Raw genomic sequence first — 55,154 nt, forward strand, 5'->3', positions numbered from 1 at the left:
ATCCCCATCCAAAAATCTACGGGGCATTGCGAAAAAAGCGGTCGCTGACAGAGACTTGAGCGGTATCTTTCGATGGGCCTGTGTGGCTGCCGCCACCGCCATGGTCCATGCAAGCTTGTGCAAACACCGCATAGCGCGAGTGAAACGGGTCTGATACAACCTTCCCGAGATGAGAAAGGACGTTGCCCGTGAAGGATAATTTTGAAGACCGTAAGACGCGCGCCTCGGCATGGTTCCGCAGCCTGCGCGACGAGATTGTTGCCGCTTTCGAGGCGCTCGAGGATACGCAAACCGGCGATCTGCCAGCTGGCCGCTTTGAGGTCACGCAGACAAAGCGCCATTCCGACGATGGGCAAGATGCCGGCGGCGGCTTGATGAGCGTCATGCGCGGTGGGCGCGTTTTCGAGAAAGTCGGGGTCAATGTTTCGACGGTTTACGGACAGCTTGGGCCGCGTGCGGTTGCGGCGATGGCCGCGCGCAAGGATTTGTCGGGGCTAAAGGATGATCCGACCTTCTGGGCCGCGGGGATTTCGCTTGTGGCCCATATGCGCAACCCGCATGCACCGGCGGTGCATATGAACACGCGCATGTTCTGGACACCGGTCGCAAGCTGGTTTGGTGGCGGTACCGATCTGAACCCCGCCATCGAATATGCCGAGGATACGGCGCATTTCCATGATGTGCTGCGCGACCACTGCGCGCCTCATGCCCCGGATTACTACGACCGCTTCAAGGCTTGGGCGGATGAGTATTTCTATGTCCCGCACCGCAATCGCGCGCGCGGCGTTGGTGGCATTTTCTATGACGATCTGCACACCGGCGATTGGGAGGCGGATTTCGCCTTTACCCAAGATGTCGGTCGCGCCTTTCTGCCTGCCTTCGTGCCATTGGTCGAAAAGCGTCGGCATAGCCCTTGGACCGAGGATGACCGCGAGGCGCAATTGATCCATCGCGGGCTCTATGCCGAGTACAATCTTGTCTATGATCGCGGCACGAAATTCGGGCTTGAAACCGGGCATGATGCCAATGCGGTTTTGATGAGCTTGCCGCCCATCGCGAAATGGACCTGAGCCCGACTACGGCTTGAAAGCTGTCAAGCGACGCGATCAATACGCAAGGTTTGCTCGCAAATCCGGCGCGCTTTCGCCGCTTTGCAGCGCCAGACCCGGCGGAAACTGGCTACCTATAGGAAACTCTCGGCTTCGTGTCCGTGTGTTGCGTTGAATGCGCGGTCTGCATGCTTAGGCTTTTGAGCATGCAGACCAAGCGCAGGCTGCAATTCCCAGAACAGACATAAGCGCAAGGAGTTCCCGTTATGAAACATTCCCTCATCTTCGCCGCAGGGCTGGCCGCCGTGACGGCTGGGCCCGCTCTCGCTGGTGGAACAACGATACCGGGCCCCGCGCCTGTCATGCTTGAACCTGCCCCAATCCTCGCCATCGGCAGAAACTGGACAGGTCCATCGGTCGGCCTGCAACTGGGTTATGGTGATGTCTCGACCACCGGTCCGGTGCTTGAGGGCAATGACCTTATGATGGGTTTGCGGGCCTATTATGATTACGATTTCGGTGACTTCATCCTTGGTGGTGGCCTGCAATATGACACGACTGACCTTGATCTTGGCGGGGTGGCGACGCTGGACGCGGTGACGCGTGTCGGTGTGCGCGGCGGCTTTGATCTGACCGATGATTGGATTTATGGCACGGCCGGTTGGGCGCGCGCCGAAACCAGCGGCGGCGGCGTCGGGGACAGCGATGGTTGGTTCGCGGGTCTGGGCTATGAGATGATGGTCAACGATATGATCAGCGTCGGCGCGGAACTGCTTTATCATGAATTCGACAGCTTCGATCTGGTCGGGCTCGCGGCTGATGCAACAACGGCTGCCGTATCGGTGAACTTCCGCTTTTGAGCGTCAGGTAAACACGGGCGCAAAATCTGCGCCAAGCCCCTCGGCGGTGACATCGCCGCCGAGGGCCGCAACGGCCCCCAGCCTGCCCAATTCATCGGCGCATTTCGCCGCCGCCCCATTGCCGCCGGTCAGCACCGTGGTGTCATCATCCAGCCGCCCGATATAGGGATGCCCGCTTGCCGTGAAGCTGACGGCGCAAGCGGCGGTTTTGGTCTGCGTGATCACCAGATCGGGCATCAACGCTTGTAAATGCCCCCGAAGAATATCGGCGGCGGCTTGGCTGCCTGCGGTCTTGAACCATGCGTTCAAAGCTGTGGCCTCGGTCGCGATGGGGCTGGTCGCCTCGCCCCCGATCTTGATGTAGCGCTGCCCATCGGGGTAGCGGATCGGCGGCAGAACATAGAGATCGGTGTGCCGATCATCCGGCACGAAGATCAGGCTTGGCATCCGGGCCAGATGCGCGGCCTGCCGGTCATCCACCGCCGCAAGCAAGATTGTGCGCTGATAGACCTGCATCGCAAGCCTTGCGTCGCCTAGACCGGGCATGGCCGACCAGCCGCCCATGGAAAGCACGACATGACCCGCCTGTAGGGATGTGCCATCCGATAGCTGCAATAGCCCTGATTCTCGGGATGTCACAGGCGCATGGATGACCCGTGCGCCTGCCGCGATCGCGACGGCCTCATGAGCGCGGCGCATCGCGCGCGGATCGATGACGCCGCCCAAAGGATCAAACGCCCCAACGCTCCCTTTGGGAAGGTGGAAATAGGGGTAGCGCGCTGCAACTGTGGTGCCATCCATCTGTTGATGGTCCAGCCCCAAAAGTGCCGCGCATTGCAGAAAATCTTGCGCCATCTCGGCCATTGGCCCCGCCGATGGCCCCGCCACCATCGCACCGCAGGGGTCAAAAAAGCTGATCCCGCTTTGTTGCTCCAACGCGCCGTAGCGCGCGATGGACCGCAGCGCGAGCCGCGCCCAGACAGGATCATGCGCGATGGCGCGCGTGATCCGCCCTGCGTCATGAAAACTCCCGAAAGGGCCGTCATGGCGGGGTGCGTCGTCCGGCTCATCCGGCCCGATCAAGACGACATCGCAGCCTGCCTGCGCCAAATAATATGCACAGGCCGTGCCCATCAGCCCGCGTCCGATAACGGCGAAATCAGCGCGTTCCATCCCGGCCCTTTCGCGTGATGATCAGCGCAGTGTCATGCGTAATTTTGGAAAGATGAAGGAGGATTTGAATAAGTTTCTCCCTGCCTTCATCTTTCCCCAAATACGCAAGCAACCGCGCCGCTGGGCAAGGTGATGGGTCAGCCGCGGATGGTTTCCAACAGCAGATGCACGTTGTCGGGATCAGCCTCGGGGGTGATGCCATGGCCGAGGTTGAAGATATGCGGCCCGCCCTTCAAGGCATCGACGATGCGGCGGGTTTCATCCACCAAACCTTGGCCGCCCGTGATCATATGCTTGGGGTCAAGATTGCCCTGTACGCAGCTGTCGGGCTGCAGATGTTGGGCCGCCCATGCCGGGTCGACCGTTGTGTCGATGGCCAGACAATCAGCACCGACCGCCTTGGCAAAGCCTACGTATTTCTCGCCCGCCTCGCGCGGAAAGGCGATGATCGGCAGGCCGGGATGGCGGCGCTTGAGTTCGGTGGTGATCCGGCGCGCGGGCACGAGCGCGAAATCATGAAAGGCCTGACCTTTCAGCGATCCGGCCCAGCTGTCGAAGATCTTGATCACCTCGGCACCGGCCAAAACCTGTTGATCGAGATATTCGATCGTGGCCTCGGTCAACAAATCGATCAGCGCGCCAAAGGTTTCAGGATCGCTTTCGCGCAGCGCATGGGCAGGCGCTTGATCGGGTGTGCCACGCCCCGCGATCATGTAGGTGGCCACCGTCCAAGGTGCGCCCGCAAAGCCGATCAGCGTGGTTTCTTTCGGCAATTCGCGCGCAAGGATGCGCACCGTTTCATAGACCGGGGCCAGATGATCATGAATATCGTCGCGACCCTTGAGCTTTTTCAGCCCTTCGGGGCCTGTGATCGTCGACAGCCGCGGCCCTTCGCCGGTGGAAAACCACAGATCGGCCCCCAGCGCGTCGGGGATCAGCAAGATATCGGCAAATAGGATCGAGGCATCGAATCCATAGCGGCGGATCGGTTGCAGCGTGACCTCGGCCGCAAGATCCGAGTTATAGCACAGCGACAAGAAATCCCCCGCCTCGGCCCGTGTCGCGCGATACTCTGGCAAGTAGCGCCCGGCTTGCCGCATCAGCCAAACTGGCGGCACATCCATCGCCTCACCGGCAAGCGAGCGCAGCAGTTTCTTTTGGCCAGCAGCAGGCGCATCAAACATGGGGATTGTCCTTTGGTCGTTTCGAGGACAGGAATTGACCTCCTGACCGAGTCTGTCAACCCAAAGGCGATTGTCAAGTCAAGTTGACAGATATAGAAAGAGCGCATGACGACCAATCGACCGACACCCGCCCAACCGCTTCGCATCGGAACCCGTGGTTCACCACTGGCGCTGGCACAGGCACATGAAACCCGTCGCCGCCTGAGCGCGGCCTTCGATCTGCCCGAAGCGGCCTTTGAGATCGTTGTCATCAAGACCATGGGCGATGACCGCGCCTTGATCGATGCCGACAAGCCGCTCAAGGATCTGGGCGGTAAGGGCTTGTTCACCCGTGAAATCGAAGATGATCTTTTGTCAGGGAAAATTGACATCGCTGTCCATTCGATGAAGGACATGCCGGTGTTGCAGCCAGCGGGCTTGGTCTTGGATTGCTACCTGCCGCGCGAAGATGTGCGCGATGCTTTCGTTTCACTCGGTCATGACAGCTTGGCCGCTTTGCCGCAGGGGGCCTGTGTCGGCTCATCCAGCCTGCGCCGCCGCGCGCAGCTCAAAGCGCGCCGCCCGGATTTGTCGGTGGTCGAGTTTCGCGGCAATGTGCAGACGCGGATGAAGAAGCTGGGCGATGGTGTTGTCGATGCCACTTTCCTTGCGATGGCGGGGCTGCGCCGTTTGGGCATGGAAGAGGTGGTGCGCACCGCAATCGCGACCGAAGAGATGCTACCCGCTGTCGCCCAAGGGGCCATCGGGATCGAACGGCGTGCCGATGATCACCGCGTGGCCGCGATGCTTGATGCGATTCATGATATTCCCACAGGTCAGCGTTTGGCCGCCGAGCGTGCCTTTTTGGCGGGGCTTGATGGTTCATGCCAGACCCCCATCGCAGGCTTGGCTGAGATCGCGGAGGGGCGCTTGCGGTTGCGCGGCGAGATTTTGCGCCCAGACGGGTCCGAAGTGTTGACCGACGACAGGCAAGCCGCAATCGCCGATGCTGCCGCCTTGGGTGCCGAGATGGCGCGCGACTTGCGCCAGCGCGCAGGCCCCGGCTTTTTCGACTGGCACAGCGCCTAGGGTCTGCACCGGCGCTGTCCCAAATTTCGGCTAAATTTTCACAATGACCGCGCTTTCGGCGCGCTTGTCCGGTTGCACCTTGGGCAGCGGCGTGATTTTGTCTTTCGTGCGTCTATATACGCTTTTGTAACGTGATCTGCGCGAAAGTATTTCGATGTTGGTTGAGGAAACGGGAATACCCGATTTGCGGGTGATCACGCCGCCGCGGTTTGGTGATGCGCGCGGGTTTTTTGCGGAGACCTATAGCCGCGACAAGCTGGCGGCGCATGGCATTACGCTTGATTTCGTTCAGGATAATCACTCGCTGTCGGCGCAGGCGGGCACGGTGCGGGGCTTGCATTTTCAGGCGCCGCCGCGTGCGCAGGCCAAGCTGGTGCGCTGTGGGCGGGGGGTGTTGTTCGATGTGGCGGTCGATATCCGGCGTGGCTCGCCCAGCTATGGGCGTTGGTTCGGGATCGAGCTGAGCTTTGAGAATGGCAAGCAATTGCTGATCCCCGCGGGCTTTGCGCATGGGTTTGTCACCCGCGCGCCCGATACCGAGATCATCTATAAGTGTTCGGATATCTACGCACCCCAGACTGAGGGGGCGCTTGCTTGGGACGACCCAGATATCGGCATCGATTGGGCGATGGGCGATGTTTCCCCGATCTTGTCAGCCAAGGATGCAGTGGCGGGTGCTTTTGCGGATTTCGACAGCCCCTTTGTCTATGACGGGGGCGCATCATGAAGCTTTTGGTAACAGGGGGCGCGGGGTTCATCGGCTCGGCCGTGGTGCGGCTGGCGGTGGCGCGCGGGCATCATGTCGTCAATGTCGACAAGCTGACCTATGCCGCCTGCCTCGATAATCTGGCCCCTGTGGTGGACAGCCCGCTTTATGCCTTTGAACAGGCTGATATTTGCGACCGCGCCGCGATGGACCGCATTCTTGCACAACATCGCCCCGATGCGATCATGCATCTGGCCGCCGAAAGCCATGTGGACCGGTCCATCGACGGGCCGGGCGCGTTTATCGCGACCAATATCACTGGCACCTACACGCTGCTCGAGGCCGCGCGCGCCTATTGGGTTCGCGAAGGTCGGCCCGAGGGGTTCCGCTTTCACCACATCTCCACCGATGAGGTCTATGGCACGCTGGGGGCCGAGGGGCTCTTTACCGAAGACACGGCCTATGCGCCCAATAGCCCCTATTCGGCGTCCAAGGCGGCCTCGGACCATCTCGTGCGCGCGTGGCATGAGACCTATGGATTGCCGGTTGTCGTCACCAATTGCTCGAACAACTACGGACCCTATCATTTCCCCGAAAAGCTGATCCCTGTGGTGATCCTGAACGCTTTGGCGGGCAAGCCGATCCCCGTCTATGGCAGGGGAGAGAACGTCCGCGATTGGCTTTATGTCGAAGATCACGCCGATGCGTTGCTTCTTGTTTGCGAGAAGGGGGTCGTGGGCCGCAGCTACAACATCGGCGGCAATAATGAGCGGCGCAATATCGATCTGGTGCGCATGATCTGCGCGCTGCTCGACAAACGCCGCCCTGAGGCCGCACCCCATGACCGGCTGATCACCTTCGTCACCGACCGACCCGGCCATGACCTTCGCTATGCCATCGACGCCAGCCGCATCCGCGAAGAGCTGGGCTGGCAACCCTCGGTCACAGTGGAAGAGGGGCTGGCGCGCACCGTCGATTGGTATCTCGCCAACGAAGACTGGTGGCGCGCGTTGCAAGAGCGGGATGGTGTCGGGCAACGGTTGGGCAAGGTGGGTTAGATTATGGCACGCCTGATCGACTGCACGCTATTTTTCAACGAGTTTCGCCTGCTTTCATTGCGGTTCAACATCTTGCGCGACGCCGTCGATCGCTTTGTCATCGTTGAGGCCGACCGAACCTTTTCTGGCCAACGCAAACCATTGCGCTTGCGCAAGTGGATTACAGAGAATGCGTCTGATCTCGCCGATCGGATTTCCGTGATCGAAGTCACTGATTCTCCCCACAATAAGAACCCGTGGATTGCAGAGGTACATCAACGCAACGCCGTGATGCGTGGCTTGTCCGATGTGCAGGATAACGACATCCTGATGTTCTTCGATGTCGATGAGATACCCTGTGTCGATGCGATCCTCGCGCGGTTGCCATCCGATGATCTGGCGGCAGTAGAGCAGGATTTCTACTATTATTATCTGAACTTACATCGCGGAAAGTGGGCACGGGGCACTGCCACCTATGCGCGTAACATGACGGTCTCGCCCCAAGAGGCGCGAACGCTCTTCCATCGCCCTGTCATCGAGAGCGGAGGTTGGCATTTCAGCTATCTCATGTCCGCCGAGGATATGGCATCCAAGATACGCGCCTTTTCGCATCAAGAATTTAATGCGCCGCGCTTCACCGACATCGAGACGCTTCGGGCAAGAATAGCCGCGCATCAGGATCTTTTCGGGCGCAAGAACCAACCCGCGCTGGCCGTGCGCCCCCTTGATGACAGTTTCCCGGAATTCCTGTTGAAAAATCGCTCGGATTACGCCGATCTGATCCTTGCGCCACCGGGGCTTGCGGCATGACCAAGACCCTCGTCTTCGGCACCACTGGCCAAGTGGCTACGGAACTGCGCGGTCTGGCACCCGTCACTGCATTGGGTCGCACGCAGGCGGATTTGTCTGATCCTGCGGCTTGTGCCGCGGCAATCCATGCCCATCGCCCCCGCGCGGTGATCAATGCGGCCGCCTACACGGCCGTCGACCGCGCCGAGAGCGAAGAGGCGCTTGCCACCACAATCAACGCTGATGCCCCGGCTGCAATGGCGCGGGCTTGTGCCGATTTGGGCATCCCCTTTGTTCATATCTCGACCGATTACGTCTTTGCGGGCGGGGGCGACCGCCCTTGGCACCCCGATGCGCCCACCGCGCCCTTGGGGGCCTATGGGCGCAGTAAATGCCTGGGCGAAGAGGGGGTCCGCGCGGCGGGGGGCGTGCATGCGATCTTGCGCACTTCTTGGGTCGTTTCCGCGCATGGGCAGAATTTCGTCAAGACGATGCTGCGCCTTGGGGCCGCGCGCGATCACCTCAGCGTCGTGGCCGATCAGATCGGCGCACCCACGCCCGCGCGCGCTATCGCCGCCGCCTGCCTCAGCATCGCGGACCAGCTTGCCGCCGACCCCGCCAAAAGCGGCACCTATCATTTCGCGGGCAACCCCGCGACATCCTGGGCCGATTTCGCCCGCGCCATCATGGATGCGGCGGGCCTGTCTTGCGTCATTACCGACATCCCCACCAGCGCTTACCCAACCCCAGCCAAACGCCCGCTCAATTCGCGCCTTGATTGCCGCGCGACCGAGGCCGCCTTTGGCATCCCCCGTCCCGATTGGCGCTTGGGGCTAGTCGATATCTTGAAAGATCTGGAGGTTAGCCAATGACTGCGCGCAAAGGCATCATTCTGGCCGGTGGATCAGGCACCCGGCTTTACCCCATCACCATGGGCCTGTCGAAGCAGCTTTTGCCGATCTACGACAAGCCGATGATCTATTACCCGCTGAGCGTCTTGATGCTGGCCGGTATCCGCGAGATCGCGGTGATCACCACGCCGCAAGACCAAGACCAGTTCCGCCGCACACTTGGCGATGGCGGCCAATGGGGCCTGTCCTTGCATTATATCGAACAGCCCAGCCCCGATGGGTTGGCGCAGGCCTATCTTCTTGCACAAGATTTCCTCGCCGGGGCGCCCTCGGCCATGGTTTTGGGCGACAACATCTTTTTCGGCCACGGCCTGCCTGATCTCTTGGCCGAGGCGGATGCGCAGCCTGTGGGCGGCACGGTCTTTGGCTACCGCGTGGCCGACCCCGAACGCTACGGCGTGGTCGATTTCGCCCCCGATGGCAGCGTGCGCGCGATCATCGAGAAGCCGGAAAAACCGCCCTCGCATTTCGCGGTGACGGGGCTTTACTTCCTCGACGGCACGGCACCCGAACGCGCCGCCGCGGTCACACCCTCGCCGCGCGGCGAGTTGGAGATCACCTCGCTTTTGGAAAGCTACCTTGCCGATGGCGCGCTGCAAGTCAGCCGCATGGGCCGGGGCTTTGCATGGCTCGATACCGGCACCCACGCGAGCCTGCTTGATGCCGGCAACTTCGTGCGCACGCTGGAACAACGCCAAGGCATGCAAACCGGCAGCCCCGAGGAGATCGCCTATCAAAACGGCTGGATCACCGCCCAAGACCTCGCCACCCGCGCCAAGCTTTTCGCCAAAACCGATTATGGGAAATATCTCGAAGGATTGATCTGATGTTGCCGACCCGTCTGGTGCGCTGACCGAAGCTGCACGTGTTTATTCGCCTTTACGCCCTTTACCTGCGCTATGCCGCACGCCATGCCGACCGGCTGGCAGGCTTTTCGTTGCCGCGCCATCACGGGCGGCGACTTGGCCATGTGGAGCGGATTTGGCGCGCCGACGGTGTGACGCGCATCGTTGGCTGGACGAGCGCATCGGCGCTGCGGGTCAGTTGGCCCGGGGGCGCTGTGCATTGCGTGCCGCATATCCAGCGATCCGATGTCATGCATCGCTTTGGCCTTCCCCTTGAGTGCGGGTTCGAGATTGACCTGCCCGAGGCGGCGCGCGATCTGACCTTGCATGTCACGCTGGCCGATGGGCCAGAGATATCTTTGCCGCTTGCCCATCCCTCTGATCCGCCAAGCCCGGCGGCGCGTCGTAGGCTTTGGCGCGCCTTTGCTGTCGATTTGTGCCGTGCTTTGCCCGTGATGCTGCGCGTGGCCGTCATGCGCGATGGTGTGGCGCGCACGCGGGCCAAGCATCTGCTCGGGCTCGAGGCGCATGCCGAGGGGCTGCCGATTGATGCGCGGTTCTTGGGCCATGGGCCTGTCGCGCGCGCGCGTCATCCCGTCACGATCATCGTGCCGGTGCATAATGCCTTTGACATGCTGGTTGCCTGCCTGCGGCGCGTGGCGGCCCATACGGATGTCGCGTGGCACATGATCTTGATCGATGATGCATCGACCGATCCACGGGTGCGCCCGTTTCTGCGCGCTTTCGCGGATGAGCATGCCACCTGTGTCACCTTGCTTGAGTTGGAGCAAAACCTTGGCTTTGTGGGTGCGGTCAATCGCGGTTTTGCCGTGGCCGAGGGGCATATGGGCCATGTCGTCTTGCTCAATTCCGACGCGATGGTGCCCGCCGATTGGGCATCGCGCTTGATCGCGCCTTTTGATCGCGACCCGCGCATCGCCTCGGTCACGCCGATGTCGAACAATGCCGAGATTTTCTCTGTGCCCTTTATCTGCGAAGCGGTGCCTTTGCCCCATGGTATGGTTGACCGGGTCGATGCGATTGCCCAAAGCCTGAGCTTGCCCGATCCGTTGCCAACGGCACCCACGAGCGTGGGGTTTTGCATGGCAATTAATGCGCGGTGGTTTAGCCGGGTGCCGCGCTTTGACACCGCCTTTGGCCGTGGCTACGGCGAAGAGGTGGATTGGTGCCAAAAGATACGGCTTGCCGGTGGCCGTCATGTTGGGCTGCCTACCTTATTTGTCGAGCATCGCGGCGGCCAAAGCTTCGGTGCCGAGACCAAAAGGAAGGCTGTGCTGCGCGCCAATGCCATGATCGCGCGCCGCTATCCCGCCTATGATTTGGAGGTGCAGGGCTATATCGCCAATGACCCTTTGCGCACCGCGCGCCTTGCCTTGGCCGTGGTGGTGGCGGGCGAACTGGCCATCGGCCCCTTGCCGCTCTTTGTTGCCCATTCGATGGGCGGTGGGGCCGATCATGCCCTTGCTGCTGAGATCGCGTCATTTACCGCGCAAGGCCAATATGCGCTGGTGCTGCGCGTTGGTGGGCCAATCCGCTGGCAGTTAGAGCTGCATGGCCCGCTTGGCGTGGTGATGGGCGCGACCGAAGATTTCGGGCATATCCGCCGCTTGCTGGCCCCGGTGCCCGTGCTGCGGGTGGTTTATTCCTGCGGTGTGGGTGATCGCAATCCCATCGAATTGCCCGATGCGATGTTGGGCCTGATGCGTCAAGATCGCCCTGACCGGCTTGAGGCGCGGCTGCATGATTACTTCGTGATGAGCCCCTCTTACTGCCTGCTCAACGCCGATGGTCGCTATCGTGGCCCGGTCTTGCGCGACAATCCCGACCCCGCCCATCGCCAGCGCCGCCCAGAGGGGGGGATCGTGTCATTGGCAAGCTGGCAAGCGGCTTGGGAGGGGTTCTTGGCGCGCTGTGATGAGATTACCGTTTTCTCGGAAACAAGCCGGCAGCATTTGCTTGCGGCCTATCCCGGACTTGCCCGCAACATCGTCTATCGGCCGCATGCGACGGTCGCCCGGATTGATCGGATCAAGCACGGCGCCCATGGCGGCGCGACGCTTGCGGTGTTGGGCAACCTCAGCCGCCAAAAAGGGGCTGGTGTCTTGTGCGATCTGGCCGAGCGTGTCGCGCGTGACGGTGGGCCAAAGCTTGCCTTGATCGGCAATATCGACCCGGCCTTTTCATTGCCGCCCTCTGTCCGGCTGCATGGGAGTTATGTGCCCGCCGACATCCCGCATCTGGCCGAGCGCTACGGGGTGGGGGCGTGGCTTGTCCCCTCGATCTGGCCCGAGACATTTTCCTTTGCCACACATGAGATGTTGGCAACGGGCCTGCCTGTCTATGGCTTTGACATCGGCGCGCAGGGCGAGGCGCTGAGGCGCGCGCCTAATGGCATTCCCATTCCTTTCGACCCCGATGGCGATCATGCGGCGGCGATTACCACGATGCTCGCGGCACGCGGGCCTTGGCGTATGGCGCAAGACACCAGTTTGCCAAGATTTGATAAGGCGGCAGAATGACAGCGACACCAACCCCCGAGATGGCCGATGATCGGCCCTTGTTCATCATCGGCTCGGTCCGCTCTGGCACGACGCTGACGCGCGATCTCTTGCGGCGTGTGCCTGATTTCATTTGCCCCGAAGAAACCCATTTCTTTCGCTGGTCCGAGCCATTTCGCACGCCACATAGCTGGCAGCCATATCGCAATAGCGCGCTGCTCAAGACCCATCGTGCGATGGACGGGGTGGATGAAGAAACCTTTGCCTCCATCCTCGCACAAAGCAGGACCAAGGTTGAATTGCAGCGCCGCTATATTGCGGCCTTCGCCCGTGCAAAGGGCATCACCGGGCCGTATCGCTGGTTCGACAAGACGCCGCAGAATATCTATGGCGCGGCCCTGATCGCGCAGCAGATGCCAAAGGCGCGCTTTTTGTTCATGGTGCGCAACCCGCTGAATGTCGTGGCCAGCATGAAGCTTGGCCGTCAGGTCAAGGTCGCCGATCTTTTTGGCGCATGCAATTATTGGCTCGAGGCGGCGGCGATTTATGAAACCCTGCGCGTGGCATATCCTGAGCGGGTGATGTGTCTGCGATACGAGGATCTTGTTGCCGATGTTCCCACGGCGATGACAGGCATCTTGCACCACATGGGTTTGCCGACACAGCCCGCGCTATTTCATAAGCGCGATGCGCATGGCGAAAAGAACCTCTGGCTGAACGCATTGAGCGCGGAGGAAGCCGCCCAATTGCGCGATCAATGCGATGCTGTTGCTGCGACATTCGGCTATGATCTGGGGGCTGATCTTGCCGCGGCCGGACTGGCCGCATAACGGGCAGGGTAAACACCCCTTGACCTTCCAGCTACGGGAAGCCCTATCTACCGGTTAACCGGAGGGCTGCACATGCCGCGCGATACAACACAGATCACCCTGCGCTATGGCGTGGACAACTTGCATTGTGGCGGCTGTGTCGGTCGGGCCGAGGCCGCGATGGCGGCGGTGCCGGGGGTCATCTCGGCACAGGTCAATCTTGCGACCAAGCGGGCGGCGATCACCGCTGATGCGGGTTTTGATGCCCAAGCCTTCGCGGCGCGGCTGGCCGCGGCGGGTTATCCCTTGCATGCGCTGGATGAGCAACTTGTGCGCGTCAGCGTCGATAACATGACCTGTGGCGGCTGTGCCGCGCGGGCCGAGACCGCCTTGCGCGCGCTTCCCGATGTGCTGGAGGCAGATGTGAACCTTGCGCTCAAGCGCGCCGATCTGCGCATTGCCGCCGGTGCCGATTGGTCCGTCATCGCGGATGGGATGCAAAAGGCAGGCTACCCGGTGACGCGGATTGATGCGCCAAGTCCGGCCACCCAACCACCTGACGAGGCAGCGCCGATGCGGCGTGCCTTTCTCACTGCGCTGATCTTGTCGCTGCCTGTCGTGGTGCTGGAAATGGGCGGTCACCTGATCCCCGCTTTCCATCATTGGCAGATGCAAGCCTTTGATCCGCTCGCCTTGGGCATTGTGAAATTCCTGCTCACCACCGCCGTGCTGGCCGGGCCGGGGCGGGTGTTCTTCCGCTTGGGTATTCCCGCGCTTTTGCGCGGTGCGCCCGAGATGAACAGCCTTGTGGTGCTGGGCACGACGGCGGCTTGGGGTTGGTCGAGCGTGGTGACATTCGCGCCTGCGCTGGTGCCGGAAACCGGGCAATATGTCTATTTCGAAGCCGCCGCCGTGATCGTGACGCTGATCTTGCTTGGTCGCTGGCTTGAGGCAGGCGCGCGTGGCCGCGCCGGTGCCGCGATCCGCAAGCTGATGGCGCTGCGCCCCGAGACGGCAACCCGCATCGCAAATGGTGCCGAGGGGGAGGTTGCGCTTGCCGATTTGCGGCGCGGCGATCTGATCCGCCTAAAACCCGGCGGGCGCGTGGCCGTTGATGGCGTCGTCACCGATGGCGAAAGCTGGATCGATGAGGCGATGCTGACAGGTGAGCCCGTGCCGGTGTCCAAACGCCAAGGCGACGCGGTGACGGCTGGCACGGTGAACGGCACCGGCACGCTTGTCTATCGTGCGACGGCTGTTGGGGCCGATACGGTGCTGGCCCGCATCGTTGCCATGGTCGAGGATGCGCAGGCCACGCGCCTGCCTGTGCAATCGCTGATCAACCGCGTGACGGCGATCTTTGTGCCTGTGGTTTTGGTGATTGCCGCTCTGTCGGCGGGCGCATGGCTGATCTGGGGCCCTGATCCGGCCAAGGCTGTGGTTATCGCGGTTTCGGTTTTGATCATCGCCTGCCCCTGCGCGATGGGTTTGGCGACGCCGGTGTCGATCTTGGCCGGAACGGGGCGTGCCGCCGAACTGGGCGTTCTGTTTCGCAAGGGCGACGCGTTGCAGGGGTTAGGTCGTGTCGATCTGGTGGCTTTCGACAAGACAGGCACCCTGACCGAGGGCAAGCCGCGTGTCGTCGCAGTTCACCCCGTTGCGCCCTGCGATGCGCATACCCTCCTTGGCCTCGCCGCTGGCGCCGAGGCCGCGTCGGAGCATCCCCTTGCCCGCGCCATTCTGGCCGAGGCAGAGCTGCGCGGGATCACGCCTGCGACGGTAACGGGGTTCAAGGCGCAAACCGGGGCGGGTGTGGTCGTGCAGATCGCGGGTGAAACGCTGCGCCTTGGCAGTCGCGCCTTTTTGGCGGGGGAGGGGGTGGAGGTTCCCGCCACCGATTCCAGCGCCGCGACCGAGGTGCATCTGGCGCGCGGCACTGTCTATCTGGGCCATCTGGCCTTGGCGGACCCGATCAAACCCGATGCGGCCCGCGCGGTTGCCGCCCTTAAGGCGCGCGGCGTTGCGGTGGCCATGATGTCGGGCGATGCCGAGGGGCCGGTTGATGCGGTGGCCCGCGAACTGGGCATCGACACTGCATTGGCGCGCCTATCGCCCGCCGATAAGCGCGCGCAGGTCATCGCGTGGCGCAAAGCTGGGCGGCGCGTGGCCTTTGTGGGCGACGGGATCAACGACGCCGCTGTGTTGGCCGAGGCCGATGTCGGTATCGCGCTTGGCACTGGCACCGATGTGGCGATCGAGGCGGGCGATGTCGTGCTGGTCTCGGGCGCGCCCATGGGCGTTCTGACCGCGATGGAGGTGAGCCGCCGCACGCTGAATAACATCGTGCAGAACCTTGTTTGGGCCTTTGGTTACAATATCGCCCTGATCCCGGTTGCGGCTGGGGTGTTGGCGCTTTTTGGTGGCCCATTCTTGAACCCGATGCTGGCGGCAGGCGCGATGGCCGCAAGCTCGGTTCTGGTGGTGTTGAACGCACTCCGCCTGCGCAAGATGAGGGCGCAATGAATATCGGTGAAGTGTCCGAGGCGGCGGGCCTTCCTGCAAAGACGATCCGCTATTACGAGGATATCGGGCTGATCACGCCGCTGCGCGATGCCAATGGCTATCGCCGCTTCACGGATGCGCATCTGCACAAGCTGGCCTTTCTGGCGCGCGCCCGTGGCCTTGGGTTTTCCATCGAGCAATGCCGCACCCTCTTGGCGCTTTACGAGGATCGCGCGCGCGCCAGCGCCGATGTCAAAGCCGTGGCCGAAACCCATCTGGCCGAGATCGATGCCAAGATGGCGGAACTTGCCGAGATGCGGCGCGTCTTGGCCGATCTGGTCCATGCCTGTGCGGGCGATCATCGGCCCGATTGCCCGATCTTGCTTGGCCTGTCGCAAGCGGCAAAGGGCGATTGAACCGCACATCATGCGGGCGTAGGCTTGGGCCAGTTCCCTTGTGGATCCATCCATGACCCCTTTGCGCGGCATCACTTTCAAGATCCTGTCGGTTTGCGTTTTCGTGGCCATGTCGGCGATCATCAAGGCGACCTCTGACGATGTTCCGCCCGGCCAAGCGGTGTTTTTCCGCTCGCTCTTTGCCATTCCGGTGATCGGTGTCTGGCTTGCTTTGCGGGGTGAGTTGCACACGGGCCTCAAGACCCGCGATCCGCTGGCCCATTTCTGGCGTGGGCTGGTCGGCACGACGTCGATGGGCCTTGGGTTTGCGGGTCTTGGCCTTTTGCCTTTGCCCGAGGTCACGGCCATCGGCTATGCCGCGCCGATCCTTGTGGTGATCTTTGCAGCGATGTTTTTGGGCGAACAGGTGCGCCTGTTCCGCCTGTCGATGGTCGCGCTGGGTCTGGCGGGTGTTTTGGTGGTGCTCAGCCCACGGCTACAGGTCGACCCCGCGACCCTTTCCTCGCGCGAGACATTGGGCGCGGTGATCGTATTGCTTTCCGCCGTTTTTGCCGCGCTGGCGCAGATTTTCGTGCGCAAGCTGGTAAATACGGAAACCACATCGGCGATCGTGTTCTATTTCTCGGTCACGGCTTCGCTTTTGGCACTGTTGACGCTGCCTTGGGGCTGGGCGGTGCCGCCCTTGCATATCTTTGGCCTTTTGGTCCTTGCGGGGCTTTTGGGCGGTGTCGGCCAGATCCTGCTGACCACCAGCTATCGCAACACCGATGCCTCGTTGATCGCGCCTTTCGAGTACACCTCGATGATCTTGTCGATCATGGTGGGCTATACGATTTTCGGCGAGGTGCCGGGGGCCGCGACCCTTGCAGGTGGGGCCATGATCGTCATCGCGGGGATCTTGATCATTCTGCGCGAGCGGCAGCTTGGCCTCAAACGCACGCAGCAGCGCAAGGCCGGGCCGACCAACCCGCATTGACGCGAACGCGACACGCCTAGCTGCGGTTCTGACGCCGATAGGCCGCCTCGACCGCGTTACCTTGGCGCACCAACATGCCCTGCAACCGTTGCAAAACCCGCCCGCGCGCCAGTTTGAGTGTTTGCAGCAAGAGCCGTGCTGTCAGCGTATCGGCCGCTAGCTCAAGCGTCATGCTGACGCGCGTTACCACCGGCGAGAGTGCGACAAAGCTGAACTCTTGATGGCATTTCATGCCGCCGATCCGGCTTTCGATCACGCAAAGCTCTTTGTCGGAAAACTGTGTGACCTTGGCGCTGATCGCGCGGGATTTGCCGCGCACAATTACTTCGCCGCGCCATTCCACATCTTGAACAGTGCGCGTCCAATTGCCGACACGGTTGAGTGTCGCCCCGCGGCTACGGATATCTGCCTCGAAACCTGAGAAGTCGGTGAAGCGGTCCCAGACCATGTCATGTGGCGCATCCACATCTTCGGAAGCTTTAAATTTCATGCCTCACCCACCAAGAGAATCCGCACCGCGCCCAAGCTTAGTGACCCGTTCCCGTCATCGCCGCGCCGGGCGCAATGAAATCGGGCATGACCAACTGCGCATAAGGCGCCCAGTAGTCAGGAAATATCTGGAACGCGATGTCATGATGGCAAATATCGAGGATCTGAAACTGGAGATCTTCATCCAGCGCGAAGAAATCGAACTTGGGACTGCTTTTTTGCAACCACGGCATCTGGGCCTTGGTCTGGCAGGCGGTGTTGACGAAGTTGGTCAATGTCGTGAGTTCTTCAAGCTTGAAGATCCGCTCGAAATAGCTTGGGTCGTTGCCGATGAACTTTTGTTGCTTGAGAAAATGGCGTGCCAAGGGCTGTGAGCAGCGCAAGTAACCCACGTAATTCTCAAGAAATGTCGCCAAATCCGGATCAGGCGGCAGCCCCTCTTGCAACAGTGCTTTGCCTGCGGCTTCGACCGAAAGCTCGCGGTAATGCAGCACGCGGTTGGAATAGCCCGACAAGAACCGCTTGACCGGATCGCGCACCACGGCAAAGCGGCGATAATCGCTCAGGGCTGCGTGATCGGTCCGGTTGAACCGATAGTTGGAGACCAATGTATTGGCATCCATCGGCTTGCCTTGCACCATAAACTGTCGGAAGGCGGTTTTGTTTTCGACATGAAACAAGAACGCACGCAGCGATGTGCCACCTGATTTTGGTGAAAAGAAAAACGCCATCCGCTGCGCGGGCATGATGTAGGGCATGATCTGACCTCTGCTCGATTGGTCTTTTTGATTATCTTTCGTTTACACTAGCAGAGGTGGTATCGATCCGACAACTAATTCCCGTCATCTTTTTCAGTGCCGTGGCTGGTTTGCTTAACCCAACCGGTCGGCCAACCAGTGTTCCAACAAGAAATGCGCGATGGCGCCTTTGCGGGCGGGGCGGATCTCGGGGTGGGTGCCTGCGAAAACCGTCAAGAGCTCGGATCGCGTGACCCAGCGTGCGGCTTCCAGTTCATGGGTATCCACGGTGATCTCGGTCGTGATCGCCTCGCCCCGGCAGCCGATCATCAGCGATGCGGGGAAAGGCCACGGCTGACCGGCGACATAATCGACCGCGCCGACCCTGACGGCGGTTTCCTCATAGACCTCGCGGCGCACTGCCGCCTCGATGGTTTCGCCGGGCTCAACGAACCCAGCCAGAAGCGAGAACATCCCCTCGGGCCAGCCTGGCGAACGGCCAAGCAGCACCTTTTCGCCCTGCGTGATCAGCATGATCACCACCGGATCGGTGCGTGGAAAGTGATGCGCGCCGCATGCGGGACAAAGCCGTTGCCAGCCTGCCTCGCTCATGGTCGAGGCGACACCGCAGCGGGCGCAAAAGCCGTGGCTGTCATGCCAATTGATCAAGGCGCGCGCGGTTGCGGCCATCTCGGCGTCGCGTGCATCAAGCTGGTTCATCACCGTGCGCAGTTCGCGAAAGGCGCTGTCGTCGGGGGCGGCGGGGTGAAGCTGGATCGTTGGATCAAGAAAAGCGCCGATCTGCGCCTCATCGACGGGTTCGGTCGGCTTCCACGCGCTGATATCTTGCGCAAAGATCGGCGCACCGGCGATACGGCCAAGAAAAATCGGCGGTTGTGCCGAGGCTGACAAGACGGGGTGGCCCGCCGTGAGCCGCACCAGATGGCAAGGCCCTGTTTGCGGATCGCCCTGCACCAGCGGTTTGCCGCGCCACAGCGCGATGACCCCGGCCCCGTTGGCATGCGCCAGCGCGAGACTTGCCGCATCGCGCCGTTCCGCCGCCGACCGGTCAAGGTCAGAGCCGCCAAATGTCACCTTGTCCGCCAAGAGCATGTTGCCACCTTTCTGCGTGCCACCTGAACAATGGTATGACCCGGCTGCCACAACTTGTGCAATCCATTCCCAAATCGATCAATGTCTTAGGGGCGAGGTGTTAACAGCGCGGCACCAAGGCGGCACAGTCACGCGGGGCATTTGGACAAAAAGATGACCGTCACAACCACAGTGGCGTCCTATCCGGCGGATCAGACCGGGGCGGATGTGTGTTTGCGCCTGCGTCTGTTGGCGACGACAGACCTGCATGCGCATTTGTTCTCGTATAATTACTATGCCAATCGCCCTGATAACGGTGTCGGGCTTGCGCGGCTGGCCGCGCCGATTTTGCAGGCGCGCAGCGAAAGCGTGAACAGCTTGCTGTTTGACAATGGCGACACGTTCCAAGGCGCGCCATTGGGCGATGCGGCGCTGTCTGATCTGATGCCTGCGGTGCGCGCGCATCCGATGATTGCGGCGATGAATGGGCTGGGCTTTGACGCGGCGTGCTTGGGCAATCACGATTTCGATTTTGGTGTTGCGGCGCTTGAACGGGTGATGTCCGGCGCGCGCTATCCCATCGTTTGCGCGAATGTCACAAAGGCCATCTGTGGCCGCCCCTTCGTGGCACACCACGCCATCATCGAACGCGGTATGATCGATAGCCAAGGTGCCTTGCGGATGATCCGGATCGGGATCACCGGGGCGGTGCCGCCGCAGACCATGCAATGGGTGCGCCCGCAACTGGCCGGTCGGCTCGAGATTACCCCGATCTTGCCCGCCGTGGCGCGTGAGGTGGCACAGATGCGCGCGGCGGGCGCCGATCTGGTGGTCGTGCTTGCCCATACTGGCCTTGGCAGCGAACAGGCCGCGCCGGGCGATGAGAACGTGGCCCTTGCGCTGGCGCGGCTTGCGGGGGTTGATGCCGTGGTCGCGGGCCATACGCATCATGCCTTTGCCTCGGCCACGCCACCCCTTGGCACGGCACCGATTGTGCAGCCCGGATTTTTTGGATCGCATCTCGGGCAGATCGATCTTGAACTGCGGCCATGTGCGGATCACGCCCTGCCAACCGGCATCCCGATGCGTTGGCGGGTTGTCGCAAGCGATGCGCGTTTGCGCATGGCCGAAGATGTTGATGCCGAACAGCGCCACACCCTGCGCCGAAAGCTTTACCGCTTGCCCAGTTTCCGCGCCGAGATGGCAAGGGGGCACCGCCTGACGCGGGCCTATTCGGCAAGGCCCCTCGGGCGGAGCGCCGTGCCGCTTGAGACTTATTTCAGCCTGTTGCGGCCTTGCGCGACCACGCAGTTGATTGCCGATGCGCAGCGCGCGGCTGTGGCCCCGATCATCGCGGCCGATCCCAGTTTGGCCGCCCTGCCGCTTTTGTCTTGCACCACCCCCTACAAGGCCGGCGGTCGCGGCGGCCCCGAGGCCTATTCCGATGTGCCGCAAGGCGCGCTGTTGCTGCGCCATGCGGCTGATCTTTATCCATTTTCCAATGGGCTTGCACTGTTGCGTGCAACCGGCGCGCAGATCCGCAATTGGCTTGAGCGTGCGGCGGGGGCTTTTCGCCAGATCAACCCAAACGCCGCGCCCGATGCGCCACCGCAAGCGATGTTGGATATGGCATTTGCCAGCTATAACTTCGACCGCTTGGATGGCTTGCGCTACAAGATCGACCTGCGCCAGCCCGCGCGGACCAATGCCGAAGGCGATGAGATCCGCGCAGGGCAGGGTCGCATCCGCGATCTGCGCCGTGATAACGGTGCGCCGGTTGCCGATGATGATATCTTCTTGGTGGTCACCAACAGCTATCGCGCCGCCGGTGGCGGGCATTTCCCGGACCCGGCGATGTGCGAGACGGTCTATATCTCGCCCCATCCCGTGCGCGATGTGATCGCGGGCCATATCGCCACGATGCGCGGTGCTGTCGCGCCTGTGGTCAGCGATAGCTTTCGCTTCATGCCCTTGGGCGGTGTGCCTGTGATCTATGAAACAGGGCCGGGCGCGGCCGCGCACAAGGAAAGATTGGCGCAGTTGGGGCTGATCTTTGCAGGGTTCAGCGACACAGGCTTTGCCCGCTATCTGCTGCGGCTTTAGGCAGCCGGAAGGGCTTTGCCAAAAAAACTAGCAATTGATTTTCGGATCGCGCATGTTTTGTGCATTCGCGCCGTATCACTGTGCCGAGTCAATTGACCTTGCGACGGTACGGGGCTGTTGTGATGCAATTCGCGAAGAACGCGCTGCCAAGCCAAAGGAGAATTCGCTTGTTCAACCGTGCCATTCCCACATTCGCCGCCGCCTTGATGGTTGCTCTGCCCGCCGCGGCGCAAGAGACCGATATGAATTTCGCCCTTGATTGGCGTTTTGAGGGGCCGTCTGCGCCCTATTTCCTTGCCATCGACAATGGCCATTTCGCCGCCGCCGGGCTGGATGTTTCGGTTGTCGCGGGTGAAGGGTCGCTTGATGCGATCCCCAAGGTTGCCTCGGGTGCCTTCCCGATGGGCTTTGCCGATATCAACAGCCTTGTGCGTTTCCTCGATCAAAACCCCGGCGCGCCGGTGATCGCGGCGATGATGGTCTATGACAACCCGCCCTTTGCTATCGTGGGTCGCGTCAGCCAAGGCATTACCGGCATCGCCGATCTCGAAGGGTCCACACTTGGCGCACCGCCGCCCGATGGTGCATGGGCGCAGTTCCCGATCCTTGCCGCGGTGAACAATATCGATGTCTCGACCATGACGATCGAACCGGTGGGCTTTCCCACCCGCGAACCGATGCTGGCCGAAGGTAATGTCGATGCTGTGACCGGCTTTAACTTCTCGTCCTATCTGTCGCTGACGCGTTTGGGCATCCCTGAGGATGACATCACCACGATCCTCTACTCGGATCATGGCGTGGCGCTTTATGGCAACGCGGTCATCGTCAACACCGACTTCGCCGCCGCCAACCCCGAGATCGTGACAGCCACGCTTGGCGCAATCGCGATGGGTGTGAAAGATGCGATTGCCGATCCCGCCGCCGGTGCGGCCGCTGTCATCGCGCGCAATCCCGCCGGAGATGTGGCGTTGGAAACCCGCCGTCTGGAACTGGCGCTTGATGCCAATATCGTCACCCCTTGGGTGCGCGCGAACGGCATGGGCGATATCGATCCGGCCCGCATGGCCACCGCGATTGAACAGCTTCGCCTGACCTATGAGTTCCAGAACGAACCCGATGCGGCGCTGTATTTCACCAATGCCTATCTGCCCGCGGCAGAGGTGCGGATGGTCGCACAGTAAGGTCGTGATCGTATTGACATGAAACCGCCCGGGGCCGCCCATCGTGGCCCCGGGCACTTCATTGAGAAAGACCAAGATGACAGCTTCCGCCCATATGATCGAGCTGCGTGATGTGACGCATGCTTATCGCACCAAGGCAGGCCCGCTTCCCGTGCTGGACCGCCTGTCGATCCAGATCCCCGAGAACAGCTTTTGCGCGGTCGTCGGCCCCTCGGGCTGTGGCAAGTCCACGCTAACGCGGCTGGTGTCTGGCCTGATGCGGCCCAATCAGGGCGAGGTCTGGCTACATGGCCAGCGCGTCACCAGCCCCCGCCCCACCGTTGGCATGGCGTTTCAGAACCCCGTACTGCTGGAATGGCGCACGATCTTGCAAAACGTGCTGTTGCCGATGGAAATCGTCAAATCGCCGATGTCCAAGGCCGAGGCGACCGAACGCGCGCATCACCTGCTTGATCTGGTCGGGCTGACGGGCTTTGCGGAAAAGCGCCCCTCCGAACTTTCGGGCGGTATGCGCCAACGCGCAAGCCTGTGCCGGTCGATCATCCACAAGCCCGATGTGCTGATCTTGGATGAGCCTTTCGGCGCGCTTGATGCCTTCACCCGCGAGGATCTGTGGTGCACCATGCATGATCTGCGCGCAGAAGAACCCTTTACCTGCCTTCTCATCACCCATGATTTGCGCGAAAGCGTGTTTCTGGCCGACCAAGTCGTCGTGATGTCGGGCCGCCCCGCCCATGCGCAATATGTGATGGAGGTGGATTTGCCCGGCAAACGCAGCCTTGACGATCTTTATTCACCCAAGGCGGTCGAGATGCTGGCCACGCTGCGCCACCAAATCCAAGTGGCCCAAGGCCGCACTGTCGACGACACGGCGGAGGCCAAAGCATGAACGATACGCTGCGCAAAATTCTGGCCCCGCTGCTGTTCATCATCGGCATCTTGGCCTTTTGGGAATGGATCGTGTGGTACAAGCAACTGCCTGATTTCCGCATGGCCAGCCCCTCGGACCTGATCCCACGCTACATCCGCTTTTGGGATCTGTTCTTGATCAAGTCATGGGAAACGCTGTGGCGCACCGTGGCGGGCTTGGGCCTTGCCGTGATCTTTGGCACGCTGATCGGCATGGTCATGGGCTTTTCACGCTTTGCGCGTGAGGGGCTTTACCCGATCTTGGTGGGCTTTAACGCCATCCCCAAGGCGACGGTGGTGCCCATCGTGGCGCTGATGTTCGTGGGCCAGCATGATTTCAACACCGTGCTGATCGCCTTCATGATCTCGTTCTTCCCGATCGCGGTCTCGGTCTCGATCGGTCTTTCGACCTTGGAGCCGGAATATCGCGATATCCTGCGCTCGCTTGGCGCATCGAACTTCACCATCTTTTGGAAGATCGCACTGCCCAAGACGCTGCCCGAGTTCTTTGGCGCGCTGAAGGTTGCTGTGACCTTGGCCTTTATCGGCACCAACCTGATGGAGATCGTGTCGCCCCATGGCCGTGGTTTGGGCGATCTGTTCGATTCGGGCCGGATCAGCGCCGACTATCCGCTGATGTTTGCCGTGCTTTTCGCATTGGCGGCCCTTGGGATCGTGCTGTTTTATGTCGTGGTGTTTCTCGAGCGCATCTTTGCCGGATGGGCCGAGCGCAATCCGGGCTGAGCCCTTGGCCTTGCATGGCCGGGCGCTTTTGCCTATGTGACACGCGAGAGGTTGGCGCGGGCAGGCGCCTCGCCAACCTGGTCAGGTCCGGAAGGAAGCAGCCACAACGAGCCCCGCTTGGGTCGATGTCCAGCCTCTCACCCTAGCCTACTGCGCCAAAGGCGCGATGCGAATGTCCCCAGGGTCATCTCAAACAAGCGATCCCGAGAGGGCCACGGCCCTTGCGCCGCAACCGCCGCGCGGGTCAGACGATTGAGACAAGCAGGTAGCTCAGGAACATACCAAGCAGCACAGCGCCCATGAAATAAAGCGTCGCCGCCTCGAGCAAGACGCGCCGCAGTTTTGGCAGACTGTGCCGTTGCCATTGCCACAGCAAGATGCCGACCACCGCAGCAAGGATATGGAAACTGGCGAAAATCGCCACGGTGCCCGGCCCAATCGTGGCGATCAGCCCCGATAGCCCCCCGCGCCAGACCGCACCGCCCATCCAAAAGGCCAAGGCCGCAAGCGCCATTGCCCAGAAAAACAGCGTCATCAGGCGCAAAAGAAACGGGGATGCTTTGTGTTCGCTCATCATAATCCTCGGCTCGGGTGATGTGGTGCTAGCACAATGATGCGCCGCTTCACCATGGACCTTGTCGCCCAGCTTCACTAGGTTTCATTCCAGCAACTTGCCCGAGGGAAAATGACCGACACATCCGACACCGGCTATCAGGTTCTGGCGCGCAAGTATCGCCCAGCGACATTCGCCGATCTGATCGGGCAGGATGCGATGGTGCGCACGCTGAAGAACGCCTTTGAGGCCGACCGGATCGCGCAGGCCTTCATGCTGACGGGTATTCGCGGCACCGGCAAGACGACGACCGCGCGGATCATTGCCAAGGGTCTGAACTGTATCGGGGCCGATGGCACGGGTGGGCCTACGACTGATCCTTGCGGCATTTGCCAAAACTGCGTGGCGATCACGCAAGGCCGCCATGTCGACGTGATGGAGATGGACGCGGCCAGCAATACCGGCGTCCAAAACATCCGCGATGCGATCATCGAAACGGTCAGCTACCGCGCGGCGCAAGCGCGCTACAAGATTTTCATCATCGACGAGGTTCACATGCTCTCGACCAGCGCATTCAACGCGCTGCTCAAGACATTGGAAGAACCCCCGCCACATGTGAAGTTTCTGTTCGCCACGACCGAGATCCGCAAGGTGCCGGTCACGGTCTTGTCGCGCTGCCAGCGCTTCGATCTGCGCCGGATCGAGCCTGAGGTGATGATCGCCCATCTGCAACAGGTCGCCGCCAAAGAGGGCGCGCAGATCGCCGATGACGCGCTCGCGCTGATCACACGCGCCGCCGAAGGGTCAGTGCGCGACGCGATGAGCCTTTTGGATCAGGCCATCGCCCATGGCGCGGGTGAGACGACAGCAACCCAAGTGCGCGCGATGCTGGGGCTGGCTGACCGGGGCCGGGTGTTGGATTTGTTCGAGGCGATCATGCGCGGCGATGCGGCTGGCGCGTTGAGTGAGTTGGGCGGGCAATATGCCGATGGGGCCGACCCCGTTGCCGTGTTGCGCGATCTGGCCGAGATCACCCATTGGCTATCGGTGGTGAAGATCACCTCTGAGGCCGCCGAAGACCCCACTATTGCCCCCGAAGAACGTATCCGTGGCCGCGCCTTGGCCGACCGTTTGCCGATGCGGGTTTTGACGCGGATGTGGCAAATGCTGCTGAAGGCGCTGGAAGAGGTCGCCGTTTCCCCCAATGCGATGATGGCCGCCGAAATGGCGGTCATCCGCCTGACCCATGTGGCCGATCTGCCGACGCCCGGTGATCTGGTGAAAAAGCTGCAATCCAGCCCACCGCCATCAGGTGGCGGCGGCGGCGGTATGCGCGGGCCCGCAGCGATGGCACCGTCGGCCGCGCCGCGCGCGCAGGTTTCGGCCCCGCGTGGTGGTGGTGGCGGCGGTGCGGTGCAAGCGGCCTTGCAACACGCGCCCGGCCCCGATTTGTCGCTTTACCCCAGCTTTGCCAGCGTCGTGGCGCTGATCGAAGAGACCCGCGATATCAAGCTGCTGATCGAGGTCAAGAATTGCCTGCGCCTGATCAGCTACGCGCCGGGGCGGATGGAGTTTCAACTGACCGATGATGCGCCAGCCGATCTGGTGCAGCGCCTCAAGCGCGCTTTGCAACTGGCCACGGGGGCCAATTGGATCATCTCGCTTGCCAATGAAGGCGGCGCGCCAACTTTGGCCGAGCAAGACCAAGCCGCCAGCCGCGCCATCGTGGCCGAGCTCGAGCGTCACCCGCTTTTGCAAGCGGTCAAATCGGCCTTTCCGAAAGCGCGTATCGCCGCCATTCGTACCCGCGCCGAGCTATTGGCCGCCGCACAGGCCGAGGCGCTGCCGGAACTGCCCGATCCTGATGATCTTCCCGAAGATTGGGATCCCTTTGAGGATGAATAGCGCGCTTGTGGCGGTGATGCCGCCTGCGTAACTGTGATTCGAAACTGAAAGACGGAGATGTGATCGATGCTGAAAGGTTTGGGCGGGCTTGGTGGGCTTGGCGATATGGCCAAGCTGATGAAACAGGCCCAAGAGATGCAGACCAAGATGGCCGAGATGCAAGATGCGCTGGCCTCCATGACGGTGGAGGGCCAATCCGGCGCGGGTCTGGTCAAGGCAACGGCCACCGCCAAGGGCGAGTTGGTCGGTCTTGATATCGATCCCTCGATCTTCAACAAGGACGACAAGGAAGTGGTCGAGGATCTGATCTTGGCCGCGATCAAGGATGCCCAATCCAAGGCACAGGAAAAAAGCCAAGCGGAACTCGGCAAGCTGACCGAGGGGATGGGCCTTCCGCCCGGCATGAAATTGCCGTTCTGATCCGTGAGCGACGCGCCCAAGGATATCGAAGCGCTGATCGAGATCATGGCGCGCCTGCCGGGGCTTGGCCCCCGTTCGGCACGGCGTGCTGTGTTGCATTTGATCAAAAAGCGCGGTGCCTTGATGCGCCCCTTGGCCCAGACGATGAGCCATGTGGCCGAAACGGCGCGCGAATGTCTCAATTGCGGGAATATCGGCACGGGCGATCTTTGCCCCATCTGTACCGATGACAAGCGCGCCAATGGCCAGATCTGCGTGGTCGAGGATGTGGCTGATCTTTGGGCGATGGAACGCGGCAAGGTCTTTGCCGGGCGTTACCATGTGCTGGGCGGCACGCTTTCGGCGCTCGATGATGTCGGCCCCGAGGATTTGCGCATCCCGCGCCTGATCGACCGGGTAACGGGCGAAGGGGTGGGCGAGGTGATCTTGGCGCTCAACGCCACGGTCGATGGGCAAACCACCGCCCATTACATCGCCGATGCGCTGGCGGGCCGGGGGGTTGCCGTCACCTCGCTTGCGCAAGGTGTGCCCATCGGGGGTGAGCTTGATTATCTCGATGATGGCACGATTTCGGCCGCACTTCGGGCGCGCAAGGCAGTGTAGGCCGGGGCTGTTGGCCATGACGCGGCGTCGATGAACCCTGCCGCGTCGATTTTGACCTGTTTTCGATACCCCGAACGCACTAACACTGCCGCTTGAAGGTTTTCCGACGCCCCGGCGTCGCCAAGAGGAGAAACGCGATGAAGGTACTTGTGCCCGTTAAGCGCGTGATCGACTACAACGTGAAGGTCCGCGTCAAGGCGGATGGTTCGGGGGTCGATCTCGCCAATGTAAAAATGTCGATGAACCCCTTTGACGAAATCGCGGTCGAAGAGGCGATCCGCCTGAAAGAAGCCGGCAAGGCCGAAGAGGTCATCGTCGTCTCTATCGGTGTGAAGCAGGCGCAAGAGACGCTGCGCACCGCACTCGCCATGGGGGCGGACCGCGCCATTCTGGTCACCGCGACCGAAGATGTGCAGCAAGATATCGAGCCGCTGGCCGTGGCCAAGATCTTGGCCGCCGTCGCCAAGGAAGAGGGCGTTGGCCTTGTGCTGGCGGGCAAGCAGGCCATCGATAACGACATGAACGCCACGGGCCAAATGCTTGCCGCATTCTTGGGCTGGGCGCAGGCAACATTTGCCAGCGAATTGGCCGTTGAAGGCGATCATGCCATTGTCACCCGCGAGGTTGATGGCGGCCTTCAGACGATCAAGGTCAAGATGCCCGCGATCGTGACCGTCGATCTGCGCCTGAACGAGCCGCGCTACGCCAGCCTTCCCAACATCATGAAGGCAAAGAAAAAGCCCCTCGATGAAAAGACCGCCGCCGATTACGGGGTTGATGTCACGCCGCGCCTGACGGTGATCAAGACCGTCGAGCCGGGCAGCCGCAAGGCGGGCGTCAAGGTTGGGTCGGTCGATGAGCTGATTGCGAAACTCAAAGACGAAGCGGGGGTGATCTGATGGCTGTTCTTCTTCTTGCGGATGTGACGAACGGGCAATTGGCGGCCGATCAGGTCTCCAAGGCGCTGAGTGCGGTGTCGGGCTTGGGCGATGTGCATGTGCTGGTCGCCGGTCAAGGCGGTGACGCGGCAGCGGCCCAAGCGGCCAGTTTTGCCGGTGTGTCCAAGGTGATCTTTGCGGGCGATCACGGCTTTTGCCACATGCTGGCCGAGCCTGTTGCCGATCTGTTGGTCTCGCTTTCCGGGGGCTATAGCCATATCGCGGCGCCCGCGACCTCGGATGCAAAGAATGTGCTGCCGCGCGTGGCGGCCCTTCTTGATGTGATGGTCATCTCGGAAGTGACTGCCGTGATCGATGCAGAGACATTCGAGCGCCCGATCTATGCGGGCAATGCCATCCAGACGGTGAAATCGGGTGACAAGGTCAAGGTCATGACCATCCGCACCGCTGGTTTCGAGGCGGCAGCGACGGGCAATAACGCACCGGTCGAGGCCTTGGCCACGGCGGCGGCAAGCGGGCTGTCGGAATGGGTCGAGGATAAGACCGCCAATTCCGACCGCCCCGAACTGACCAGCGCGGGGATCGTCGTCTCGGGCGGTCGCGGCGTCGGCAGCCAAGAGCAATTCGCGTTGATCGAGGGGCTGGCCGACAAGCTGGGTGCCGCGGTCGGCGCATCGCGCGCAGCGGTCGATTCGGGCTATGCGCCCAATGACTGGCAGGTGGGTCAGACCGGCAAGGTCGTGGCACCCGATCTTTACGTCGCTGTCGGTATTTCCGGTGCGATCCAGCATTTGGCCGGGATGAAAGACAGCAAGGTTATCGTCGCGATCAATAAGGACGAAGAGGCACCGATCTTTCAGGTGGCCGATTACGGTCTGGTCGCCGATCTGTTCGATGCCATCCCCGAGTTGACCGCCAAGCTTTGAGCGCTTGCGCTTTTTGACCAAACATACGCCCCGCGGCTTGGCCGTCGGGGCGTTTTCGTTTCAGGCCAAAAGTGGCAGCAGCACCTTGGCCGCGCGATCATGCAAATCAGGGCCGGGCAGGGCGCGCGCTGCGGCCGCTTCCCTTGCGGTATAGATCATACCCCGTGTTGTTTCCGCCATCTGACCCTTGGCGGGGCAGATGATGCTGAGCGAGGCCGCCATTGCCGCAACCTCGGCCAGCATGTCGGGGGTGATGAACAGCGGATCAGGCCCCAGATGGCCGCTTTGTCCCTCATCCTCGGGGTGGTGGCGGGCCAGCCAAAGCAAATGCACCGGCACGGGGGTATCGGCCAGAAAGCTGCGCATCCGCGCCAACCATGCGACGCGCAATTCAGCCGCGACGATGGCGAACCGCTCGGCTGAAATCCCCTGAAGATGGCTCAGCAAATGGCGCGTGAAATGAAACTCGGTAAAATCGACGTCGCGGTAGATGGTGCGCAGCATCGCGGTCGCCTTGACGAAGCGATCATTGCGGCGCGGATGCACCGCATATAGCCGGTTCGAGAGGTTATGCGCCCCGGTGATCTGCAACACCACGGCGGCGGCGTTTCGTGTCGCGCGGGTGATGGCCGGATCATGCATCAAGACATCCAGCCCGGCATTCATCACGCCCATATTGACCACATCGCGCGGCAGGCTTTTGGCCAATTGCTGCGCATAGGGCGCGTGCACGAAGCGGCCAAAGGTTTCCGACCCGCCCAAGCACAAGATAAATGGGCTGGCCATTTGTAATGGCGGCCCGCGAAACCGCAGGACCGAACCGGGATAGCACACAGGTTCATAGGTTAGGGGCAATAGGCCCCTTTGTTCGAAACTCATCGCTCCTTCACTCCCACCAGATTGAAGTCTCACCCATTGGCAAGTTTGGCGCGTAGGTCTTTCGAAAACGCTAAGCTTATAATTTATATTGGATTTTTGGAATTTCTGCGATGGGTTCGCCGAAATGGCATATGGCCACGCGGGCTTGTGCCGATCCGGCATGCGGGCCTATGGTGCGCCCATCAGCCAAGCGCGAGAGGCGAAAATGGATATTTCTTCGATCGGTGTGGTCGGTGCAGGACAGATGGGCAACGGGATCGCCCATGTCTGCGCCTTGGCGGGCTATGATGTGATGATGACCGATATCAGCGCCGATGCGCTGGACAAGGCCGTGGCACTCATCGACCGCAACATCGCGCGCCAAGTTGGGCGCGGCAAGGTCAGCGAGGCCGAGATGGCCGCCGCCATGGCGCGTATCCGCACCACCACCAAGCTGGCCGAACTGGGCCAAACCGATCTAATCATCGAAGCCGCGACCGAGCGCGAGACAGTGAAACAGGCGATCTTTGAAGATCTGCTTCCGCATCTAAAGCCTACGACGATTTTGACCTCGAATACCTCGTCGATTTCGATCACCCGGCTTGCCTCGCGCACTGACCGGCCCGAGAAATTCATGGGGTTTCATTTCATGAACCCCGTGCCGGTGATGCAGCTCGTGGAATTGATCCGCGGGATTGCGACCGATGAAGAAACCTTTGCCGCGTGCAAATCCGTGGTCGACCGGCTGGGCAAGACAGCGGCCACGGCCGAGGATTTCCCGGCCTTTATCGTTAACCGTATCTTGATGCCGATGATCAACGAGGCGGTTTATACGCTTTATGAAGGGGTGGGTAACGTCACCTCCATCGATATGGCGATGAAGCTGGGCACCAACCACCCGATGGGGCCGCTGGAGTTGGCTGATTTCATTGGGCTTGATACCTGCCTTGCGATTATGAACGTGCTGCATGACGGGCTGGCGGATACGAAATACCGCCCCTGTCCGTTGCTCACAAAATATGTCGAGGCGGGCTGGCTGGGGCGTAAGACGCAACGGGGCTTTTACGACTATCGCGGCGAGGTGCCGGTTCCCACGCGCTAATCGGGGTCAGGTTTCGCCCTGATCAGGTTCATCCCTGAGTGCCAAGGTGCGCGCGCGCAGCCACGCCATGAATTCGCGCGGCTTGCCGATTTGGCCTTCCCATTGGTCGGGTGTGATCGGCTTGCCGATAATGGGGGCTTGCGGCTTGTCAAAGCTGTGGACCACCTCGTGCAGCAGCAACCCCTGACGCAGCACGGGCGAGATGCGGTTGGCGATGTGGTAAAGCCGAGAATTCGCGCCGGTGAAATAAAGTGGCACGATGGTCGCGCCTGATGTGCGGATCATCTTGGCGGTAAAGACGTTCCACTCGCCCTCGATCGCGGGGCCCCACATGCTTTGCGAGGCAGCGACTGCGCCCGAGGGGAACAATGCGATCAGCCCCTTTTGCGCCAAGTGCTCCATCGCCAAGGCGCGCATTTGCAGCATCTTTTCCTGTGCGTCCGTGTCATGGGGGAACGGCACCGGGATCATGTAGCCTGCGGCCGACTCGTCCAGACCAGTCAAGAGCGCTCGGGTCAAAATGCGATAGTCGGGGCGGCGGCGGCCGATCAAATCGGCCAAGATCATGCCATCGACCAAACCATGGGGATGGTTGGCCACAAGAACGACCGGCCCATCGGTCGGGATGCGCGCAAGCTGGTGGGCAGGTGTGTTCAGGTCGATGCCCATCGCCTTCATGGTCGCGGGCCAGAAAGCCTGTCCCTTGACCTCGCCCATCCGCTCGAACTGGCGCACGCGGCGGATAATGGTGATCTTGCCCGTCATCCATTCCATGGTCCGCACAAGATTGCGTATCCAAGGATTCTCGAAAGAATTGGAATAGGTCAGACTGCGCCGGTCATAGACACGGTCAGCCCCCGGCATCAGCGCAGGGCGTGGCGCATGGATATTTCGCGTCGTTGTGTCGGTCACGCGCCCTTGTCCCATCCCGGTTTTGCGCCGTCGCGGCCCCGGTCAGTTATCCTCGCCGAAACGATCCCCGATCAACGTGGCCAGCGCATCTGCCAGCTTTTCCGCTTCGGAGCCTTTGGTTTCGACCTCAATAGTGGTTCCCATGGAAGCTGCCAACATCAAAAGCCCCATGATCGAGTCGCCGGCGGCACTCAGCCCGTCGCGCCGCACGGTCGCTTTGGCGTCATGTGCCTCGACGACCTCGACAAATCGGGCCGAGGCGCGTGCGTGCAGGCCTTTGACATTGATGATCTCAAGATTGCGGATCACGCGCGGCTCGTCCATCTCAGGGGGTTCCATCGAAGCTGTTGATATAGCGCCGCCCCGCATCGGCGGCGCGCGCCACGGCCTCATCCACGCCAAGGTTCCGCGATTTTGCCAGCTTGATCAGCATGGGCAGGTTCACGCCGGTCAGGATCTTGCGGTTTTGCGGCTTGCAGGCGGTCAAGGACAGGTTCGAGGGCGATCCGCCAAACATATCGGTCACCACCACCACACCCGAGCCATCATCAACCAAATCCGCCGCTTCGCAGATTTCGCGCGTGCGCGCCGTGCGGTCATCCTCGGGCCCGACCGAGATGGCGATCATCGCCGTTTGCCGACCCACGACATGTTCCGTTGCCCGCAGCAATTCAGAGGCAAGGCCCCCATGGGCAACGATGACGATGCCAATCACGACTAGTTTGCCTCTGGCGTTTGCGTGGCGTCGTTATTCTGGACGCGACGCAGTTCAACTTCCCGATGTCTTTTAGACACGGGCCACCCTGTCTGTGCAAGGTGGCTGGCAAGGATTTCGGTCAATGCGACCGAGCGGTGTTGCCCGCCGGTACACCCAAACGCGATGGTCAAATGGCTTTTGCCTTCGGCGGCGAAGGCGGGCAGCAGCGTGTCGAGCATTGCGCCTACTTGGTCACGAAAGGTGGCGAACCTTGCATCGGCGGCGATATAGCGCTGCACGGCGGGGTCGCTGCCATCTTGTGGGCGCAGGCCCGGCTCCCAATGGGGGTTGCGCAAGAAACGGCAATCGAACACCAGATCGGCCCCCGTTGGCAGGCCACGCCGATACGAGAAAGAAATGATCGTGATCGCCATGCGCCCGCCGCCCTCGGGGGCGAAAAGGCGGGTGATCTCGGCGCGCAGATCATGCGGGGTCAGGGTCGACGTATCGAGCAAAACACTTGCGCCCGCGCGTACCGGCCCCAAAAGCGCCAATTCCTGCGCGATGCCTTGCGCGGGGTCTGCATCGGGGGCCAAGGGGTGACGCCGCCTTGTTTCGGAATAGCGCCGTTGCAGCACATCGGCCGCACAATCGAGATAGAGCAGGTCGGGGGCATAGCCCTCGCTGTTTGCGAGGCGCGCGAATGCCTCCAAGAGCCCCGCCGCGGAATAGTCGCGATTGCGCGCATCGGTGCCAAGCGCCATGGGCCGTTCGGGGGGTGGCCCCTCCAGCAGACGGGGCAAAAGAGACAAGGGCAGGTTGTCGATCGCCTCAAACCCCAGATCTTCGAGTGCGTGAATAGCAGTCGAGCGGCCCGCCCCCGATGGGCCGGTGACGAATACCACGCGCGCTGGCGGCGGCGGCGATGGCGGTTCTACAGGCGGCATGTGCCCTATTGCCTCGTGTCAGGGTTCGGCGCGCCCATGCCGCATCATCAAAAGCAACGCAGGGGCAAGGTGATGTTCACCTGCAGCATGGATCAAAGGAACCCTGCTGTCACCTAGCGCGATGGTGTGCCGCAGGGGCAAACGTGCGGTTGCGGGGCGGTCAAGATCAATGGCCAAGGCCAAAGGGGCGCGGGCAAGTGTGGGGCCCGCCCGGATCAGCCCGACCCCGCGCGCCTCGATCAGATCGCGCGCCTGTTCGGGGCGCGCCAAAATGGCGGGTGTGCTGTCGCTTTGTAGCCAAACCCCATCATCCGAGATCAAGACAGCGCCAAGCGCCATCATCGCGATGGCGAGCGTCGATTTGCCCGATCCCGGCGCGCCAAGGATCACAAGCCCCTGACCATCGACGGCCACAGCCGTGGCGTTCAACCAAAGTGCTGTTCCATTGCGGGCCGTGACCCAGCGCGAAATCGGGTCAGGTTCGGGATGCATGGCGTCGCGCGATCAGATGGGAAGGCCGACGACAAAGCGCGCGCCCAGTGGCTCCGAGGTGGCATCAGCCTCGGTTGGGCGGATATTCTCGGCCCAGATCACACCGCCATGCGCCTCGACGATCTGCTTGGAGATGGCGAGGCCAAGGCCCGAGTGATTGCCGAATTGTTGCACGGGGCGTTCGGAATAGAATCGGTTGAACACTTTGGTCAGCGCCTCTTCGGGGATGCCGGGGCCGGTATCCTCGACCACGATCAGCACCCGGTTTTCCCGCCGCCTTGTCCAAAGCCTGACGGCGTCACCGTCTTCGCAGAAAGAAATCGCATTGGATAGAAGATTGACGAAAACCTGTGCCAACCGCCCCTCAAGCCCCGAGATGCGGATCGGCTCGAACGGGAGGTCGGTGACGAAATCGACGCCCTTCTTCTCGGCCTCGCCCGCGTGATATTGCGAGATGTTTTGCAAGGTGCGGACAAGGTCGAAAACCTCTTCCTCTTCCTTGACCAATTCGCTGTCGAGCCGCGAGGCGTTCGAGATGTCAGAGACAAGCCTGTCCAAACGCTGCACATCATGCTCGATCACCTCAAGCAGGCGGTTGCGCTGATCATCGGTCTTGGCCACGCGCAGCGTGCCCACCGCAGAGCGCAAGCTGGCCAGCGGGTTTTTGATCTCATGGCTGACGTCGGCGGCGAATTGTTCGTTCGAATCGATCCGGTCATAAAGTGCCGACACCATGCCGCGCAGCGCACCCGATAGCCGCCCAATCTCATCGGGTCGGCCCGTGAGATCAGGAATACGCACGCGTGTCGGGCTCATCTTGCGGGCGTTCTTGTCGCGGCCAAGCTCGGCTGCGGCGGCCAGATCGGCCAAGGGATGGGCGATGGTCGAGGCCAGAACAAGGCTCAACCCGATGGAGACCAAAAGCGCCACCGCGAACATCTGGAGCAATTGCTCGCGCTCGACCCGCACAAGGTGATCGATCTCACCGGCTGCCGTGGTCACCACTACGACACCAACCTGACCCGAGGTCGCGAAAATTGGAGAGGCGGCGGCATAAAGCGTGCCTGTTCCGTCAAAGCCCCGGCTGAGTACCGTCAGACCCTCGGCCGTGGGTTCCACCAAGGCGCGCGCCAGTTCCGAGGCATCGCGGTGCATCGGTTCGGGACGCGCACTGGTCAACACCTCGGAAAGCCCTGACCAAATCCAGCCCAGAAAATCCGTGATGAGCAGCGCGTCTTGCCTTGTGTCTTCAAGCCCGCGCACCGGTCGCGCAGGATTACCCGACATGTTTTGCGTGGTTGCGACGAGCATATCGGGTGCAGTGAAAACAAAGACATCGACACCTGCCGACAGGCTAAGCCTACTCAAGACAGATTGCGCAGCATCACCGCCGGGGGCGAAGGGATTGCCAGCCATCTCTTGGGGGATGCTGGCCTCGAACACCTCGGCGATCAGCTGTGCCTCGACGGCAAGCGCACGCTCGCGTTGCACCACGAGGCTGTCGCGGAACGGGTTGAGATACATCACCCCCGCGACAAGGACCACCATCGCCAACAGGTTGAACAAGATGATCTTGCGCGAGAGCGGCGAGCGGTTGAGCGAGAGCATGTTGCGCCGCGCGCGCGCGGCCTTGAGCTCGTGCTCGACCGCGGCGGGCGGGCGATCCCAATCTTCGCCCAACACGATATCGGCGCGCTCATTGGCGCGACGATTGGTGAGGGACAAATCAGCGGGCACCGCGTGTCTGCCTATTCTTCGTTGTAGCGGTAGCCGATGCCATAAAGCGTCTCGATCGCCGAGAAATCATCATCGACGCTGCGCATCTTTTTCCGCAGGCGCTTGATGTGGCTGTCGATGGTGCGGTCATCGACATAGACCTGTTCATCATAGGCCACATCCATCAACTGATCGCGGCTTTTGACGAAACCGGGGCGCTGGGCCAGCGCTTGCAAGAGCAAGAACTCGGTCACTGTCAGCGACACATCCATGCCTTTCCAGTTCACCGCATGGCGCAGCGGGTCCATCGTCAACTGGCCACGCACCATGATGGTGCTTTCCTCGGGCACGCCTGCGGCATCAGATGCAATCGCGTCCTGCCGACGCAGGATAGAGCGGATACGCTCGACCAAGAGCCGCTGAGAAAAGGGCTTTTTGACGTAATCGTCAGCGCCCATGCGCAGTCCCATCAGCTCGTCGATCTCATCATCCTTGGAGGTCAGGAAAATGACCGGCATCCGGCTTTTCTGTCGCAGCCTTTGCAACAGGTCCATCCCGTCCATGCGGGGCATCTTGATGTCGAAAACACCCAGATCGGGGAGGCGGCGGTTAAAGGCGTCCAGCGCGGACTGACCGTCATTGTAGGTTTCGACGTCGAAGCCCTCAGCCTCGAGTGTCATCGATACAGACGTCAGAATATTCCTGTCGTCATCGACAAGTGCGATCCTCGGCATACTCGTGATCCTTGTTACTGCTCAACTGCCTTGTTTTTTCCACATTCTCTCGATTTGGGCCGTGGGAATCAATCGTTAATCGCCGAATCGGGCGAAGCGCCATGTGCGAATTAATCTTTCGAGCGTTAATCAGTGATGAAACTGCCACAGCATTTGCCTTGCATCTTTCCTTACTGCACGCAGGGGTCCGAAAGAAAATGTCGGACTGGTTGCGCTAACTGGGTGACAGCGACCTGTTCAGCCATAAAACCGTCATGTTATAGGGCCGCATGGCACAGGCCCTGACCCATAGGTTGCCACGACCGATCCAGGAGCAACATCAGATGACCACCCCTCGCGTTAACCCGTCACAGACTTTGGCCGCCCAAGGGATGACGGGCCTCGGCACGGTGCATTACAACCTTCTGGAACCGGCGCTGATCGAAGCGGCCATCGCGCGCGGCGAAGGGCGGCTTGGTTTGGGCGGCACGCTCTTGGTGTCGACCGGCACCTTCACGGGCCGTTCGCCCAAGGATAAATTCGTGGTGCGCAGCCCGGCGGTCGAGGACCACATTTGGTGGGACAATAACAAGCCGATGACGCCTGATGCCTTTGATGTGCTGCATGCCGACATGCTGGCGCATATGCAGGGGCGCGATTATTTTGTACAAGATCTCTATGGTGGGGCCGATCCGGCGCATCGCCTTGATGTGCGCGTGGTGTCGGAACTGGCGTGGCACAATCTGTTCATCCGCCACCTTCTGCGCCGCCCCGCCGCCGCAGAGCTAGCGACATTCGTTCCCGAGTACACGATCATCAACTGCCCCAGCTTCAAGGCCGATCCCGCGCGCCATGGCTGCCGCAGCGATACGGTGATTGCGCTGAACTTCGACAAGAAACTGATTCTCATCGCCAACACCGAATATGCGGGCGAGAACAAGAAATCGGTCTTTACGCTTTTGAACTACATCTTGCCCGGCAAGGGTGTGATGCCGATGCATTGCTCGGCCAACCATGCCACCGGCAACCCCGATGATGCGGCGGTGTTCTTTGGTCTTTCGGGCACCGGCAAGACCACGCTTTCGGCCGATCCGGGCCGCACACTGATCGGCGATGATGAACATGGCTGGGCTGATCGGGGCATCTTCAACTTTGAGGGTGGCTGCTACGCCAAGACGATCAACCTGCGCCAAGAGGCAGAGCCGCAGATTTTCGCCACGACCAGCACCTTTGGCACCGTGATCGAGAATATGGTCTATGACCCCGAGACGCTGGTGCTGGATTTCGACGATGCCAGCCTGACGGCAAACACCCGCTGCGCCTATCCGCTGGAGCAGATCGAGAATGCCTCGGCCACGGGGCTTGCGGGCCATCCCAAGAATATCGTCATGCTGACCTGCGATGCCTTTGGCGTGTTGCCGCCCATCGCGCGGCTGACACCGGCGCAGGCCATGTATCACTTCTTGTCTGGCTTCACCTCCAAGGTGGCGGGAACCGAGCGCGGCGTGACCGAGCCCGAGCCGACATTTTCGACCTGTTTCGGCGCACCCTTCATGCCGCGCCGCCCCGAGGTTTATGGCAAGCTCTTGCAAAACAAGATCAACCAGCATGGCGCGACCTGCTGGCTGGTCAACACCGGCTGGACGGGTGGGGCCTATGGCACGGGCAACCGCATGCCGATCCGCGCCACACGCGCGCTCTTGACCGCCGCCTTGAACGGCTCGCTGGCCAAGGGCGAGTTCCGCCGCGATCCCAATTTCGGCTTCGATGTGCCGATGGCATGCGATGGCGTGGATGCGGGGCTGCTTGATCCGCGCGGCACATGGGCAGATGCGGCGGGTTATGATCGTCAGGCGCAAAAGCTGGTGGGGATGTTTGCCGATAACTTCGCGCAATATGTCCCCTACATCGATGATGATGTGAAAGCGGCGGCGATTTCCTAAGCGATGCGCGCCGGATCACCCGCTTGCGGGTGGTCCGGCCGTGGCTTAGCCAAGCAGGCCGCGCCGCACCAGATTGGCCCCCGCCACGATCAGCACGACCAGCGTGACGCGGCGGAACATCTCGGGGTTCAGCCGATCCGACATCCAAAACCCCACCTGCATGCCCAAAAATGCCGGGATCAAGAGCGCCGCTGACCACGGCATCGTGACCGCGTTGAGCACCCCCGATTGCAAATGCCCGACCAATAGGCTGACGGAACCCAAGCCATAGACCACGCCTTGCACCAGCATTTGTTTGGCCTTGGGCATGTTCAGCGCGATGAGGTATAGCACCGTGGGTGGCCCCCATGTGCCGGTCAGCCCACCGATTGCCCCCGACAAAAAGCCCACCCCCCATTCGGAGGGGTGACGCCATCGCGGCGCGATGTGAAAGCGCACACCGCTGAGCTGGATCAGCGACAAGATCACCACCGGTACGCCCAAGACGAGGTAGAATGTCTGCGTCGGGATCGCGGTCACGAATTGCGCGACCACCATGATCATCACGCAGACGATCAAGATATAGCGCCAGAACTCGCGCAAGACCGCGACGGCCTCAGGCAAGGGAAAACGCAAGACCTGCAACAGATTCGACATCACGATGGGAAAGACGATCCCCGCCACCGCGACCAAGGGATCAAGAAACAGCGACAGGCCAGAGATCATCACCAGCGGCATGGCAAAGCCAACGGCACCTTTGACAAAGCCCGCGACCATCGTGACCCCGCAGGCCGCGACAAAGGCCCAAAGGGGCATAAGATCAAAACTCTCTTGCAGCATGGTAATCCCCTTCCGGCGCAGTTCTAGCGCGCAGTCGGGCGCGCTGCACCGCAAAAAGACATGCGACATTTTCCTGCGTTCATGTGGAAAATTTGGTATTTTTGTTGCGCTGCACCTGCAAACACTTTAAGCCACCAGAAAGCCCAAGCCGCGACTGAGGAGACCGACAATGCCCCGTGATGCACAGCCGTTCGCCGAGACCCAAGTCATCCTTGACGATCTCTTGGCGCTGGGCGCTGCCGCCCTTTCGCCGGTTGAGGGGGTGTTGGACATCGCGCGCCTGCGCGTGGCGGCCTTGGTCACGGTCGATGGCCGCATCTCTGCCCCGGCGATCGAAGAGAACCAGACCGCCGCCCATGGTTTGGCGTGGCTGGCCACTTACGTCGAATCGCTGCGCCAGATGCAGGCTTGGGCCGCGCGCTTGAGCGAACAGGGCAAGTTCGGCGAGGTGGAGCAACTGATCCACCAGATCGCCTTTGGCGAATATCTGTCCCAGCTTTCGGGCGGTATCCAGATGAACCAGGCCGAGATCTTGCGCCCGCAGGATATGGGCCTGTCGCCCGAGGATATGCGCGGCCTGTTGTCCACGCCCGCTGTGATGATCCTGACCCAATCGGGCAATACCCAAGCCGCGCGGCTGCGCCTTGTCGCCCTGATGCAGGAACGCCGCGCCGAGATCACCGTGGGCAATGCCGGGCTGGATGACGAACTCGAGATGATCCGCGAACAGTTCCGCCGCTACGCGGTCGACCGGGTCGTGCCACACGCCCATGAATGGCATCTGAAAGATGAGTTGATCCCGATGGCGGTGATCGACGAATTGGCCGAGATGGGTGTGTTCGGCCTGACCATCCCCGAGGAATATGGCGGTTTTGGCCTGTCCAAGGCGTCGATGTGCGTTGTCTCGGAAGAACTCAGCCGTGGCTATATCGGGGTGGGCAGCCTTGGCACACGTTCGGAAATTGCCGCCGAACTGATCCTTGCGGGCGGCACGCAGGCGCAAAAGGAAAAATGGCTGCCCGGCCTTGCCTCGGGTGAGATCTTGCCCACGGCTGTTTTCACCGAACCCAACACCGGCTCTGACCTTGGGGCCTTGCGCACCCGCGCGGTCAAGGACGCGAACGGCGATTGGATCATCAAGGGCAATAAGACTTGGATCACGCATGCCTCGCGCACCCATGTGATGACGGTTCTGGCCCGCACAATCCCCGACACCACCGATTACCGGGGCCTGTCGATGTTTTTGGCCGAGAAAACGCCGGGCGATGACGCGAACCCCTTTCCCGATGAGGGCATTTCGGGCGGCGAGATCGAAGTGTTGGGCTATCGCGGCATGAAGGAATACACGGTCAATTTCGACGATTTTGCCGTGAAGGGTGAGAACCTTTTGGGCAGTGAAGAGGGCCAAGGCTTCAAGCAGCTGATGCAGACCTTCGAAAGCGCCCGCATTCAGACGGCGGCGCGTGCCATCGGTGTGGCGCAGAGCGCGCTGGATGAGGGGATGCAATATGCCGAAGACCGCAAGCAATTCGGCAAATCCCTGATCGACTTTCCGCGCGTGGCCAGCAAGCTGGCCATGATGGCGGTCGAGATCATGATCGCGCGGCAATTGACCTATTTCAGCGCATGGCAGAAAGACCATGATCGGCGCTGCGACCTCGAGGCGGGGATGGCCAAGCTGTTGGGTGCGCGCGTGGCATGGGCCTGCGCCGACAACGCGCTGCAAATCCATGGCGGCAACGGTTTCGCGCTGGAATACAAGATCAGCCGCATCCTGTGCGACGCGCGCATCCTCAATATCTTTGAAGGCGCCGCCGAGATTCAGGCACAGGTGATCGCACGGCGGCTGTTGGGTTGAGCCGAGGGCAAAAGGCGCGCTAGGTTGCCCCATGCGCGCCTTTCTCGCCCTCGACATTCCCGATGATACCGCCGCTGCGCTGGTCCGGTTGCAATCGGGTATCCCCTTTGGCCGCCCCGTGCCCGAGGACAATCTGCACCTGACGCTCGCCTTTTTCGAGGACGCGCCCGAGGACGGGCTTGAGGCGCTGCACGAAATGCTCAGCGCCCTGCGCATGCCGCCCGTCGAGATCCGCTTTACTGGCATCGACAGCTTTACCGAAAGCCAGCACGGGCTGATCTTTGCCGATGTCGCGCGTAGCCAAGCGTTGCAGGCGCTTCATGACCGGATCGCCAGCCTTTGCCGACAGGCGGGGCTTGATCTGCCGCGCCGCCGCTTTCGGCCCCATGTCACCTTGATGCGCGCAAACCGTCGCCCTGATGGTGCGGGCCGCGACCGGCTGGCCGCAAGCTTGGGCGCGCGGTCCGATCTGCCGGGGTTTACTGCGCGTGCGGCGACGCTTTACCGCTCCAACCTTGGGCCGCGCGGCGCGATCCATGCGCCTTTGGCCGCCTATCCGCTTTCGGGCTAAGCTACGCGCGCCGCGATCAGATCGATCAGGCGCGTGCGCGCGGCGGGCAGGGGTTTGTTGCCCAGCGCATGGGCCAGATGCGTGGACAGGAAATGCCCCGTGGTCTGTAGGCCCAACACCACCTCGCGCGGGTCATCACCGGGTACGCTGCGCATGACACCGGGCAGCGGCAACAGCCGATCCGCCCACGTCCCCGCCCCCGCGACCGAGACCGCGCGCCCCGAGCGCGGCGAGACATAGGCCAGACCTTGCGTCACCCCCGTGACGGCACAGGATGAAAGATCGAGGCCAAAGCCCGTTTCCTCTAACAGCGCTTGTTCCCAGCCAAGATAGGCCTCGACCCAGCGATCCGCGCCCAGCCCGTCAAGCAGGGCCGCGCTGCGCGCATAAAGCGCGGGGTAGGCTTGGCGTTCAGGCAGCGCAAAGGACAAAAGCGCGCAAACCGCGCTGAGCCCGGCCAGCATCAGCCGATCCTCCATCGCCGCCGCCGCGCGCCCCTTGACCAAGTCGATGGTATAGCTGCCCATGTGTTGGTCGAGCCGCGCCCGCCATGTCGCGTCAAGCTGTGCGCCGGGTTGCAACAAGGGCGCCATTTTGCGCGAGGCACCCCCGCGCACCACGCCCAAGTGGCGGCCATGTTCGGCGGTGAAAAGATCGACGATCGCGGCATGTTCGCCATGCCGACGTATGCCCAAAACGATCCCCTCGGCGCGCCATTCCATGGGGCGGAGTTAAGCCTTGCGGCCCCGGCTTGTCCATCGCGCAGGCACATGGCAGGTTTTCGCCCATGTATCTGGTGTTGCCCCGTTCGGCCCGTCGCATGGCATTGGCGATCGCCTTTCTGGCGCTGGCCTCGCTTTGTGCGCAATTTATCCATCTGCATGGCCGCGCGGATGTGCCGATGGTCGTGACCGCATGGGATATGGCACGCTATTTCACGATTTTGACCAATCTTTTGGTGGTGCTCACCTTTGCGCTGATCGCGCGCCCGGTGCGTGCAGAGCTTGCCGCCCCTTGGTTGGCGGCATTGAGCTTGTCGGTCATGATGTCAGGGCTGATCTATCATCTGGCGCTGGCCCATCTTGTCAGCTTCACCGGGCTTGGATGGTGGGCCGATCATGGGCTGCACAGCCTGACGCCTGTCGCCATCGCGCTGTGGTGGGTGTTCCATGCGCCCAAGCAACGGCTCGATTATGGCGATTTGCCGATTTTCCTGCTTTGGCCGTCGGTCTACGGCGCCTATGCGCTGGCGCGAGGTGCCGTGGATGGGGTCTATCCCTATCCCTTCATCGATCTGGCGCGTGAACCGCCCATCGTGGTGGCAACCCATTTAACAGGGCTTTTGGTGCTGTTCTTGCTGGGCGGTGTTGTGATGATCATGATCGGGCGTTTTGCTGACCGGTAGGTGCTTCAGGCCAAGCCATCTTCGCCGAGCAGATGCCGCCCCGCGCGATCCTCAAGCTCGATCACCCAAAGGTCGGGGTCAAAACCGCGTTGGCGGGCAATCGCGCGATCCACCTCGGCCTCGGGGCCTTGGGCCAGTTCCATCCAGCGGCTTTCGCCGCTCATCGGGTCGCTGCGGCGTTGAAACGCCACGGCCAGACCATCAAGCGTGCTGCATTTGACCAACACCGCACCCGCCGTCGCATCGCCGCGCGCGATGACATAGGCGGGGATATCGGCCTGCCTGAGCCGCGCCAGATATGCCGCGACCCAAAACTCTGCCGTCAGCCGGGCCACTGCCATCAATTCCCGTCGCGGAAATTAAGCCCCATCTCGGAATAGCGCTCGGCCTCGTCCAGCCAGTTTGGCCGCACCTTGACCTGCAAGAACAGATGCACGCGGCGGCCCATGAAAGCTTCTAATTCTTCGCGCGCGGCCTTGGAGACGGATTTGATCGTCTCACCACCCTTGCCCAGCAAGATGCCCTTATGGCCATCGCGGCTGACATAGACGATCTGGTCGATCCGCGCCGAGCCATCTTGGCGCTCTTCCCAATTCTCGGTCTCGACGGTGAGCTGATAGGGCAGTTCTTCGTGCAGGCGCAGGGTCAGTTTTTCGCGCGTCATCTCGGCTGCGATCATCCGCATCGGCAGATCGGCGATCTGATCCTCGGGGTAAAGCCATGGACCTTCGGGTAGGGATTGCCCCAGCCAAGCGCGCAGATCAGCGACGCCATAGCCCTTTTCCGCCGAGATCATATAGGTGCGCTCGAAGGGAAAGGCTTCGTTCATCTCTTCGGTCAGCTTGAGCAGCGTGGGTGCCTCGACCCGGTCGATCTTGTTGACCGCCAAGGCGACGCGCCGCCCACGGGCCTTGTCTTGCATGGCGGCCAGAATGGCCTTGACCCCTTCGGTCATGCCGCGATGCGCCTCGATCAACAGCACAATGATATCAGCATCAGCCGCACCACCCCACGCAGCGGCGACCATGGCGCGGTCCAGCCTGCGGCGGGGTTGAAACAGGCCGGGCGTATCGACGAACACGATCTGCGCCTCGCCCTCGATGGCGACACCGCGGATACGCGCGCGCGTCGTCTGCACCTTGTGGGTCACGATCGAGACCTTGGCCCCCACCATCCGGTTGAGCAGCGTGGATTTGCCCGCATTGGGCTCTCCGATCAGGGCAACGAAACCGGCACGGGTGGTCATGGGATATGTCCTTGGGATCTCTGGTCTGTGGTCCTAGCCCATCACGAGCGGATTTGCCACAGTCCACAGTTGCGCGAAACGGGCCTTTGGCTGTATGCGCGCGACACAGAAGCGATCATGCGGCGTAGAAGGGGATGATCATGACGGCGAAGGTTTTCATCGATGGCGAAGTTGGCACGACCGGGTTGCAGATCCGCGCGCGTCTGGCACGCCGTGATGATATCAGCCTGATCTCGCTTTCCGAGGCCGACCGCAAATCGCGCGAGGCCCGGCTTGCGGCCTTTGCCAAAGCCGATGTCGCGATCTTGTGCCTGCCCGATGCGGCAGTCCATGACATCGCGCCCGATCTACGTGCCTTGCCCTGCCGGGTCATCGACGCCTCGACCGCGCATCGCACCGATCCCGATTGGGAGTTTGGCTTTGCCGAGCTTAACGCAGGCGCGCGCGCCCGGATTGCGGCCGCGAAATATGTCTCGAACCCGGGCTGCTATTCCACGGGTGCCATCGCGCTTCTCAGGCCGATGATCGATGCCGGGCTGATCGCGGCTGATCATCCGATCACGATCAACGCGATCTCGGGCTATTCTGGCGGTGGCAAAGCGATGATCGCCGAGTTCGAGACCGGCGCGGTCACGGGTGGTTTCGTCTATGGCACCGCGCAAAAGCATAAGCACCTGCCCGAGATCGTGGCGCGCGCAGGGCTTGCGCGCAAACCGATCTTCGTGCCGCAGGTGGGCCAGTTCGCCCAAGGCATGATCGTGCAAGTGCCGCTGCACCTCGCCCCCGGCGGGCCAGAGGCCGCGCTGGACGCGCTGCGCGCGCATTACGCAGGCCAGCATTTCGTGCAGGTGTGCGCGCGTGAGACCATGGGCGACCGGATCGATCCGCAGCGCGTGAATGACACCAACAAGATGGAATTGACCGTTGATGGTGACGCCGACAGCGGGGCCACGGTGCTGATCGCGGTTCTGGACAATCTGGGCAAGGGCGCATCAGGGGCTGCGGTGCAGAACCTCAACCTGCTGTTGGGTCTTGATGAGGCGGTTGGCCTTTAGCGCCATCCGCCATCATCTTTGCGCGTCACATCCGCGGGCGCTTAGTGTGCGCCGAGCCGATCGAGCAGGGCTTTTGCCGCGGCTTGTTCGGCCTGTCGTTTGACCCGCCCCTCGGCCTCGATTGCCTGACCATCGGCGAGCCGCGCTTCGACCCGAAAGACCGGTGCATGATCCGGCCCTTCGCGGGATACTTCACGATAGGCGGGTGGGGGCATGCCACGCGCTTGCGCCCATTCTTGCAGCGCGGTCTTGGCATCGCGCGCATCATCGGCCACGCCCGCCACGCGCGCACCCCAAAGCCGCAACACCACCGCGCGCGCCGCTTCAAAACCGCCATCGAGATAGACGGCGGCGATCACCGCCTCCATCGCGTCGCCCAAGAGCGCGGTTTTGCGCCGCCCGCCTGTCGACATCTCGGATTTGCCAAGCCGCAGCACCGCACCCAGATCAAGCTCGCGCGCGACCTCGGCGCAGGTTTCCTTGCGCACTAGAGCATTGAAGCGCGGGGCAAGCTGGCCTTCGCTGGCATCATTGTCTTGGGCCAGCACCGCCTCGGCCATCACAAGGCCAAGGATACGATCACCCAAGAATTCGAGCCGCTGATTATCCGGCCGTGTCGATGAGGACAGCGAGGCATGCGTGAGCGCGCGGGTGATCAACTCGGGCTGGGCAAAGCGATGGCCTAGCCGGTCGCAAAACGCCTCAAGCTCGCGTGCCAGCTTCACTCGATTGCCTCGAAGAAACGGTCAGACCGCCATGTCCAGAAATAGACCATGCGCTGGCCTGCCGATGAGAACATGACGCGGTCTGCACGGCCCAAGATATTCTCAAACGGCACGAAGCCCACACCGCCAATCGATTGCGGAAAGCGCGAATCGACCGAATTGTCGCGGTTGTCACCCATCATGAAATAATGACCCTCGGGCACGATGAATTCCGGCGTGTCGTCGCCCCGGCTGCCATCGGTGATGTTCAAGATCGCATGGCTGACCCCGTCGGGCAGCGTTTCGATGAAGCGCGGTTTTTCACAAACCCCGCCCGCACCGACCGGCGCATTGGCGCAGCGCGGCGGAAGACCCTGCGGCCCCTGCGGCGCAAAAGTCTCGAGAAATGGCGCGACGGAAACCATGCCGGCGGCGGTGCCGTTGAGATGCAGCACGCCCCGGATCATCTGGACCCGATCACCGGGTAGGCCGATCACCCGCTTGATGAAATCCGTGCCTTCGGTGGGGTGGCGAAACACCACCACATCGCCGCGCGCAGGTTCGCGCGCAAAAAGCCGCCCCTCGAAGGGGCAGATCGAAAACGGGCAGGAATGGCGCGAATAGCCATAAGCCATCTTGTTGACGAAGAGAAAATCACCAATCAGCAGCGTGTCTTTCATCGAGCCCGAGGGAATCCAGAAGGGCTGAAAGAACAGCGTGCGAAACACACCCGCGATCAACAGCGCATAGACGATTGTCTTGACCGTTTCCAAGATGCCGTCTTGTTTGGCCGCTGCTGCCATGATGCCCTGCCTTTTCGCGTTGCCTTTGTGCGCGGTCTTGGGCCAGCCCTGCGGCTGTGTCAAGAAATCTGGCGGATCATCCGCGTGGCGGGCGCGGCTTATAGACGGGAAGCTGCCACCCAAAGAGCAGTGATCCCGCACGCAACGCAAAGCAGATCGCCACACAGGCCACCAGCGACAGCACCTCGGAGGGCCAAAGCGCATCGGCGATGACTGCCGCGCCACTCCCGGCCAAGGCGGCGGTGACGTAAAGCTTGCCCGTGCGAATAAGCAGCGGCACTTCATTGGCGACGATGTCGCGCAAAAGCCCCCCAAAGCACCCCGTTGTGATGCCCATGATCAAGATGATCGGCACGCTTTGCCCGGTCTCGGTCGCAGCGCGCACGCCGGCCGCAACCGCGATGGGCAGGGCCAGCGCGTCGAGCCATGTCAGCACCATTTGGCGGCTTTCCAAAAGATGCGCCGTGAAAAACACCAAAACGGCGGCGGCGCAGGCGATGGCAAGCGGCGTGGGGTCAGCGATCCAGAACACCGGATTGCGATCCAGCAACAGGTCACGCACCGTGCCGCCGCCCAGCGCCGTCAGGCTGGCCAAGAAGGCAAAACCGATCAGGTCAAGCTGCGCACGCGATGCGGCCAAGGCACCGGTCAGGGCAAAGACCAGCACTGCCGCGTAATCGAGGGCTGTCAGCACGCTCATTTGAAGGGTTTCATGCCCGCGCGCGCCAATTCATCGGCGCGTTCATTCTCGGGGTGGCCGGCATGGCCTTTGACCCATTCCCAAGTGACGCGGTGGCGCGACTGCGCGGTATCCAAACGCTGCCAAAGTTCGATGTTTTTCACCGGCTTGTTGGTCGAGGTTTTCCAGCCATTGCGCTTCCAGCCGTGAATCCAGCCTGTGACGCCGTTCTTCACATAGGCGCTGTCGGTCACGATGGTGATGGTCGAGGGCCGCTCCAGCGCTTCGAGGGCGGCGATCGCGGCCAAAAGCTCCATCCGATTGTTGGTCGTGTCAGCCTCACCGCCGCTGAGCGCGCGTTCCTTGACGACGGTCTGGCCATCCTTGGCCTGCAACAGCGCACCCCAGCCACCCGGGCCGGGATTGCCGGAACAGGCCCCATCGGTATAGGCGAAAAGCTCAGGCATCAGCGGACCTCATACCAGCACGCCGATGCCAAGGCAGATGACGACCACTGTGCTGAGCATCAGGCGCAGCCGCATCCACCAGCCCGGTGCAAGCCCAAGGCGCGCCGCGCTAAGGTCGATGGCCAAAAGCGCGACGAAGCCCGCGATCAGCATGACCAAGCTTGCGCGTGGTTCGGCAAAGGCGGTGAGGAACACGAAAATCGCGGGGATAACGGAGAGCGCATAAAATAGTGTTGCCTGCTGCGCCTCGGCCTTGGCGGCAAAGCCCCAGATCACGCCCGCCATGAAACACAAAATGACGATGCCGTAGATTTGCAGCAGCGCGCGCCCGCTGTGATTGACGCTCCAGATTTGGCCCAACCCGCCAAGCGCGGGCCATAGCACCGAGAGCGCCCCGTAGATGAAAGGCAAAAGGCCAGCAAGGCCAAGGATCAGGGCAGGGGCGGGGATGCGGTTCATGATCGGTTTGTGCATCGCCATGGATGTCTGGGCAAGGGATGTGCCGGATTTTCGTACGAAAATCCGCAATCTGCGATTTTTCGTACGAAAAATCGTGCTCTCGCTCACACGGCTTCGCGCAAGAGCCTTGGCACTTTGAACTCGACATTCTCTTCGGCGGTGATCACGGGCTTTATCGTCACATCATAGCGGTCGCGGAAGGCGTCGATGACTTCGTTGACCAAGACCTCCGGTGCGCTGGCCCCCGCCGTGATACCCAAGCTTCCGATGCCTTCAAGCGCGCGCCAATCGATATCGGCGGCGCGCTGCACAAGCTGGGCGTAACCGCAGCCTGCGCGCGCCCCAACCTCGACCAGCCGTTTGGAGTTCGAGGAATTGGGCGCGCCCACCACCAGCATCGCATCGCACAAGGGCGCCATGGCCTTGACCGCTTCTTGGCGGTTGGTGGTGGCGTAACAGATATCTTCCTTGTGTGGGCCGACGATGGCGGGAAAGCGCGCTTTCAATGCCGCGACGATATCGGCTGTGTCATCGACCGAGAGCGTGGTTTGGGTCACAAAGGCCAGCATTGCCGGATCGCGCACAGCGACCTGTGCAACATCTTCCACCGTTTCGACCAGCAACACCTCGCCCTCGGGTAACTGACCCATGGTGCCGATGGTTTCAGGATGACCCGCATGGCCGATCATGACCATTTGCAGCCCGTTCTCGTGATGGCGCGCGGCCTCGATATGGACTTTGCTGACCAGCGGACAGGTGGCATCGACGAAAAGCATCTGGCGCGCTTGCGCTGCCGCAGGCACGGATTTCGGCACGCCATGGGCCGAGAAGATCACCGGGCGGTCAAGGGGGCAGTCATCCAGCTCTTCGACAAAGACCGCACCTTTGGCCCGCAGATCGTCGACGACAAACTTGTTATGGACGATCTCGTGGCGCACGAAAACCGGCGCGCCCCATTTCGCGAGCGCCATCTCGACGATCTTGATCGCGCGGTCCACGCCCGCACAGAACCCGCGCGGTGCGGCAAGATGGATGGTAAGCGGCGGCTTGGTCATTTTGGGCCTCGGGCGGCATGGGCATGTGTCGTTATGCAACCAGAGGTAAGTGTTTCCTGTGCTTGCGTCCAGCCTTTGGGCTTGCCTTCCTGTAGGGGGAAGCATGCAAATGTCACCAAGCTCGGATCTGTTGGGAGGTTGTCGATGCGCGTGCTTGGAATTGTGACGGGGCTTTGCATGACCATCGCGCTGGGTGCGGCGGTCTTTCCACCTTCTCTGGCGCGCGCGACGATTCCGACGGGTCAAATCCTGCTTTGGCAAGATCGTGATGTGGTTGTAGCGGGGGCCGCGATTTATGCCGATACCTGTGCCGCGCGCCATGGTGGCGCGCTGGAGGGGCAGCAAGATTGGCAAATCCGGATGGAGAATGGTCGGCTTCCCGCCCCGCCCCATGACCAAAGCGGGCATACTTGGCATCATCCCGACAAGCTTTTGATCGATATCGTCACCCGCGGCACGGCGGCGATCGTTGGGCGCGGCTATGAAAGCGACATGATGGGGTATGCTGATATTCTGACCGAGGCAGAGATCATCGCGGTGCTGAGCTTTATCAAATCAACCTGGCCTGCCGAGGTGATCGCCATTCACAACGATATCAACGCCCGCGCTGCGATGGAGTGAGCGATGGATACGACCGCCAAGGCGCATTGGGATCAAGTTTATGGCAACCGAGACGAGGCTGAGCTGACTTGGTTCGAGGAGATGCCAGAAATCTCGGCAAGCTTGATCAGCGCATATGCAAAGCCCGATGCGCATGTGATCGACATCGGTGCGGGTGCGTCGCGCTTGGTCGATCTGCTGATCACGCGGGGCTATCAGCGGCTTCACTGTCTGGACCTGTCGCAAGCGGGATTGGATGTCAGCCGTGCGCGGCTCGGCGACAAAGCGCAATCGGTTGATTGGATCGTGGCCGATGTAACGCGCTGGACCCCTGATCCGGGGCTTTACGCCCTATGGCATGATCGTGCGGCGTTTCATTTTCTGACCGATCCCGATCAACGCGCCGCTTATGTGGCGGTGATGGCCGCCGCCTTGCAGATCGGTGGCCACGCGGTGATCATGAGCTTTGCCCTTGACGGGCCGGAGCGCTGTTCCGGCCTTCCGGTTCAGCGCTATGACCCCGCGACATTGGCGGCCATGCTGGACGCGCAGGCGCCGGGCGCATTTGCCCTTGTCGCGTCGCAGATGCACGCCCACCACACGCCAAGTGCAAACACACAGGCTTTTCAGATTTCGGTTTTTCGCCGCGTCGGGTGATTAATCTTGCTCGTCATCGCCGCTGCGATTGCGGTCCTCGCGCGGTTCACGCGGGGGGCGGCCGATGACATCGCGCAGTTCATCGAGTTCGATGAAATTATCGGCCTGACGGCGCAAGTCATCCGAGATCATCGGCGGGTGCGAGCGAATCGTGGACACGACCGACACCCGGCACCCTTTGCGCTGCAACGCCTCGACCAAGGAGCGGAAATCGCCATCGCCCGAGAACAGCACGATATGATCGACATGTTCGGCCGTCTCCATTGCGTCGACGGCCAGTTCGATATCCATATTGCCCTTGATCTTGCGTCGGCCTTGGCTGTCGGTGAATTCCTTGGCGGGTTTGGTCACAATGGTGAACCCATTGTAGTTCAGCCAATCGACAAGCGGCCGGATTGGCGAAAAATCGTCGTTTTCCAACAAGGCCGTGTAATAAAATGCGCGCAACAGCTTGCCGCGTTGCATGAACTCGCTGCGCAGGCGCTTGTAGTCCATGTCAAAGCCAAGTGCCTTGGCGGCGGCATAAAGGTTGGCGCCATCGATGAATAATGCGAGACGCTCGTCACGGTAAAACATAATCACTCTTCCTTGATGAATGTATTTTGAAAATCGGGCTTTGGGTTCTGTCACGCGTGTGGCGCGTGCAACCCTCAGATGAATGCTTGGGAGTAATTGGCTTTTGATTGGATCCGTTGAAAAACGCACCGCAGCGCGGGCATTGTTGGCTTTCGGAGGCAATCTTGCGCATTCTGGCCAGCTTCCGCAAGAGATCTTGCAAACCGCGGCCAGCATGCTTGGCGCGCGTTTGGCCGCGCCGCTTGAGATGAGCCGGCTTTACCGCACACCGGCTTTTCCAGAGGGGTCGGGGCCTGATTTCGTCAATGCAGCGGCGGCCGTCGCGTGGCATGGCAGCGCCGCCGCGTTGTTGGCGATCTTGCACGAGATCGAGGCCGCGCTGGGCCGCACCCGCCGCACGCGGTGGGAGGCGCGGGTGATGGATATCGATCTGATCGCGCTGGGAAACGAGGTTTGGCCCGATGCCCAAACCCAGCAAGGCTGGGCCGATCTGTCGGTGGAACATGCCGCCCATCAAACGCTCGATCAATTGATCTTGCCCCATCCGCGTATGGCCGAACGTAGCTTTGTCCTTGTGCCTTTGGCTGATGTTGCGCCCGATTGGTGCCATCCGCTGACAGGGTTGAGCGTGGCGCAGATGTTGGCCGCCCGCCCCGCAGCCGAGCGTGCCAGTGTGGTCGCGTTGGACAGCAACGCCTGAACAAGCCGCTTGCGCGGTTCGGGCTTGTCATTTGCGCCGCCCGGGCTTAGATCGTGCCTTTCTGATGCCCCTGTGCAGAATCTGGAGGAGCCTCGCTTATGGCCCGCGTCACCGTAGAAGATTGCGTCGATAAGGTTCCGAACCGGTTCGAGCTTGTCATGCTTGCAGCCCACCGCGCGCGCGAGATCACCGCAGGGTCGATGCTGACCGTTGATCGTGACAATGACAAGAACCCGGTCGTGGCACTGCGCGAGATCGCGGATGAAACACAAGGTGCCGATGATCTGCGCGAGCGTCTGATCGAAAGCCTGCAAACCCAGATCGAGGTTGATGAGCCTGAAGATGACGCCATGGCGCTGCTGCAAGGTGTCGACGCAGACCGCCCGTCACATGACGATATGAGCGAAGAGCAAATGCTGCGCGCGCTCATGGAAGCGCAAGGCCAGCGCTAAGGGCCATGCGCAGACAGGTTGGATAGGGCATGCTAGACGCCGACGACCTGATCTCACTGGTTCGAAACTACAACCCCAAGACGAATGAGGCGCTCCTCCGGGGCGCCTATGCCTATGCGCAGCGCATGCATGAAGGGCAAGCGCGCCATTCGGGTGAGCCGTATTTCACCCATCCCGTGGCTGTCGCCGCTATTTTGACCGAGCAGCGGCTTGATGATGCGACCATTGCGACCGCGCTGTTGCATGACACGATCGAGGATACAAAGGGCACCTATACTGAGATTGCCAAGCTGTTCGGTGCCGATGTGGCCGAATTGGTGGATGGGGTCACCAAGCTGACCAACCTCGAGCTGTCCAGCCGCGAGGCAAAACAGGCTGAGAATTTCCGCAAGCTGTTGATGGCGATGTCCAAAGACCTGCGGGTGATCTTGGTCAAGCTGGCCGACCGGCTGCATAATATGCGCACGATCCGCCACATGAAGCCCGAAAAGCAGGCCAAGAAGGCGCATGAAACGATGGATATCTATGCACCGCTTGCGGGCCGCATGGGTATGCAATGGATGCGCGAAGAGTTGGAGGATCTGTCGTTCCGGGTGCTCAACAGCGAGGCGCGCAATTCCATCATGCGTCGTTTCTTGACGCTGCAAAAGGAAACCGGCGACGCGATCCCGCGCATCACCGACGATATCGAGGCCGTGCTAGAGCGCCACGGCGTCAAGGCCGATGTATTTGGCCGTGCGAAAAAGCCCTTCTCGATCTGGCGCAAGATGCAAGAAAAGGATCTGGCCTTTTCGCGGCTGTCCGACATCTACGGCTTTCGCGTGCTGACCGCGACCGAGGATGATTGCTACCGCGTCTTGGGCGCGATCCACCAGCGTTGGCGCGCCGTGCCGGGGCGGTTCAAGGATTACATCAGCCAGCCCAAATCCAACGGCTACCGCTCGATCCATACCACCGTGTCGGGGCGCGACGGCAAACGGGTCGAGGTGCAGATCCGCACACGCCAGATGCATGATGTGGCCGAATCCGGCGTCGCGGCGCATTGGTCCTATCGTGATGGTGTGCGCTCGGAGAACCCTTTTGCGGTCGATCCGGCCAAATGGCTTGAAGGGCTGACCGAGCGCTTTGAGGCGGCTGAGGATGGCGATGAGTTTCTCGAGCATGTGAAGCTTGAGATGTATTCCGATCAGGTGTTTTGCTTCACGCCCAAGGGCGATGTGGTGCAATTGCCCAAAGGGGCCACGCCGATCGATTTCGCCTATACGATCCATACCCGCATTGGTCATTCTTGCGTGGGGGCCAAGGTTGACGGGCTGCGCGTGCCGCTTTGGACAAGGCTTAAGAACGGCCAATCCATCGAGATCATCACCGCCGAGGGACAGACCCCGCAGGCCAGCTGGATCGACATCGTTGTCACGGGCCGCGCCAAGGCCGCGATCCGGCGCATGCTGCGCGAGGAAGACCGCGAGCGCTTTATCAAGCTGGGCCGCGAATTGGCGCGGGTGGCCTTTGAGCAGGTGGGCAAGAAGGCGACAGACAAGGCGCTTGAGACGGCGGCGCGCGCCATTGGGCTGAAAAGCGGGGCCGAGATGCTGGCGCGGATCGGCTCGGCCGAGCTTTCGGCGCGTTCGGTCGTGGCGCGGATTTATCCCGAACTCGCGGGGCAAACCGAGACCAACGCGGTCGAGGTGCGCCGCGCGGTCATCGGCCTTCCCGCAGGCGCCGAGACGCGCCGCGCGCAATGCTGCCAACCCGTGCCGGGCGAGCGGATCGTGGGCATCACCTATCTGGGGCGCGGTCCCATCGTGCATGCCATCGACTGCCCTGCGCTGGCTGATTTCGACGATAGCCCCGAGCGTTGGATCGATCTGCACTGGACAGAAGGGCGTCATGCCCCAATTCACAACGTGACCATTGATGTCACGATTTCGAACCAAAAAGGGGTGCTTGGACGCATCTGCACATTGATTGGTGAGCAGAACGCCAATATCTCGGACCTGAACTTCATTGATCGGAAACTGGATTATTTCCGCTTGTTGATTGATGTCGATGTGCGCAACGCAGAGCATCTGCATGCGGTAATGATGGCAGTTGAATTGGATAGCGATGTGGCCAGTCTGCAGCGGTCCCGGAACCTCGACCGGCGCCCCTGATCGGCCAGAGGAAGACGGGTTCGCGGTTGCACCATGAGGTGCGATGCGGGCCGTAACGGAAGGGCAGGCTCGTCGTGGTATTCAAGCGCCGCGATCCAAGATCGATCCTG

The 55,154-nt window shown here is 61.5% G+C and carries 59 protein-coding genes and 1 other RNA gene (1 of these 60 only partly in view); 35 read left to right on the top strand and 25 right to left on the bottom strand.

Features of this window, described 5'->3' with window-relative positions:
- The first annotated feature begins 188 nt into the window (after positions 1 to 188).
- Together hemF and KG698_RS10885 are read left to right on the top strand one after the other, a co-directional pair.
- A complete protein-coding gene (gene hemF, locus KG698_RS10880) occupies positions 189 to 1,070 on the top strand; it encodes an oxygen-dependent coproporphyrinogen oxidase (RefSeq protein ID WP_213685604.1) in 882 nt (293 codons plus the stop codon).
- A gap of 245 nt (positions 1,071 to 1,315) precedes the next feature.
- Positions 1,316 to 1,909: an outer membrane beta-barrel protein gene (locus KG698_RS10885; RefSeq protein WP_213685605.1), complete on the top strand. Its 594-nt coding sequence runs from the start codon at positions 1,316 to 1,318 to the stop codon at positions 1,907 to 1,909.
- A gap of 3 nt (positions 1,910 to 1,912) precedes the next feature.
- Here the strand turns inward: KG698_RS10885 and KG698_RS10890 are convergent, their stop codons facing one another.
- Together KG698_RS10890 and hemE are read right to left on the bottom strand one after the other, a co-directional pair.
- Positions 1,913 to 3,082 (bottom strand): FAD-binding oxidoreductase, encoded by a 1,170-nt coding sequence (locus tag KG698_RS10890; protein ID WP_213685606.1) that lies wholly within the window; start codon positions 3,080 to 3,082, stop codon positions 1,913 to 1,915.
- Positions 3,083 to 3,219: 137 nt separating this feature from the next.
- Entirely contained in the window at positions 3,220 to 4,266 is a 1,047-nt protein-coding gene (gene hemE, locus KG698_RS10895; protein WP_213685607.1) for a uroporphyrinogen decarboxylase, read from the bottom strand.
- 105 nt (positions 4,267 to 4,371) lie between these two features.
- Between hemE and hemC the strand changes: the two genes are divergently transcribed.
- The 11 genes from hemC (at position 4,372) to KG698_RS10950 (ending at position 16,844) form a co-directional block, all read left to right on the top strand.
- Complete coding sequence (gene hemC, locus KG698_RS10900; protein WP_213685608.1) at positions 4,372 to 5,334, top strand: hydroxymethylbilane synthase; 963 nt, start codon at positions 4,372 to 4,374, stop codon at positions 5,332 to 5,334.
- A gap of 154 nt (positions 5,335 to 5,488) precedes the next feature.
- The gene (gene rfbC / locus KG698_RS10905; RefSeq protein WP_213685609.1) at positions 5,489 to 6,061 is read left to right on the top strand and encodes a dTDP-4-dehydrorhamnose 3,5-epimerase; all 573 of its coding nucleotides are present in this window, start codon (positions 5,489 to 5,491) and stop codon (positions 6,059 to 6,061) included.
- Positions 6,058 to 7,098 carry a dTDP-glucose 4,6-dehydratase gene (gene rfbB, locus KG698_RS10910; protein ID WP_213685610.1) on the top strand — a complete coding sequence of 347 codons (1,041 nt, stop codon included), beginning with the start codon at positions 6,058 to 6,060 and terminating at the stop codon, positions 7,096 to 7,098. Before rfbC ends, rfbB begins: the two co-directional genes overlap by 4 nt.
- Positions 7,099 to 7,101: 3 nt before the next feature.
- Positions 7,102 to 7,887, top strand: a complete 786-nt coding sequence (locus tag KG698_RS10915; protein WP_213685611.1) for a hypothetical protein — start codon at positions 7,102 to 7,104, stop codon at positions 7,885 to 7,887.
- Positions 7,884 to 8,738, top strand: a complete 855-nt coding sequence (gene rfbD, locus KG698_RS10920) for a dTDP-4-dehydrorhamnose reductase (protein ID WP_213685612.1) — start codon at positions 7,884 to 7,886, stop codon at positions 8,736 to 8,738. The genes KG698_RS10915 and rfbD overlap by 4 nt, the downstream gene beginning before the upstream one ends.
- Positions 8,735 to 9,604: a glucose-1-phosphate thymidylyltransferase RfbA gene (gene rfbA, locus KG698_RS10925; RefSeq protein WP_213685613.1), complete on the top strand. Its 870-nt coding sequence runs from the start codon at positions 8,735 to 8,737 to the stop codon at positions 9,602 to 9,604. Before rfbD ends, rfbA begins: the two co-directional genes overlap by 4 nt.
- Before the next feature lie 38 nt (positions 9,605 to 9,642).
- A complete protein-coding gene (locus KG698_RS10930) occupies positions 9,643 to 12,162 on the top strand; it encodes a glycosyltransferase (protein WP_213685614.1) in 2,520 nt (839 codons plus the stop codon).
- A complete protein-coding gene (locus tag KG698_RS10935; protein WP_213685615.1) occupies positions 12,159 to 12,971 on the top strand; it encodes a sulfotransferase in 813 nt (270 codons plus the stop codon). The genes KG698_RS10930 and KG698_RS10935 overlap by 4 nt, the downstream gene beginning before the upstream one ends.
- 72 nt (positions 12,972 to 13,043) lie before the next feature.
- Complete coding sequence (locus tag KG698_RS10940) at positions 13,044 to 15,473, top strand: heavy metal translocating P-type ATPase (protein ID WP_213685616.1); 2,430 nt, start codon at positions 13,044 to 13,046, stop codon at positions 15,471 to 15,473.
- A complete protein-coding gene (gene cueR, locus KG698_RS10945; RefSeq protein WP_213685617.1) occupies positions 15,470 to 15,868 on the top strand; it encodes a Cu(I)-responsive transcriptional regulator in 399 nt (132 codons plus the stop codon). Before KG698_RS10940 ends, cueR begins: the two co-directional genes overlap by 4 nt.
- Before the next feature lie 52 nt (positions 15,869 to 15,920).
- Positions 15,921 to 16,844 carry a DMT family transporter gene (locus KG698_RS10950; protein ID WP_213685618.1) on the top strand — a complete coding sequence of 308 codons (924 nt, stop codon included), beginning with the start codon at positions 15,921 to 15,923 and terminating at the stop codon, positions 16,842 to 16,844.
- 16 nt (positions 16,845 to 16,860) lie between these two features.
- Here the strand turns inward: KG698_RS10950 and KG698_RS10955 are convergent, their stop codons facing one another.
- The 3 genes from KG698_RS10955 to nudC form a co-directional block, all read right to left on the bottom strand.
- A complete protein-coding gene (locus KG698_RS10955; protein ID WP_213685619.1) occupies positions 16,861 to 17,334 on the bottom strand; it encodes a hypothetical protein in 474 nt (157 codons plus the stop codon).
- Positions 17,335 to 17,371: 37 nt separating this feature from the next.
- Positions 17,372 to 18,091: a sulfotransferase family 2 domain-containing protein gene (locus KG698_RS10960; protein ID WP_213685620.1), complete on the bottom strand. Its 720-nt coding sequence runs from the start codon at positions 18,089 to 18,091 to the stop codon at positions 17,372 to 17,374.
- A 114-nt stretch (positions 18,092 to 18,205) separates the two neighbouring features.
- Positions 18,206 to 19,183: an NAD(+) diphosphatase gene (nudC, locus tag KG698_RS10965; protein ID WP_213685621.1), complete on the bottom strand. Its 978-nt coding sequence runs from the start codon at positions 19,181 to 19,183 to the stop codon at positions 18,206 to 18,208.
- A 153-nt stretch (positions 19,184 to 19,336) separates the two neighbouring features.
- Here nudC and KG698_RS10970 point away from each other — a divergent pair, with 153 nt between their 5' ends.
- The 5 genes from KG698_RS10970 (at position 19,337) to ffs (ending at position 24,242) form a co-directional block, all read left to right on the top strand.
- On the top strand, positions 19,337 to 21,265 hold the full coding sequence (locus KG698_RS10970; RefSeq protein ID WP_213685622.1) for a bifunctional 2',3'-cyclic-nucleotide 2'-phosphodiesterase/3'-nucleotidase: 1,929 nt from the start codon (positions 19,337 to 19,339) through the stop codon (positions 21,263 to 21,265).
- A gap of 206 nt (positions 21,266 to 21,471) precedes the next feature.
- Positions 21,472 to 22,446: an ABC transporter substrate-binding protein gene (locus tag KG698_RS10975; protein WP_213685733.1), complete on the top strand. Its 975-nt coding sequence runs from the start codon at positions 21,472 to 21,474 to the stop codon at positions 22,444 to 22,446.
- A 76-nt stretch (positions 22,447 to 22,522) separates the two neighbouring features.
- Positions 22,523 to 23,335, top strand: a complete 813-nt coding sequence (locus KG698_RS10980) for an ABC transporter ATP-binding protein (RefSeq protein ID WP_213685623.1) — start codon at positions 22,523 to 22,525, stop codon at positions 23,333 to 23,335.
- Positions 23,332 to 24,099, top strand: a complete 768-nt coding sequence (locus tag KG698_RS10985) for an ABC transporter permease (RefSeq protein WP_213685624.1) — start codon at positions 23,332 to 23,334, stop codon at positions 24,097 to 24,099. Before KG698_RS10980 ends, KG698_RS10985 begins: the two co-directional genes overlap by 4 nt.
- 44 nt (positions 24,100 to 24,143) lie before the next feature.
- Positions 24,144 to 24,242, top strand: an RNA gene (gene ffs / locus KG698_RS10990) — signal recognition particle sRNA small type.
- A gap of 101 nt (positions 24,243 to 24,343) precedes the next feature.
- On the opposite strand, the gene KG698_RS10995 is transcribed toward ffs, so the two are convergent.
- The gene (locus tag KG698_RS10995; RefSeq protein WP_213685625.1) at positions 24,344 to 24,673 is read right to left on the bottom strand and encodes a hypothetical protein; all 330 of its coding nucleotides are present in this window, start codon (positions 24,671 to 24,673) and stop codon (positions 24,344 to 24,346) included.
- 111 nt (positions 24,674 to 24,784) lie between these two features.
- Here KG698_RS10995 and KG698_RS11000 point away from each other — a divergent pair, with 111 nt between their 5' ends.
- The 5 genes from KG698_RS11000 (at position 24,785) to KG698_RS11020 (ending at position 29,405) form a co-directional block, all read left to right on the top strand.
- Positions 24,785 to 26,557: a DNA polymerase III subunit gamma/tau gene (locus KG698_RS11000; protein WP_213685626.1), complete on the top strand. Its 1,773-nt coding sequence runs from the start codon at positions 24,785 to 24,787 to the stop codon at positions 26,555 to 26,557.
- A gap of 66 nt (positions 26,558 to 26,623) precedes the next feature.
- Positions 26,624 to 26,977, top strand: coding sequence for a YbaB/EbfC family nucleoid-associated protein (locus KG698_RS11005; protein WP_213685627.1), 354 nt, complete (start codon positions 26,624 to 26,626; stop codon positions 26,975 to 26,977).
- A 45-nt stretch (positions 26,978 to 27,022) separates the two neighbouring features.
- The gene (gene recR / locus KG698_RS11010; protein ID WP_300983712.1) at positions 27,023 to 27,580 is read left to right on the top strand and encodes a recombination mediator RecR; all 558 of its coding nucleotides are present in this window, start codon (positions 27,023 to 27,025) and stop codon (positions 27,578 to 27,580) included.
- 137 nt (positions 27,581 to 27,717) lie between these two features.
- Entirely contained in the window at positions 27,718 to 28,479 is a 762-nt protein-coding gene (locus KG698_RS11015; RefSeq protein ID WP_213685629.1) for an electron transfer flavoprotein subunit beta/FixA family protein, read from the top strand.
- Entirely contained in the window at positions 28,479 to 29,405 is a 927-nt protein-coding gene (locus tag KG698_RS11020; protein ID WP_213685630.1) for an FAD-binding protein, read from the top strand. Before KG698_RS11015 ends, KG698_RS11020 begins: the two co-directional genes overlap by 1 nt.
- A gap of 60 nt (positions 29,406 to 29,465) precedes the next feature.
- On the opposite strand, the gene KG698_RS11025 is transcribed toward KG698_RS11020, so the two are convergent.
- Positions 29,466 to 30,284, bottom strand: coding sequence for a DUF6473 family protein (locus tag KG698_RS11025; protein ID WP_213685631.1), 819 nt, complete (start codon positions 30,282 to 30,284; stop codon positions 29,466 to 29,468).
- 205 nt (positions 30,285 to 30,489) lie between these two features.
- Here KG698_RS11025 and KG698_RS11030 point away from each other — a divergent pair, with 205 nt between their 5' ends.
- Entirely contained in the window at positions 30,490 to 31,365 is an 876-nt protein-coding gene (locus tag KG698_RS11030) for a 3-hydroxybutyryl-CoA dehydrogenase (RefSeq protein ID WP_213685734.1), read from the top strand.
- Between the two features lie 6 nt (positions 31,366 to 31,371).
- On the opposite strand, the gene KG698_RS11035 is transcribed toward KG698_RS11030, so the two are convergent.
- From KG698_RS11035 to KG698_RS11060, 7 genes are all read right to left on the bottom strand, one after another.
- The gene (locus KG698_RS11035; protein WP_213685735.1) at positions 31,372 to 32,229 is read right to left on the bottom strand and encodes a lysophospholipid acyltransferase family protein; all 858 of its coding nucleotides are present in this window, start codon (positions 32,227 to 32,229) and stop codon (positions 31,372 to 31,374) included.
- Between the two features lie 90 nt (positions 32,230 to 32,319).
- On the bottom strand, positions 32,320 to 32,601 hold the full coding sequence (locus KG698_RS11040; protein WP_213685632.1) for an HPr family phosphocarrier protein: 282 nt from the start codon (positions 32,599 to 32,601) through the stop codon (positions 32,320 to 32,322).
- 1 nt (position 32,602) lies between these two features.
- The gene (locus KG698_RS11045; protein ID WP_213685633.1) at positions 32,603 to 32,992 is read right to left on the bottom strand and encodes a PTS fructose transporter subunit IIA; all 390 of its coding nucleotides are present in this window, start codon (positions 32,990 to 32,992) and stop codon (positions 32,603 to 32,605) included.
- Between the two features lie 2 nt (positions 32,993 to 32,994).
- Complete coding sequence (rapZ, locus tag KG698_RS11050; protein ID WP_300983642.1) at positions 32,995 to 33,921, bottom strand: RNase adapter RapZ; 927 nt, start codon at positions 33,919 to 33,921, stop codon at positions 32,995 to 32,997.
- A gap of 18 nt (positions 33,922 to 33,939) precedes the next feature.
- Positions 33,940 to 34,413, bottom strand: coding sequence for a serine kinase (locus tag KG698_RS15590; RefSeq protein WP_300983644.1), 474 nt, complete (start codon positions 34,411 to 34,413; stop codon positions 33,940 to 33,942).
- Between the two features lie 12 nt (positions 34,414 to 34,425).
- Positions 34,426 to 36,150 carry a sensor N-terminal transmembrane domain-containing protein gene (locus tag KG698_RS11055; RefSeq protein ID WP_367114078.1) on the bottom strand — a complete coding sequence of 575 codons (1,725 nt, stop codon included), beginning with the start codon at positions 36,148 to 36,150 and terminating at the stop codon, positions 34,426 to 34,428.
- A gap of 11 nt (positions 36,151 to 36,161) precedes the next feature.
- Positions 36,162 to 36,863, bottom strand: coding sequence for a response regulator transcription factor (locus tag KG698_RS11060; protein ID WP_213685634.1), 702 nt, complete (start codon positions 36,861 to 36,863; stop codon positions 36,162 to 36,164).
- Positions 36,864 to 37,186: 323 nt separating this feature from the next.
- Here KG698_RS11060 and KG698_RS11065 point away from each other — a divergent pair, with 323 nt between their 5' ends.
- Positions 37,187 to 38,785 carry a phosphoenolpyruvate carboxykinase gene (locus KG698_RS11065; protein WP_213685635.1) on the top strand — a complete coding sequence of 533 codons (1,599 nt, stop codon included), beginning with the start codon at positions 37,187 to 37,189 and terminating at the stop codon, positions 38,783 to 38,785.
- Positions 38,786 to 38,830: 45 nt separating this feature from the next.
- Here the strand turns inward: KG698_RS11065 and KG698_RS11070 are convergent, their stop codons facing one another.
- Positions 38,831 to 39,604: a sulfite exporter TauE/SafE family protein gene (locus KG698_RS11070; RefSeq protein ID WP_300983646.1), complete on the bottom strand. Its 774-nt coding sequence runs from the start codon at positions 39,602 to 39,604 to the stop codon at positions 38,831 to 38,833.
- Between the two features lie 169 nt (positions 39,605 to 39,773).
- Here KG698_RS11070 and KG698_RS11075 point away from each other — a divergent pair, with 169 nt between their 5' ends.
- The gene (locus KG698_RS11075; protein WP_213685636.1) at positions 39,774 to 41,462 is read left to right on the top strand and encodes an acyl-CoA dehydrogenase family protein; all 1,689 of its coding nucleotides are present in this window, start codon (positions 39,774 to 39,776) and stop codon (positions 41,460 to 41,462) included.
- A gap of 31 nt (positions 41,463 to 41,493) precedes the next feature.
- Positions 41,494 to 42,033 (top strand): RNA 2',3'-cyclic phosphodiesterase, encoded by a 540-nt coding sequence (thpR, locus tag KG698_RS11080; protein WP_213685637.1) that lies wholly within the window; start codon positions 41,494 to 41,496, stop codon positions 42,031 to 42,033.
- Here thpR and recO read toward each other — a convergent pair.
- Positions 42,030 to 42,755, bottom strand: a complete 726-nt coding sequence (recO, locus tag KG698_RS11085) for a DNA repair protein RecO (protein ID WP_213685638.1) — start codon at positions 42,753 to 42,755, stop codon at positions 42,030 to 42,032. The genes thpR and recO overlap by 4 nt on opposite strands.
- 98 nt (positions 42,756 to 42,853) lie before the next feature.
- Here recO and KG698_RS11090 point away from each other — a divergent pair, with 98 nt between their 5' ends.
- Positions 42,854 to 43,438, top strand: coding sequence for a Pr6Pr family membrane protein (locus KG698_RS11090; RefSeq protein ID WP_213685639.1), 585 nt, complete (start codon positions 42,854 to 42,856; stop codon positions 43,436 to 43,438).
- A 5-nt stretch (positions 43,439 to 43,443) separates the two neighbouring features.
- On the opposite strand, the gene KG698_RS11095 is transcribed toward KG698_RS11090, so the two are convergent.
- Positions 43,444 to 43,779 carry a DUF1491 family protein gene (locus KG698_RS11095; protein ID WP_213685640.1) on the bottom strand — a complete coding sequence of 112 codons (336 nt, stop codon included), beginning with the start codon at positions 43,777 to 43,779 and terminating at the stop codon, positions 43,444 to 43,446.
- Complete coding sequence (era, locus tag KG698_RS11100; RefSeq protein ID WP_213685641.1) at positions 43,779 to 44,684, bottom strand: GTPase Era; 906 nt, start codon at positions 44,682 to 44,684, stop codon at positions 43,779 to 43,781. The genes KG698_RS11095 and era overlap by 1 nt, the downstream gene beginning before the upstream one ends.
- 140 nt (positions 44,685 to 44,824) lie before the next feature.
- Here era and argC point away from each other — a divergent pair, with 140 nt between their 5' ends.
- Positions 44,825 to 45,739 (top strand): N-acetyl-gamma-glutamyl-phosphate reductase, encoded by a 915-nt coding sequence (argC, locus tag KG698_RS11105; protein ID WP_213685642.1) that lies wholly within the window; start codon positions 44,825 to 44,827, stop codon positions 45,737 to 45,739.
- A gap of 41 nt (positions 45,740 to 45,780) precedes the next feature.
- On the opposite strand, the gene rnc is transcribed toward argC, so the two are convergent.
- From rnc to ispH, 6 genes are all read right to left on the bottom strand, one after another.
- A complete protein-coding gene (rnc, locus tag KG698_RS11110; protein ID WP_213685643.1) occupies positions 45,781 to 46,464 on the bottom strand; it encodes a ribonuclease III in 684 nt (227 codons plus the stop codon).
- Positions 46,461 to 47,246: a signal peptidase I gene (lepB, locus tag KG698_RS11115; RefSeq protein WP_213685644.1), complete on the bottom strand. Its 786-nt coding sequence runs from the start codon at positions 47,244 to 47,246 to the stop codon at positions 46,461 to 46,463. Before lepB ends, rnc begins: the two co-directional genes overlap by 4 nt.
- Positions 47,247 to 47,322: 76 nt before the next feature.
- Positions 47,323 to 47,946, bottom strand: coding sequence for a trimeric intracellular cation channel family protein (locus tag KG698_RS11120; RefSeq protein ID WP_213685645.1), 624 nt, complete (start codon positions 47,944 to 47,946; stop codon positions 47,323 to 47,325).
- Complete coding sequence (rnhA, locus tag KG698_RS11125; protein WP_213685646.1) at positions 47,943 to 48,392, bottom strand: ribonuclease HI; 450 nt, start codon at positions 48,390 to 48,392, stop codon at positions 47,943 to 47,945. Before rnhA ends, KG698_RS11120 begins: the two co-directional genes overlap by 4 nt.
- Positions 48,393 to 48,401: 9 nt before the next feature.
- The gene (locus tag KG698_RS11130) at positions 48,402 to 48,872 is read right to left on the bottom strand and encodes a DUF3429 domain-containing protein (RefSeq protein WP_300983653.1); all 471 of its coding nucleotides are present in this window, start codon (positions 48,870 to 48,872) and stop codon (positions 48,402 to 48,404) included.
- Between the two features lie 83 nt (positions 48,873 to 48,955).
- Positions 48,956 to 49,906, bottom strand: a complete 951-nt coding sequence (gene ispH, locus KG698_RS11135; protein ID WP_213685647.1) for a 4-hydroxy-3-methylbut-2-enyl diphosphate reductase — start codon at positions 49,904 to 49,906, stop codon at positions 48,956 to 48,958.
- 144 nt (positions 49,907 to 50,050) lie between these two features.
- Here ispH and KG698_RS11140 point away from each other — a divergent pair, with 144 nt between their 5' ends.
- Positions 50,051 to 50,527, top strand: coding sequence for a cytochrome c (locus KG698_RS11140; RefSeq protein WP_213685648.1), 477 nt, complete (start codon positions 50,051 to 50,053; stop codon positions 50,525 to 50,527).
- Positions 50,528 to 50,530: 3 nt separating this feature from the next.
- A complete protein-coding gene (locus KG698_RS11145) occupies positions 50,531 to 51,163 on the top strand; it encodes a trans-aconitate 2-methyltransferase (protein WP_213685649.1) in 633 nt (210 codons plus the stop codon).
- Here the strand turns inward: KG698_RS11145 and KG698_RS11150 are convergent, their stop codons facing one another.
- Positions 51,164 to 51,739 (bottom strand): NYN domain-containing protein, encoded by a 576-nt coding sequence (locus KG698_RS11150; RefSeq protein ID WP_213685650.1) that lies wholly within the window; start codon positions 51,737 to 51,739, stop codon positions 51,164 to 51,166. It abuts the gene before it with no gap.
- Between the two features lie 145 nt (positions 51,740 to 51,884).
- Here KG698_RS11150 and folK point away from each other — a divergent pair, with 145 nt between their 5' ends.
- The 4 genes from folK to KG698_RS11170 all read left to right on the top strand — a co-directional run.
- Positions 51,885 to 52,439 (top strand): 2-amino-4-hydroxy-6-hydroxymethyldihydropteridine diphosphokinase, encoded by a 555-nt coding sequence (gene folK, locus KG698_RS11155; protein ID WP_300983656.1) that lies wholly within the window; start codon positions 51,885 to 51,887, stop codon positions 52,437 to 52,439.
- Between the two features lie 98 nt (positions 52,440 to 52,537).
- Complete coding sequence (gene rpoZ, locus KG698_RS11160) at positions 52,538 to 52,891, top strand: DNA-directed RNA polymerase subunit omega (RefSeq protein WP_213685652.1); 354 nt, start codon at positions 52,538 to 52,540, stop codon at positions 52,889 to 52,891.
- A gap of 29 nt (positions 52,892 to 52,920) precedes the next feature.
- On the top strand, positions 52,921 to 55,044 hold the full coding sequence (locus KG698_RS11165; protein ID WP_213685653.1) for a bifunctional (p)ppGpp synthetase/guanosine-3',5'-bis(diphosphate) 3'-pyrophosphohydrolase: 2,124 nt from the start codon (positions 52,921 to 52,923) through the stop codon (positions 55,042 to 55,044).
- Positions 55,045 to 55,118: 74 nt separating this feature from the next.
- Positions 55,119 to 55,154 carry the 5' portion of a DUF2062 domain-containing protein gene (locus tag KG698_RS11170; protein WP_213685654.1) on the top strand. The gene runs 609 nt beyond the window's last position, so 36 of the gene's 645 nt are visible here — the first part of the coding sequence; it begins with the start codon at positions 55,119 to 55,121; its stop codon lies beyond the right edge, outside the window.

Origin of the sequence: Roseicyclus sp., from assembly GCF_018402035.1 — a bacterium.
GTDB lineage: Bacteria > Pseudomonadota > Alphaproteobacteria > Rhodobacterales > Rhodobacteraceae > Roseicyclus.

What these genes read in the sequence shown, in the direction of transcription:
- KG698_RS11030 (WP_213685734.1), top strand. Translation starts at nt 30,490, where the DNA reads ATGGATATTTCTTCGATCGGTGTGGTCGGTGCAGGACAGATGGGCAAC.
- rfbD (WP_213685612.1), top strand. Translation starts at nt 7,884, where the DNA reads ATGACCAAGACCCTCGTCTTCGGCACCACTGGCCAAGTGGCTACGGAA.
- KG698_RS11015 (WP_213685629.1), top strand. Translation starts at nt 27,718, where the DNA reads ATGAAGGTACTTGTGCCCGTTAAGCGCGTGATCGACTACAACGTGAAG.
- KG698_RS11120 (WP_213685645.1), bottom strand. Translation starts at nt 47,946, where the DNA reads ATGAGCGTGCTGACAGCCCTCGATTACGCGGCAGTGCTGGTCTTTGCC.
- rfbA (WP_213685613.1), top strand. Translation starts at nt 8,735, where the DNA reads ATGACTGCGCGCAAAGGCATCATTCTGGCCGGTGGATCAGGCACCCGG.
- rfbC (WP_213685609.1), top strand. Translation starts at nt 5,489, where the DNA reads ATGTTGGTTGAGGAAACGGGAATACCCGATTTGCGGGTGATCACGCCG.
- KG698_RS11020 (WP_213685630.1), top strand. Translation starts at nt 28,479, where the DNA reads ATGGCTGTTCTTCTTCTTGCGGATGTGACGAACGGGCAATTGGCGGCC.
- KG698_RS10950 (WP_213685618.1), top strand. Translation starts at nt 15,921, where the DNA reads ATGACCCCTTTGCGCGGCATCACTTTCAAGATCCTGTCGGTTTGCGTT.
- rapZ (WP_300983642.1), bottom strand. Translation starts at nt 33,921, where the DNA reads ATGCCGCCTGTAGAACCGCCATCGCCGCCGCCGCCAGCGCGCGTGGTA.
- KG698_RS11060 (WP_213685634.1), bottom strand. Translation starts at nt 36,863, where the DNA reads ATGCCGAGGATCGCACTTGTCGATGACGACAGGAATATTCTGACGTCT.
- KG698_RS10980 (WP_213685623.1), top strand. Translation starts at nt 22,523, where the DNA reads ATGACAGCTTCCGCCCATATGATCGAGCTGCGTGATGTGACGCATGCT.
- KG698_RS11005 (WP_213685627.1), top strand. Translation starts at nt 26,624, where the DNA reads ATGCTGAAAGGTTTGGGCGGGCTTGGTGGGCTTGGCGATATGGCCAAG.
- thpR (WP_213685637.1), top strand. Translation starts at nt 41,494, where the DNA reads ATGCGCGCCTTTCTCGCCCTCGACATTCCCGATGATACCGCCGCTGCG.
- rfbB (WP_213685610.1), top strand. Translation starts at nt 6,058, where the DNA reads ATGAAGCTTTTGGTAACAGGGGGCGCGGGGTTCATCGGCTCGGCCGTG.
- nudC (WP_213685621.1), bottom strand. Translation starts at nt 19,183, where the DNA reads ATGCTCTTGGCGGACAAGGTGACATTTGGCGGCTCTGACCTTGACCGG.
- KG698_RS11165 (WP_213685653.1), top strand. Translation starts at nt 52,921, where the DNA reads ATGCTAGACGCCGACGACCTGATCTCACTGGTTCGAAACTACAACCCC.
- KG698_RS11070 (WP_300983646.1), bottom strand. Translation starts at nt 39,604, where the DNA reads ATGCTGCAAGAGAGTTTTGATCTTATGCCCCTTTGGGCCTTTGTCGCG.
- recO (WP_213685638.1), bottom strand. Translation starts at nt 42,755, where the DNA reads ATGGAATGGCGCGCCGAGGGGATCGTTTTGGGCATACGTCGGCATGGC.
- KG698_RS11140 (WP_213685648.1), top strand. Translation starts at nt 50,051, where the DNA reads ATGCGCGTGCTTGGAATTGTGACGGGGCTTTGCATGACCATCGCGCTG.
- recR (WP_300983712.1), top strand. Translation starts at nt 27,023, where the DNA reads ATGGCGCGCCTGCCGGGGCTTGGCCCCCGTTCGGCACGGCGTGCTGTG.
- KG698_RS11035 (WP_213685735.1), bottom strand. Translation starts at nt 32,229, where the DNA reads ATGCCGGGGGCTGACCGTGTCTATGACCGGCGCAGTCTGACCTATTCC.
- KG698_RS10975 (WP_213685733.1), top strand. Translation starts at nt 21,472, where the DNA reads ATGGTTGCTCTGCCCGCCGCGGCGCAAGAGACCGATATGAATTTCGCC.
- hemC (WP_213685608.1), top strand. Translation starts at nt 4,372, where the DNA reads ATGACGACCAATCGACCGACACCCGCCCAACCGCTTCGCATCGGAACC.
- KG698_RS11130 (WP_300983653.1), bottom strand. Translation starts at nt 48,872, where the DNA reads ATGGCGATGCACAAACCGATCATGAACCGCATCCCCGCCCCTGCCCTG.
- KG698_RS10985 (WP_213685624.1), top strand. Translation starts at nt 23,332, where the DNA reads ATGAACGATACGCTGCGCAAAATTCTGGCCCCGCTGCTGTTCATCATC.
- argC (WP_213685642.1), top strand. Translation starts at nt 44,825, where the DNA reads ATGACGGCGAAGGTTTTCATCGATGGCGAAGTTGGCACGACCGGGTTG.
- KG698_RS10935 (WP_213685615.1), top strand. Translation starts at nt 12,159, where the DNA reads ATGACAGCGACACCAACCCCCGAGATGGCCGATGATCGGCCCTTGTTC.
- KG698_RS10970 (WP_213685622.1), top strand. Translation starts at nt 19,337, where the DNA reads ATGACCGTCACAACCACAGTGGCGTCCTATCCGGCGGATCAGACCGGG.
- KG698_RS11075 (WP_213685636.1), top strand. Translation starts at nt 39,774, where the DNA reads ATGCCCCGTGATGCACAGCCGTTCGCCGAGACCCAAGTCATCCTTGAC.
- KG698_RS10955 (WP_213685619.1), bottom strand. Translation starts at nt 17,334, where the DNA reads ATGAAATTTAAAGCTTCCGAAGATGTGGATGCGCCACATGACATGGTC.
- KG698_RS11090 (WP_213685639.1), top strand. Translation starts at nt 42,854, where the DNA reads ATGGCATTGGCGATCGCCTTTCTGGCGCTGGCCTCGCTTTGTGCGCAA.
- KG698_RS10995 (WP_213685625.1), bottom strand. Translation starts at nt 24,673, where the DNA reads ATGAGCGAACACAAAGCATCCCCGTTTCTTTTGCGCCTGATGACGCTG.
- rpoZ (WP_213685652.1), top strand. Translation starts at nt 52,538, where the DNA reads ATGGCCCGCGTCACCGTAGAAGATTGCGTCGATAAGGTTCCGAACCGG.
- KG698_RS10885 (WP_213685605.1), top strand. Translation starts at nt 1,316, where the DNA reads ATGAAACATTCCCTCATCTTCGCCGCAGGGCTGGCCGCCGTGACGGCT.
- KG698_RS15590 (WP_300983644.1), bottom strand. Translation starts at nt 34,413, where the DNA reads ATGCATCCCGAACCTGACCCGATTTCGCGCTGGGTCACGGCCCGCAAT.
- lepB (WP_213685644.1), bottom strand. Translation starts at nt 47,246, where the DNA reads ATGGCAGCAGCGGCCAAACAAGACGGCATCTTGGAAACGGTCAAGACA.
- hemE (WP_213685607.1), bottom strand. Translation starts at nt 4,266, where the DNA reads ATGTTTGATGCGCCTGCTGCTGGCCAAAAGAAACTGCTGCGCTCGCTT.
- ispH (WP_213685647.1), bottom strand. Translation starts at nt 49,906, where the DNA reads ATGACCAAGCCGCCGCTTACCATCCATCTTGCCGCACCGCGCGGGTTC.
- KG698_RS11040 (WP_213685632.1), bottom strand. Translation starts at nt 32,601, where the DNA reads ATGGACGAGCCGCGCGTGATCCGCAATCTTGAGATCATCAATGTCAAA.
- KG698_RS11025 (WP_213685631.1), bottom strand. Translation starts at nt 30,284, where the DNA reads ATGAGTTTCGAACAAAGGGGCCTATTGCCCCTAACCTATGAACCTGTG.
- KG698_RS10960 (WP_213685620.1), bottom strand. Translation starts at nt 18,091, where the DNA reads ATGCCCTACATCATGCCCGCGCAGCGGATGGCGTTTTTCTTTTCACCA.
- KG698_RS11065 (WP_213685635.1), top strand. Translation starts at nt 37,187, where the DNA reads ATGACCACCCCTCGCGTTAACCCGTCACAGACTTTGGCCGCCCAAGGG.
- KG698_RS11145 (WP_213685649.1), top strand. Translation starts at nt 50,531, where the DNA reads ATGGATACGACCGCCAAGGCGCATTGGGATCAAGTTTATGGCAACCGA.
- KG698_RS10915 (WP_213685611.1), top strand. Translation starts at nt 7,102, where the DNA reads ATGGCACGCCTGATCGACTGCACGCTATTTTTCAACGAGTTTCGCCTG.
- cueR (WP_213685617.1), top strand. Translation starts at nt 15,470, where the DNA reads ATGAATATCGGTGAAGTGTCCGAGGCGGCGGGCCTTCCTGCAAAGACG.
- rnhA (WP_213685646.1), bottom strand. Translation starts at nt 48,392, where the DNA reads ATGCCTGAGCTTTTCGCCTATACCGATGGGGCCTGTTCCGGCAATCCC.
- KG698_RS10890 (WP_213685606.1), bottom strand. Translation starts at nt 3,082, where the DNA reads ATGGAACGCGCTGATTTCGCCGTTATCGGACGCGGGCTGATGGGCACG.
- KG698_RS11150 (WP_213685650.1), bottom strand. Translation starts at nt 51,739, where the DNA reads ATGTTTTACCGTGACGAGCGTCTCGCATTATTCATCGATGGCGCCAAC.
- KG698_RS11000 (WP_213685626.1), top strand. Translation starts at nt 24,785, where the DNA reads ATGACCGACACATCCGACACCGGCTATCAGGTTCTGGCGCGCAAGTAT.
- KG698_RS10940 (WP_213685616.1), top strand. Translation starts at nt 13,044, where the DNA reads ATGCCGCGCGATACAACACAGATCACCCTGCGCTATGGCGTGGACAAC.
- era (WP_213685641.1), bottom strand. Translation starts at nt 44,684, where the DNA reads ATGACCACCCGTGCCGGTTTCGTTGCCCTGATCGGAGAGCCCAATGCG.
- KG698_RS11095 (WP_213685640.1), bottom strand. Translation starts at nt 43,779, where the DNA reads ATGGCAGTGGCCCGGCTGACGGCAGAGTTTTGGGTCGCGGCATATCTG.